The organism is Amycolatopsis sp. NPDC003731, assembly GCF_053586895.1.
Map to the genome: position 1 here is coordinate 1 of NZ_JBSFNC010000017.1, position 55738 is coordinate 55738.

Below are 55738 nucleotides of genomic sequence, written 5' to 3' on the forward strand. Positions count from 1 at the left end.
CTTCCGAGCCACCACACAGGCAGAGCCTCATCAGCCACACCCCGACGCCCTGGGCATCCAGGGCACTCGCCCCGAACAACATCAACCTTAGGGAGGCCTCATGGCGGCCGAAGAACCCGTGGTGTCGGTGTGGACGCGCCCGCAGCGCCGCCGGGAGCAGCCCGCGTTGAGCCGGGCGCAGATCGTGGCCGCGGCGCTCGAACTCCTGGACGCCGAAGGGCTCGAGGCGCTGAGCATGCGGACGCTGGGCGCCCGGCTGGACGCGGCCGCGACATCGCTCTACCGCCACGTAGCCAACAAGGACGAGCTGCTGGAACTGGTCGTCGACGAGGTGTACGGCCAGATCGAGGTTCCGGAAATCCGGGACGGTGACTGGCGGCGCGCGGTGACGGCCTGCGCCGCGAGCACGCGGGCGGCCCTGCTGCGGCACGCGTGGATCGCGTCGGTGCTCGGCCAGACCGGCCTGGCCTACCTGGGGCCGAACGTGATGCGCCTGAACGAGCGCATGCTGGCTCTGTTCGAGACGGCCGGGTTCCGGCCGGCCGAGGCCGACCGCGCGCTGGGCGCGGTGATGGCGTACGTGATCGGCACGGCGACCACGGAAGCGGCGTGGCTGACCACCGTCGCGCGCAGCGGCCGGACCGAGCAGGAGTGGATCGACCGGCTCCGGCCCGCGCTGCGGGAGGCGACGAAGCCCTACCCGCGGCTGCACGCACTGGCCACAGCCGAGGGCGGCGACGCCGAGACGTCCCGCGGCGACGGCTTTGCCTACGGCCTGGAGCGGATGCTGGACGGGCTGGCAGCCCGTCTCACGCCCACTGAGTGAGAGCGCTCCCAGCAAAGCGTGCACATAAAGCCACCGAACTGCCCACGGCGAGCAGGTGATGCTTTACACCGTCGAATCGACTCTTTACCCTCCTTTCTGGAAGCGCTCCCAGGCTCAGGAGGCGGCGTGCGCACTTCGACGACGAAGTCGATGACCCGGACAATCGTGGCGCTGCTCGTGCTCGGGCTGGCCGTGGTGGTGCCGGGAGGGCCCGCGGCCGCCGCCGGGAAGTTCAACTACGGCGAGGCGCTGCAGAAAGCCGTCTGGTTCTACGACGCTCAGCGCTCCGGTGCGCTGCCCGCCGACAACCGGGTCTCCTGGCGCGGGCCGTCGGCCCTCGACGACGGCAAGGACGTCGGACTGGACCTCACCGGCGGGTTCTACGACGCCGGTGACCACGTCAAGTTCGGGCTGCCGTTCGAGTTCAGCATGACCATGCTCGCCTGGGGCGCGCTGGAGAACCGCACCGCCTACCAGAACTCCGGCCAGTGGGCGGCCCTGCTGTCGAACCTGCGCTGGGGCAACGACTGGCTGATCAAGGCGCACCCGCAGCCCGACGTGCTCTACGGCCAGGTCGGCAAGGGCGACGACGACCACAAGTGGTGGGGCCCCGCCGAGACGATGACCATGGCCCGGCCCGCCTACCGCATCGACGACTCCTGCCCCGGCTCCGACCTGGCGGGCGAAGCCGCCGCGCAGCTGGCCGCCGGCTCGATGGTGTTCCAGGCCGGCGATCCGACCTACGCGGCGACCCTGCTCACCCACGCCAAGCAGCTGTACTCGTTCGCCGACAACCACCGGGGCGTCTACTCCAACTGCATCACCGACGCCCAGAACTTCTACAAGTCCTGGAGCGGCTACCAGGACGAGCTCGTGTGGGGCGCGATCTGGCTCTACAAGGCCACCGGCGACAGCAGCTACCTGACCAAAGCGCGCGCCGAGTACGAAAAACTGGGCACCGAACCGCAGACCACCACCCGCTCCTACCGCTGGACGCTGGCCTGGGACGACAAGTCCTACGGCGCCTACGTCCTGCTCGCCCAGCTCACCCGCGACGCCGAGTACGTGACCGACGCCAACCGCTGGCTGGACTGGTGGACCACCGGCGTCAACGGCCAGCGGGTGCCCTACTCCCCCGGCGGCCAGGCCGTGCTCGACCAGTGGGGCTCGCTGCGGTACGCGGCCAACACCGCGTTCGTGGCGCTCGTCTACTCCGATTGGCTGCGCAGCACCGATCCCACGCGCGCCACGACGTACCACGACTTCGGCGTCCGGCAGATCAACTACGCGCTCGGTGACAACCCGCGCGGCGCGAGCTTCGAGGTCGGGTTCGGCGTCAACCCACCCCGCAACCCGCACCACCGGACCGCGCACGGTTCCTGGGCCGACAACATCAACGAGCCCGCGCAGAGCCGGCACACCCTCTACGGCGCGCTCGTCGGCGGCCCCAGTTCGGCCAACGACGCCTACACCGACGACCGCACGAACTACACGATGAACGAGGTGGCGCTCGACTACAACGCCGGCTTCACCAGCGCGCTGGCCCGCCTCTACGGCGAGTACGGCGGCACCCCGCTGGCCTCCTTCCCGCCGCGGGAAACCCCGGACGGCCCGGAGATCCTCGCGCAGGGTGCCCTCAACCAACCCGACGGTGGCACGTTCACCGAGGTCAAGGCGTACGTGCTCAACAAGTCGGCCTGGCCGGCCCGCACGTTCACCGGCTCGCTGCGCTACTTCTTCACCCTCGACGGCGCCACCACACCCGGCCAGATCTCGGTGACCTCGGCGTACAACCAGTGCGACGCGCCGACCGTGCACCAGTTCTCCGGCGCGGTCTACTACGTCGAGGTGCCGTGCTCGGGCGGGGTCGCCCCGGGCGGGCAGTCCCGCTACCGCAAGGAAGTGCAGTTCCGGATCACCAGCGCCGGCACCTGGAACCCGGCCGACGACTGGTCGCACACCGGCCTCGCCGCCGCCGGATCCGCGCCCGCGGATTCCTCGCGGCTGGTGCTCACGCAGGGTTCCGCGGTGCTGTGGGGCACCCAGCCGGGACCGTCCACAGCGGACACCACCCCGCCGGCCGCTCCCACCGGGGTCACCGCCGTGCCCGGCAGCACCACGGCCACCCTGACCTGGACGGCCGCCACCGACGACGTCGGCGTCGCCGGGTACGAAGTGCTGAACGCGGCCGGTGCGGTGATCGGCAGCGCCACCGGAACCAGCTACCAGGTCACCGGCCTCACGCCCGCCACCGCGTACACGTTCTCGGTGCGCGCCCGGGACGCGGCCGGCAACCGGTCCCCGGCCAGCAGCCCGGTGTCGGTCACCACGACGACCGGCGGCGGTGACCCCGGTACCGGCTCGCTCGCCGTGCAGCAGCGCGGCGACAGCGCGGCCACCGGCAACCAGATCCGCACCGGCCTCCAGGTCGTCAACCGGGGCAGCACCCCGGTCGCCCTCAGCGGCGTCACCGCCCGCTACTGGTTCACCGGCGACGGCACCAGCCCGAGCTACCAGATCTGGTGCGACTACGCGGTTCTGGGCTGCGGCAACGTCTCCCTTCGCGTGGTGAAGCTCGGTTCGCCGCGCCCCGGGGCCGACGCCTACGTCGAACTGAGCTTCACCGGCGGCACCCTCGCCGCCGGCGCGAGCACCGGCGAGGTCCAGGTCCGGGTCGCGAAGGCCGACTGGTCGGCGTTCAACCAGGCCGACGACTACAGCTACCGCGCGGCGGCGTCGTTCACCGACCTCACCGCCGTCACCGCCTACCGCTCGGGCACCCTCGACTGGGGCATCGAGCCCTAGTTGCGGATGAAGGTGTGCGAGGTGTCCCGGTTGCCGACGTTGAGGGCTTGCCCGACGCTCAGCTGGTAGTGGCCACCGTTGAAGTAGAGGAAGATGGTGTGGCCGGTGGTGTTGTTCTTCACGGACAGGGCGTTGTTCCGGATGCACTCACCCTGGCCGAGCCCCGGGCCCTTGAACTCGTAGCAGGTCGGCTGCGAGGTCCCGTAGTCGCTGACCGAGCCGTTGAAGTCCGACACCGAGCCGGTCTGGTTGTACCCGTACCACAAGCAGAACTCGCCCAGCTCACATTTCCCGTTGCGGGGCGTCGCCGCCGAAGCGGTGCCGGTCACCGCCATCGCCAGTGCGGCAGCCGCGCCGACGGCCAACGACGTCCGGACGACGTTCTTCCCGATGGTTCCCACGTGGACTCCTTCTCCCGTGCGCCGGCGCCCGCGGTCCGGGCACCCGCACCGTCACGTTCCACGCCGGTGGGCCGTTGAGGCCCGGCCGGCCGGTTCACCCGTTCGGACGCGCCGCCGGTTTCCTCGATAGCGAACGGATAGCGCGGCTGCGCAACGATCTTCTCGTCGATTCCCGCTGATGAGAGGAGTGATCATGGCTCGCATGATCAACGCCCTGGGTGACCGGCTGCTGGGGCTGTTCCTGCGCGAGGTGAAGGCCGGCGCTTGCATCCCCGAGCACGGTCAGGTCTGCAAGACGCTGCACTACGACTGCTACGGCAACTGCAAGTAACCGCGGCGTCCTCGCCTTTCCCGCCGCGGTCCTCCCGCGGCGGGAAAGGCCCGCCCTAGGAGGTGCACCGATGCTCGGCGCCCAGTTCGTGCTCGCCGCCCGGGTCCTGATCGGGCTGGTGTTCGCGGTCGCGGCCGTCGGCAAGCTCGCCGGACGGGCGCGGCTGACCGATTTCGCCGATTCGCTGGCGCCGCTCGGCCGGTCGCCCGTCGGCTGGCTGCCGGTCGCCGCCGGGACCGCCGTGGCCGAACTGGCCGCGGCCGTGCTCGCCGTGTTCCCCGGCACCTCCCGGGCCGGGCTCGGACTGGCGACGGCGATCCTGCTCGTCTTCTGCGCCGCGATCGCCCGGTCGATGCGGCTGGGCCGGCGCGTCACCTGCAACTGCTTCGGCCGCTCCGGGGCGGTTCTCGGCCGTGCCCACCTCGTCCGCAACGCGCTCCTCGCCGTGGTGGCCGCCGCGGCCGCCGTCGTCCCGGCGGGACCCGGTCTCGGCCTCGACACCGGCGCCGCCGCCGCGCTCGTCGGCGCGTTCGGCGCACTCGTCGCGATCAACTGGGACAGCCTGGCCGGCCTGGTCGGCCGGGCGGACACCGCCCATCGCTGAAAAGAGGTATCCCATGTCGTTCCTGGTGGCCGTGGTCGCGGTGCTGGCCGTGCTGACGGTGCTCAACCTCCTGCTGTCCTCGGCGATCATCCGGCTGCTGAACGAGCAGCGCCGGCCGGTGACCCCCGACCTGCCCGCCGTGGGCACCGAGATCGGGGCGTTCGAGGTGACCGACGCCGACGGCCGGACCGTCACCGACGGCGAGCTGGACGACGTGCTCGTCGCGTTCCTCTCTCCCACCTGCGGGCCGTGCCGGCGCATCGCGGACAAGCTCACCGAGCCGACCGTCGCGTTCGTGATCGACGGCGGTGACCGGGCCAAGGCCGTGGAGTACGCGGCCGGGCTGGGCCCGTCGGTGCGCGTCGCCTACGTCGGCGACCGCAGCCCGGCGTCGGCCGCGTTCAACGCGGGCGACGTCACCCCGACCCTGCTCCGCGTCCGGGACCGGCGGATCGCCGCCGCCGGCCACGACCTCGACGCCGTGCGCCTGCAGCCCGCCCGATGAACCTGCTCCGGGCGGCGGGTCCCGCGTTCGGCATCGCCTGGCGCGCATCGCGGGTGGCCACCGGCGGCTCGGTCGCGCTGGCGGTGCTGGCCGCGGCCGTGCCCGCGGTGTCGGCGTGGCTGGGGAAGCTGCTGTTCGACGAGCTGGCCGGCGGCCGGGACCGCGGCCTGATCGTGCTGTTGGCCCTCGGCTCGGCGGCCGGTCTCGCCGTCGCGGCCGCGATCACCGCCGTCGCCTCCTACTGCACCGCGATCGTGCGGGCCAAGTCGGCGATCGAGGCGGAGGACCGCCTGGTCGGCGCGGTCGGCGCGCTGCCCGGGTTGCGCCGCCTGGAGGACCCGGCGTTCCTCGACCGGGTCCGGCTGGCCGAGCAGGGCGCGCAGGAAGCGTCGCCCGCGGTGCTCGCCCTGACCGTCGAGTCGGTGCGCACGCTGATCGCCGTGCTCGGGTTCGGCGGTGCCGTCCTGCTCGTGTGGCCGCCGATGGCCGGGCTGCTCGCCGCGTCGCTGGCGGCCGCGGCGATCTCGCAGCTGACGTTGTCCCGCCTGCGCGCGCGGGAGGCCGAGGCGATGATGGCCACCCAGCGCCAGCGGTTCCTCTTCCGCTCGCTCTGCTCGGACATCAAGGCGGCCAAGGAGATCCGGCTCTTCGGCCTCGCGGACCTGTTCCGGTCGCGCATGGTGACCGCCGTGCGCGCGGCGACGGCCAGTGAATGCGCCATGCAGCGCCGGATCGCCGTCACCGGGGTCGCCGCCGCGGTCGTGTCGGCGGTGGTGGCCGGCATCGCCCTCGTGGTCGCCGCGACCGGCGCCGCCCGGGGATCGCTGTCCATCGGCGACGTCACCCTCTTCACGGCGGCGGTGGCCGGCATCCAGTCCCCGGTGGGCGCGCTGCTGGGCCAGCTCGGGCGGGCCGGCGGCTCGCTCGGCCTGTTCCGGCACTACCTCGACGTCGTCGCGACCGAACCCGACCTCGCCCCCGGGACGGCCGCCGTGCCCGCGCTGACGACCGGCATCGAACTGCGGGACGTGTGGTTCCGCTACGACCCGGCCGGCCCGTGGGTGCTGCGCGGGGTCGACCTGGTGATCCCGGCCGGAGCCGCGGTCGGGCTGGTCGGGGTGAACGGCGCGGGCAAGTCGACGCTGGTGAAGCTGCTGTGCCGGTTCTACGACCCCGACCGCGGGCGGATCCTGTGGGACGGCGTGGACATCAGCACGTGCGACCCGGCCGCGTTGCGGGCCCGCATCGGTGCCACCTTCCAGGACTTCACCAGCTACGACCTGACCGCGGCCGACAACATCGGCATCGGCGACGTAACCCGCCTCGGCGACCTCGGCCGCATCCGCGCCGCGGCCCGCCTCGCCGAGATCGACCCGGCGCTGTCGGCGTTGCCGCGCGGCTACGAAACCCTGCTGTCCCGGGCGTTCCTGGACGTCGACGACAAGTCCGGGGCGGCGCTGTCCGGCGGCCAGTGGCAGCGGGTGGCGCTGGCCCGGTCCCTCATGCGCGCCGACGCCGACCTGCTCATCCTCGACGAGCCCAGCTCCGGCATGGACGCCGACGCCGAGACCCGGACCCACGAGGCCCTGCGCACCCACCGGGCCGGCCGGACGAGCGTGCTGATCTCCCACCGCCTGTCCGCCCTGCGCGGCGCGGACCGGATCGTGGTGCTCGACGGCGGCCGGGTGATCGAGCAGGGCACCCACGACGACCTGCTCACCGCGGGCGGCGAGTACGCCCGGCTGTTTTCGCTGCAGGCCAAGGGATATGCGATGGCGGAGGCATGATGGCCGGGCTCGCGGCGGGTGTGGTGGTGCTCGTGGTCCTGCTGGTGGTGCTGCGCCGGCGGTACGTGGTGGCCCGGGTGTGGGGCCACAGCATGTCCCCCACGTTCCACGACGGCGAACGGGTGGTCGCAACCCGGCGGCGGGAGTACCGCGTCGGTGACGTGATCGTCTTCCGCCCCCGAGCCGCGGCCACCGATGTGGCGTGGCGCATCAAGAGGATCGCGGCGGTCGCCGGCGACCCGGTCCCGGCCTGGCTGAAGGCTGGCGACGCAATCGTCCCGGCCGGCCGCGTGGTGGTGGCCGGCGACAACACCGGCCACAGCGAGGATTCCCGCCAGCTCGGCTACATCGACCTCGAGAGTGTGGCCGGCGCCGTCCCTCACCGCCCGGCGCCGGCGGGCGGCTGACAGACGATTCCGCGAGCGCCTTCTCGGCCGCCGCCGCACGGCCATCCCCCGCCGACCCTCACCACCCCGGCGCCGACGGCAACTAACAGACGATCACCGCCCGGCGCCGGCCGGCAGCTGACGATCGATCACCGCCAGCACCTTCTCGACCTCGGCCCGCTCCGCCGGACTGTCGAACTGGTCCTGCAACCGCAAAGCCGCATCAGCCAGACGGCGAGCGGCCGTCCGGTCGCCGGTCGCCAGCTCGATCGAGGCCAACGCGAGCAGCGCGGCCGATTCGGCGTCCGGGCGGCGGATCCGGCGGGCCAGGACCAGCGCGCGGTCCGCGGCCTTCCGGGCGGCCGGCAGGTCGCCGTGGGCGCGGTGGGCGTCGGCTTCGGCGGTGAGGCACCACGTTCGGCCGATCGGGTCGCCGTTCCGCTCGGACAGGTCGCGGGCCTGTCCGGCCAGGTGGACCGCCGCCGCGCTGTCGCCGCAGGCCAGTGCCGTGCGCACGACCACCAGCCGCACCTGGGCGCGGGTCTTCCATTCGCCGGCCGCGTCGGCCAGGCGCAGGGCCTTCGCGCCGTGGATCCTCGCCGCGCCGAGGTCGCCGACGTGGTCGCGGTACAGCGCGGCCAGCGTGCTGTGGCAGCCCGACTCGCCCGCCCGGTTCCCGGACTTCCGGAAGCACCGGACCGCCTCGCGCAGGGCGGTGATCGCGCGGTGCCAGTCACCGCACCGCTCGTGGGCGTCGCCCAGCTTGGTGAGCACCTCCGCCCGCAGCGCGACGTCGGCCTCCCGCAGCGGCACCTCGTTCAGGATGGCGACGACGTCGGCGTACCGGCTGCGGTGCATCCGCGCGGTCGCCGTGACCAGCGCCGCGGTCACCCGCACCACCGGGTCGTCGCCGGCGACGTTCGACAGCCGCGCGGCCGCCCGGGCGCCGTGGTCGTACAGGTCGAGCCGCACGAGCGGGGCCCGCAGCACCAGCAGCAGCGCCGCCGCGCGCCGGCGCAGGCCCCCGCGCACGGCCAGGTCGAACACGGCGAGCAAGACGTCGGCGTCCGCGCCGACCCACGGCAGCGGTTCCGTCACCACGTGCCGCACCACGTCCCGGCCGAGCGGCGCGGCGGTCTCGGCGACCAGCGCGTACCCCGCCGGCGAGCCGAGGATGCCCTCGTGGGCGTGCCGGGTCAGCTGGACCGCCCACCCGGCCAGCCGCTCCAGGGCCCCCGGCGCCAGCGACGGGCCGACCGAGCGGCAGTAGGCCCGCACGAGGTCGTGCATCCGGTAGCGCGGCACGCCGTCGCGCCCCGGCCCGGCCTGCTCGAGCAGGTTCATCGCGCACAGGTGGGCCAGCACCTCGCCGGTGCGGGCGAGCGGCACGCCGAGCACGGGCGCGAGCGGCCAGCCGGTGAACGTCGGCGCCCCGATCGCCGCCAGCGCCAGCATCGCGGCCCGCGCGTCCCGGTCCAGCAGCCGGAAACTCGTGTCGAGGCTGTCCCGCACGCTGCGCTGCCCGGCCACCAGCTCTCGCATCCGCCTCGACTCGTCGGACAGCCGCGCGGCCAGCTCGGCCACGCTGAGCTTCGGGTACGCGGCGAGCTGCGCCCCGGCGATCCGCAACGCGAGCGGCACGCCCCCGCACGCCTCGAGCACCGTGGCGACCGTGCCTTCGCCGACGCCTTCGGCGAGCCGGTCCGCACCCGCCGCGTTCGCCAGCACGGTCTCGGCCGAGCGGTCCGGCAGCGGCGCAAGCGGCACCCGCACCGACGGCTCGACCTCCGGCAGGACGTACCTGCTGGTCACGATCGTGGCGCAACCCGGATCGGCGGCCAGGAGCGGCTCGAGCTGCCGGGCGGTGGCGGCGTTGTCCAGCACGACGAGCACCCGCTTGCCCGCGGTCCGGCTGCGGAACTCGGCCGTGCGCTCCTCGAGCGTGGCCGGCATCGACCGGGCCGCCACCCCCAGCGCACGGAGGAAACCGGCGAGGACCTCGTGCGGGGCCGCCGGCCGGGCGTCGGCGCCGCGCAGGTCGGCGTAGAGCTGCCCGTCGGGGTAGGCGTGCACCGCCGCCGCGCCGGCGTGCACCGCCAGCGCCGTCTTGCCGATCCCGGGCATCCCGGTGACCAGCACCAGCGGTGGTGCCCCGGTCCGGCGCGCCACGGCGGCCCGGATCGCGGCCGATTCGGCGTCCCGCCCGGCGAACCCGGCGGTCCGCGGCGGCAGCTGGGCAGGCACCACGGCGGCCGACGGCGACGTCCCGGCGGTGAGGATTTCGGCTTCCAGGGCGAGCAGCTCCGGGGACGGATCGATGCCCAGTTCGTCCCGCAGCACGCGCCGGGCGTCCCGGAACGCGGCCAGCGCGTCGGCCCGCCGCCCGGCGCGGTGCAGCGCGAGCATCCGCCGGTGGTGCAGGCCCTCGCGCAGCGGGTGGGCCTGCACCAGCGCGGTCAGCTCGGGCAGCAGCCGCGCGGCCCGCCCGCAGGCGATCTCGGCGTCGATCCACTCCTCGGCCAGGCCGATCCGCAGCTCGTCCAGCCGGGGCAGTTCCGCGCCGGCCAAGTGCGCGGTCACCCCGCCCAGCGGCGTCCCGGACCACCGGTCGAGCGCCGACCGCAGCAGGCCGGCCGTGTCCGCGGAGTCACCGGCCGCCCGGGCCGCGGCGAGCAGCCGCCGCACTTCGTCGACGTCGGCGAGGGAGTCCAGCAGGTACCCGCTCGGCACGGTGACCAGGGCCTCGGCGGCGCCGGCCCGGTCGAGCGCGGCCCGGAGCTTGGACACCTGGATGTGCACCTGCGTCCGCGCGGTGGCCGGCGGCCGCTCACCCCAGAGGGCGTCGATCAGCCGCTCCACCGAAACCGGCTGCCGGCACGCCAGCGCCAGCACGGCGAGGACGGTACGCCCCAAACGGCCCTTGATCGGCACCGGTGTCCCCTGGACCTGTGCGCCGACGGGACCGAGGACAGTGGCTTCCAGCAATCGCCTGCCCTTCGAGATCGGGTAGCACGATGCGGGCCGCGCGCGACGGAGACGCCACGCGGCCGACGGTCGGCACCCGGAAAGTTCAACCCCAGTAACGAAAGTGCCGGCTCGTCACGTCCCGCCTTCCCCAGCCGGGTGACGCACTCTCGCTGCGCGGGACGTTGCCAGCGGCCCGCGAGCACCGTCAACCGCCGCCCGGACGTTTCGTGCTGCCTCGAAACGGGACGCGCTTCCCCAAAGGGACACCGCCGGCGCTACCTCCCGCGCCTCCGGTGCCGGGTCCCGAACCTCACGAGGCACTCACCGTCACCGGGTGGCGGACGACGGCGCCGAACAGATAACCCTGCGTGTTGTACGGCGCGACGTCCGGCTGGCTCACGCCGGTGATGTCGGTGGCGCGGGCCCGCAGCGTGTACTCCCCCGCCGTCCGGGGCCGCCACGGGAACTCCCACTGCAGCCAGCCGCGGTCGAGTGCCGGGCTGATCGGCTTCGCAGGGTGCCAGCGCACGCCGTCCGTGCTCACCTCCACCCGCCGGATCCGGCCGTGGCCCGACCAGGAGCGGCCGCGCAGCACCAGGCGCCGTCCGGCCGCCAGCGTCGCGCCCCACGGGAGCTCGAACGCGCTCTTGACCACCTGCTCGGTGACGAGCGTGCCCTCGGCCGGGTAGTCAGGGCCCAGCAGCCGGTAGTACTGCGTGTTCCACGGCGACACCAGCGGCGTCGCCGACACTTCGATCCGGCCGAGCCACTTGATCGACGCGATCCCGGCCCACGACGGCACCACCAGCCGCACCGGAAAACCGTGGTCGGGCGGCAGCGGCTGCCCGTTCATCTCATACGCCAGCAGGACGTCTTCCAGCGCCTTCGCCACCGGCAGCGGCCGCCGCACCTTGCCCAGGTTCACCCCACCCGTGACGTAGTCGGCGTCGAGCCCCTCCGGCAGCACGTCCACGGCGTCGCGGGTCAGCCCCGCCCGGGCGAGCACCGTCGCGAGCCGGACGCCGCGCCAGCGCGCGACCCCGACCGCACCGAGCTTCCACGCCGTTCCGGCGACCGCCTGGCCCTGCTGGCTCGTGAAGAAGCTCCGCCCGTTGCCGGCGCATTCGATGAACGCGGTGATCGTCTCCGACGGCAGCGCGCGCAGCTCCCGGTAGGACAGTTCGGCCGGTTTCCGCAGCCCGGAGCCGAACAGCCGCAGCCGCCAGGTATCGGCGTCCAGCACCGGCGTCGAGGTGTGGTCACGGACGAAGAACCGGTCGACCGGGGTGAGGTAGCCCTGGCCGCTCATCGCTTCCCAGCGGGTCTCGGCGTTGCTGCCGTGGACGTCGAACAGCTCCGGCGGCAGCGGTTTCACGATCGGTCCGCCGGCCGCGGCGGCGGCCGTGCCCGGTACGGCCAGCGCCAGCCCACCCGCCGCCGTCAGCCGCAGCAGGTCGCGGCGGCTCAGGCCCGGCAGGCGCGCCTCGCCCGCCCGCCACTGCGCGAGCCGCCCCCGGTCGTAAGCGGTCTCCTCGGTGAACGCCGTCATGCGGGCATTCTCGGGATCACCTCCGCCGACGGCCAGCACGTCCACCCAGCGGAACAGGAGTCCGCAATGGACGGTTCACCGGCAGCACCGGCGTTTATTCCCGCGGCCCGGCGCCGTCCCAGCAGGTGGCCGCGCCCGCCCGGGGCCCGGGAACCGGCGCACACTGCGGGTACGGGCCGAGGAGAAGGGAACGCCGGGATGACAGGACCACGGATCGCCGTCGCGCTGGACGGAGCGGGGTGGCACCCGGCCGCGTGGCGCGAACCCGGCGCACGCGCGGGCGAGCTGCTGACCGCCGGCTACTGGGCCGACCTGGTCCGCGAGGCCGAGGCCGGCCTGCTGGACTTCGTCACCCTCGAAGACTCGCTGGCCCTGCAGACCGTGAGCTACCTCGACCGGCCGGGCGAGCGGACCGACATCGTCCAGGGCCGCCTCGACGCCGTGCTGATCGCCGCCCGCGTCGCTCCGCTGACCTCGCACATCGGGCTCGTGCCGACCGCCGTGGTCACCCACACCGAGCCGTTCCACCTGTCGAAAGCCATCGCCACCCTCGACTACGTCAGCACCGGCCGCGCCGGCGTGCGCGTCCAGGTGGCCGGCCGTCCCGACGACAACCGGCACTTCGGCCGTCGCGAGTTCGGCGAGTTCCGGCTCGAAGACTCCGCCGACCCCGGCAAACCGAGCCCCCTGGCCGACCTGTTCGACGAGGCCGCCGACTACGTCGAGGTGCTGCGCCGGCTCTGGGACAGCTGGGAGGACGACGCCGAGATCCGGGACGTCGCCACCGGCCGGTTCGTCGACCGCGGCAAACTGCACTACATCGACTTCACCGGGCGCTGGTTCTCGGTCAAGGGCCCGTCGATCACCCCGCGGCCGCCCCAGGGCCAGCCGCCGGTCACCGCGCTGGCCCACGCCGCCGTCCCCTACCGGCTCGCCGCCCGCTCCGCCGACGTCGTCTACGTGACGCCCTTCGACCGCGCCCAGGCCGGCGCGATCGTCGCCGCCGTGCGCGAGGAGCAGGAGAAGGCCGGCCGCGGCGGCGAGACGCTGCACGTCTTCGGCGACGTCGTCGTGTTCCTCGACGAGACCGAACAGGCGGCCGCCGATCGCAAGCGGCGGCTCGACGACCGGTTCGGCGCGGAATACCCGTCCGACGCGCACATCTTCACCGGCACCCCGGCCGGCCTGGCCGACCTGCTGCTCGACTGGCAGGGCGCCGGCCTGTCCGGCTTCCGGCTCCGGCCGGGCGCGCTCCCGCACGACCTGACCGCCATCACCCGCGGCCTGGTGCCCGAACTGCGCTCCCGCGGCGCCTTCCGCACCGGCTACGAGGCGAGCACCCTGCGCGGGCTGCTCGGCCTGTCCCGGCCCGCCAACCGCTACTCCGCCGCCTGAGGAGGCCCGAGATGTCCCGGAAGCAAATCCACCTCGCGGCGCACTTCCCCGGCGTCAACAACACGACCGTGTGGAGCGACCCCGAAGCCGGCAGCCACATCGAGTTCAGCTCGTTCGTCAAGCTCGCGCAGACCGCCGAGCGCGCGAAGTTCGACTTCTTCTTCCTCGCCGAAGGCCTGCGGCTGCGCGAGCAGAACGGGCAGATCTACGACCTCGACGTCGTCGGCCGCCCGGACACGTTCACGGTGCTCTCGGCGCTGGCCGCGGTCACCGAGCGGCTCGGGCTGGCCGGCACGATCAACTCGACGTTCAACGAGCCGTTCGAGGTGGCCCGCCAGTTCGCCTCGCTGGACCACCTCTCGGCCGGGCGCGCGGCGTGGAACGTCGTCACGTCGTGGGACGCCTTCACCGGCGAGAACTTCCGCCGCGGCGGGTTCCTGCCCCAGGACCAGCGCTACGAGCGCGCCGAGACGTTCTTGCGCACCGCTTGGGAGCTGTTCGACTCCTGGCGCGGCGACGAGGTCGCCGCGGACGCGGACTCGGGCGTGTTCCTGCGCGATCCGGCGGCGGGCGCCTTCGCTCACCACGACGCACACTTCGACATCGAGGGCCGCTTCCCGGTGCCGCGCAGCCCCCAGGGGCGGCCGGTGATCATCCAGGCCGGGGATTCCGACGAGGGCCGCGAGTTCGCCGCGGCGACCGCCGACGCGATCTTCAGCCGCTACGGAACCCTGGAGGCCGGACAGGCGTTCTACGCCGACGTCAAGGGCAGGCTGGCGAAGTACGGCCGCAAGCCGGAACAGCTGGTGATCCTGCCCGCGGCGACGTTCGTCCTGGGCGACACCGACGCCGACGCCCACGAACGCGCCCACGTCGTCCGGCGGCAGCAGGTCAGCGGCCAGACCGCGATCAAGTTCCTCGAGCAGGTGTGGAACACCGACCTCAGCGACCACGACCCCGACGGCCCGCTGCCGTCGGCCGACCCCGTGGTCGACGGGTCGACGATCGCCCCCGGCCGCGCCAGCGTCCGCATGTACCGCGACCCCGTCGCCACGGCCCGCGAATGGCGGCAGCTGGCGGAGGCGAAGAACCTGTCCACCCGCGACCTGATCATCGAGGTCACCGGCCGCCAGACGTTCATCGGCTCGCCAACGACGATGGCGGCGGCGATCGACGACCTGGTCCAGGCCGACGCCAGCGACGGGTTCATCCTCGTCCCGCACGTCACACCCGGCGGCCTCGACGAGTTCGCGGACAAGGTCGTGCCCCTCCTGCAGGAGCGCGGCTCGTTCCGGACGGAGTACACGGGTTCGACCCTGCGCGACCACCTGGGGATCGAGCCGGCCGAGGGCTGATGTCCTTCGCCGCGGACGCCCGGCCAGCCATCCGGATCCGTTGTTGGCCGCGGCGCCAATAGGCCCCCATTCACCGCAACCGGTGAAATGAATTCCGGTCGCCGAAGATTTACTTTCGCCGATCAACTCACGCAAGTGATCCTGCGACAATTGAATCAAACTCCGCCATCCGAGTGGAAAAAATACGTCCCCGTGGAGCCGGCTTGACATGCGCGTCCCCAGACGTGCAAACATGGATAGCCAGGCTTTCGCCGCACTCTGGAGATCGTGAGTCACCGCTGACAATCGCGGCTCACGACCCGAGTCCATTTGCGACGATCAAATCACCACGGGAAGGTTCGCCATGACCTTGAGAATTCCTGACATCAAGAGTGAGCACATGGAGATTCTCGACGCCGCCCACGTTCTCGGAAATTTTCGGGACAGGGCGGAAAGGGACATCCGGTTGCGCACGCTCAACGACGAGGCGCAACGACGGGGAGGACGGTTCGACCCGAGCCCGGCCAACGCCTTCGGTTTCCGCCACTCGTTCACGTCCACGCGGCCGATCCGCCCCGGTCCGAGCGGTCCGAATTTGACGGTGAACAGCGTCGAGTTCGAGCTCCAGGCGCAGGAGTATCCGACGGAAGCCGCCGACAAGGTCGTCGTCGGTGTGGCCGGCATCCGTGCCGGCGATCAGTCCGCCAGCTACCCCGTGCTGCTCGAAGCACCCGCCGGCGACTTCGTCGGAGCACGGGAATTCACGGCCGTCGGCGACCGGATCGAACCGACCGAAAGCTGGTGGACGGCGATCACGGGCTGCCTCACCCGCCAATGCGTCAGCGTGTGCGCGAGTTCGGTGGCGACCTGTTTGAAACCCGGGCAGTCTTGGGTGCAGTACGTGGGCTGCTTGGCCTGGAACTGCGGGGGTTGCTGGGTCAAGTGCCTCGGGTGCGCGACCTGCAACTGCGGTTGGTGGTGCCAATGGGCGGTCGGCTGTTGCCACCAGTAGGGGTCAGACCATGAATACTCCACCGATATGGCTCGCCATGCCCGCGATGACCGACGCGGAAAGGTCGCAGATCCCCAAATATGAAATCCACGGCAACGCGCTGATCTTGCACAGAGGCGACGAAGTCGTCGTGGCGGCGCGAGAAGAACGCACCAGATCGATACTCCTCCGGCATCCGGATGTGCGCGCGTTGACTGTCGACGAAGCACATGAGCTGCAGCAGACGCTGCCGGCGAACTTCGAAGCGACGTATGCGTCTCTCGGGTCTTCCGCGTCGCCGGCCCACGCAGCGGTCGGAGGCATTCGTCTCGGCGACCTCGTCAGCAGAGTGACGAGCGCACTCCGGATCAAGGAGTGCGGCGCGTGTCGGCAACGCAAGAATGCTCTCAACAATCTAGTGTGGTGGCCGCCTTCGGCTTGGCGGCGTCGCCCAACGTCCACCACCGGTCGGCGGCCGCCGGCCGAAGGTTGACGGTTGCGATTTCCCGAGTGACTCCCGTCCGCCACCGCCCCTGACCGGCGGACTCACAGGGTTCTCCCAGAACCTCCCCGGAACCGGCCGGCCGGCTGCACCACCCTCGCCGGCATGACCATCGAAATACGGGGCCTGACCAAGCGGTACGGGCCCGACACCGTGGTGGACGACCTGTCGTTCACCGTCGAAGCCGGGCAGGTGACCGGGTTCCTCGGGCCCAACGGCGCCGGGAAGTCCACGACCATGAAGATGATCGTGGGCCTGGCCGCGCCGACGCTCGGCTCGGTCACCGTCGGCGGGCGGCGCTACCGGGACCTCCCCGTTCCGCTCACCGAGGTGGGTGCGCTGCTCGACGCCGGGGCCGTCCACGGGGGCCGGAAGGCCTGCGACCACCTGCTCGCCCTCGCGGTGAGCAACGGCCTCCCCCGGCGCCGGGTCGGCGAGGTGCTCGGCCGGACCGGGCTGGACGGCGTCGCCGGCAAGCGGGCCGGCGGCTTCTCGCTCGGCATGCGGCAGCGGCTCGGCATCGCCGCGGCCCTGCTCGGCGACCCGCGCGTGCTGATCTTCGACGAGCCGGTCAACGGGCTCGATCCCGAGGGGATCCGCTGGATCCGCGGCTTCATGCGCTCCCTCGCCGCCGAGGGCCGTGCGGTGCTCGTGTCCAGCCACCTGATGAGCGAGATGGCGCAGACCGCCGACCACCTGGTCGTCATCGGCCGGGGGAAGCTCGTCGCCGACACCGCCGTGAGCGAGCTCGTGCGCGGCGAGGGCACCGTGCTCGTCCGCACGCCCGAACCGGGCTTCGCGCGGCTGCTGACCACCGCCGGGGCCGCCGTCCGGGACGGGGCCGAGGCTTCGCTCGTCGTGTCCGGCCTGACCAGCGCCGAGATCGGGAAACTCGCGGCCTACCACGGCATCGCGCTCGCCGAGCTCACCCCGCAGCGCGTCTCCCTGGAAGACGCCTTCATGGAGCTGACCAGGGACAGCGTCGACTACCAGGGGGCACTCGCATGAGCGTGTCCTTCACGCACTCCGTCCGCGCGGAGTGGATCAAGCTGCGCAGCCTGCGCTCCACCTGGTTCACCCTCGCGTGCCTGTTCGGCACCGGGCTCGGCATCACCGCCCTCGCCCTCAACGCCGCCGCGAAGGACTACCCCGGCGCCGAACCCTGGGATCCGACCAACCGCAGCCTGACGTCCTACATCGTCGCGCAGCTGATCATCGGCGTGCTCGGCATCCTGGTCGTCACGGCCGAGCACGCGACCGGCCAGATGCAGACGTCGCTGCTCGCCACGCCGCGCCGGCACCGGCTGCTGGCGGCCAAGCTGGTCGTCGCGGTGGCGGTCGCCGTGGTGGCGGGGCAGGTGCTGATGTTCGCCGCCTTCTTCCTCGGCCAGGCCGTCCTCGCCGGCCACGGCGTGCCGCACGCCGGGCTCGGCGATCCGGGCGTGCTCTCCGCGGTGACCGGCGGCGGCCTCTACCTCGCGACGATCGCGCTACTGGCGGCGGGGCTAGGCACGATCATGCGCGCCACCGCGGGCGCGCTCGCCACCCTGGTCGGGATCGTCTTCCTCGTCCCCGCCCTGGCCGGCCTCTTCCCCGCCTGGCTGCACCGGCTCTTCTTCTACTGGCCGACGCTCGGCGCGTCCGCGGTCCTCAAGACGGTGCCCGATCCGGACTTCCCGCACCCGTGGCTGAACCTGGCCGGGATGGCCGCCGGGGTCGCCGCCGTGCTGGTCGTGGCGTTCGTGGTCTTCCGGCGGCGGGACGTCTGATGCGGGAGGCAGGCCGGGGCGTGCTGGCGGCCGCCGCCGCGCTGCTCGCCATGACCGTGGTCGCCGCCGCCGGCCTGGCCCTGCTGGGGGCCGGTGACCTCGGCGCGCTGACGGCGGCGGCCGTCGCGCTCGCCGTGGGCGGCTCGGCGGACGTCGGCGCCGTCCCGGCGGCCGGGCTCCCGGTTGCCGTGCGGGGCAGCCTCCACGTGCTGCCGCTCGGGGTTTCGCTGGCGGGCGCGGCGGTCCTGGGCGGGGTGCTGCTGCGCCACCGCGGCGGCCGGCTCCTGGCCCGCGGGACGGCGGCGGCCGTGGCGTTTCCGCTCGGACTGGGCGCGTTCGCGGTGACAGCACAGGGAAAGCTGGCGCTCCCGGACGGCGTGGCGTCCGGCGGCTGCGGGGCCTCGTCGCGCCTGCCGCTCCCGGGCGCGCTGGACGCCGGGTTCTCCGTGGCCGTCGGTCCGGCGATGCTGGGTGCGGTGGTCTGGATGTCGCTGGTCCTGGGCGGCTGCTGGGTCGTCGACCGGTTCCCCAGCCGCACCAGGGGTGTGCGAACGGTCGGGTGGCCGGCAGGCGGGAGCACCGTCGGGTGCCTCATCCTCGCGTGGGCGTTCGGCGGCCCTACCGCAGCCGGGGCCGTGCTGCTCTTCCTGCCGCAGCTGGTCGCCGGCGTCCTGCTGCTGGGACTGGGCGTGCCGTGGACGGTCACCACCACCGGCCTGCTGCCCTGCGCACCGGCCCTCTCGCCGGGCGGTCCGGCGTCCTGGGGGGCCGCGGGGGTGCTGCTCGCCTGCGGTGTCGCGGTCCGGAGCCGCCGGCCCGGCACGCCCTGGCACCGGGCTGTGGCGAGCGCGGTGCGGTTCGCGCCGGCGACCGGTGCCGTGCTCGCGGTCGTGACCCTGCTGTCGCGGGTCTCCGTCGACGTCACCGTCGGCGCGTTCGGCCTCTCGCTGCCCGTCTTCGCCGCGCGGCTGGCGGCGAACCCGCTGCTCGCGCTGGTGGCCGGGCTCGCGGGCGGCGCGGTGGCGGGCTTCGCGGGTTCCCTGCTCGCCGACGCGGTCTCCGTATCCTCGCGGGTATGGAAGCGATGACGTCCCGGCTGCTCGTGGTCGACGACGAGGCCACCGTCCGCGAGCTGCTCTCCGCCGCGCTGCGGTTCGCCGGTTTCCACGTGACGTCGGCGGCGAGCGCGCGGGAAGCCGTCGCCGCGGCCACCGCCGAGCCGCCCGACCTGGTGCTGCTGGACGTCATGCTGCCGGACGCGGACGGCTTCGAGGTGGTCCGGCGCCTGCGCGAGCGGCACCCGGGCCACGGCGCGCCGGTGCCCGTCCTGTTCCTGACCGCGCGGGACCGCCAGTCCGACAAGGTCACCGGTCTCTCCCTCGGCGCCGACGACTACGTGACCAAGCCCTTCGACCTGGCGGAGCTGATCGCGCGGATCCGCGCGATCCTCCGCCGGACCGCGGGTCACCAGGCGGGCGTGCTGACCGTCGGCACGCTCGCGCTCGACGCCGAGGGCCACCAGGTGACGCGCGAAGGGCAGGCGATCCGGTTGTCCGCCACGGAGTTCCGGCTGCTGCGGTACCTGATGGAGAACGCCGGACGCGTCGTGTCGAAGGCACAGATCCTCGACCGGGTGTGGCGCGACGACTTCGGGGGCGACGCCGGGATCGTCGACACCTACATCTCCTACCTGCGCCGCAAGGTCGACACCGGGGAACCGAAGCTGATCCACACCGTGCACGGCGTCGGCTACGTGCTGCGGGAGCCCCGCCGGTGAGGCGGCTTTCCCTGCGGGCCCGGCTCCTGCTGCTCACCGCGGGCCTGCTGCTGGCCGGCCTGACCCTCATCGGCACGCTGGTTTCCGGGCAGCTGGAACGGTTCCAGCTCGACCGGCTCGACGGCCAGCTGCGTTCGATGACCGAGCTCATCTCCCGGGCGGCCGGGCCGCCGCCGTCCGCGAACCCCGCCGTGCGGCCCGATCTCGTCGACCCCGCGCTCGAGCTGTTCGGCACCCCGTACGTCGTGTACCTCGACGCGAGCGGCGCGGCGGTGGGCGGGCTCCATTCGTCGCGAGTGGACGGTGCGACGCTGCCGCCGATCGACGCGCTGCGCTCGGTTCCCGCCGACGGGACAGCCGTCGACCTCGACGCCGCCGACGGGTCGCAGCGCTGGCGGGCCGTCGCGCACCCGGCCGTCCGCTGGGGCGGGACGGTCGTTTCGGCCGCGCCGCTCGCCGAAGCCGACGCCACGATCACCCAGCTGCGGACGAGCAGCCTGGTCACCGGGGCCGCACTGCTCGTCGTGCTGACCGCGGCCGGGTGGTTCGCCCTCGGCCGGGGGCTGCGGCCGCTGCGCCGCATCGAGCACACGGCGGCGGCCATCGCCGGCGGCGACCTCACCCGGCGCGTCCCGGACCTCGCGGCGCCCGGCACGGAGATCGGGCACCTGGCGGTGTCGCTGAACACCATGCTCGGCCAGCTGGAACGGGCCTTCGCCGACCGGGCCGCGTCGGAGGCGCGGATGCGGACGTTCGTCTCGGACGTCAGCCACGAGCTGCGCACGCCGTTGTTCGGCATCAAGGGATCCGCGGAGCTGTACCGGATGGGCGCGCTGACCGGCGAGTCCGATGTGGACGCTGCGATGCGCCGGATCGACCGCGAAGCCACCCGGCTCACCGCGCTGACCGAGGACCTGCTGCTGCTCGCCCAGCTCGACGAGGCCCCCGAGGAACAGCTCGACCGGGCCCCGATGGACCTGCGCACCCTGGCCGGCGACGCCCGCCACGACCTGCGCGCCCTCGACCCGAGCCGGCCCGTTTCCCTGACCGGGCCGGGCGGTGCCGGCCCACCCGGCCCGGCACCGGTCGACGCCGACGAGGCCCGGCTGCGGCAGGTCGTCACCAACCTGGTGGGCAACGCCGCCGCCCACACCCCACCGGGCACGCGGGTGCGCATCGGCGTCGGCACGGCGGACGGCCGCGCGGTGCTCGAGGTGGCCGACGAAGGCCCGGGGATGACGGCGGAGCAGGCGAGCCGCGTCTTCACCCGCTTCTACCGGGCCGACCGGTCCCGGACGCGCACGCCCGGCGCGGACGCCGGCCTGGGCCTGGCGATCGCCCGGTCCCTGGCCCGTGCCCACGGCGGCGACGTCGAACTGGAGACGTCACTCGGGGAGGGCGCCTGCTTCCGGCTCGTGTTGCCGTTGCCGGAGCACGAATTCACGGACTGACCTCGACCGTCCCCATTGCGCGAAATCGGATTTCATGGCTCCACCCGAGGCCCGTTACGGTCGTTTTCATGGAACGGAACCACGCATCGGCCGAAGAACTCATCGCTGCCCTGCGCGCCGGTGAAGTGTCCTCAGCGGAGCTGACCGACGACGCGATCGCCCGGATCGAACGGGACGACAAGGCGATCAACGCCATCTGCGTACCGGACTTCGACCGTGCGCGCGCCGCCGCCCGGCGGGCCGATCGGGCGCGCGCCCGCGGGGAAGACCGGCCGCTGCTCGGCGTCCCCATCACCGTCAAGGAGTGCTACGACATCGCCGGGCTGCCCACGACCTGGGGCATGCCGCCGCACCGGGACCACGTGCCCGCCGAGGACGCGGTCCAGGTGTCGCGGGTGGTGGCCGCCGGGGCGGTGGTGCTCGGCAAGACCAACGTGCCCTTGGGACTGCAGGACATCCAGTCGTTCAACGAGATCTACGGCACCACCGCCAACCCGTGGGACCTCGATCGCACGGCGGGCGGGTCCTCCGGCGGGTCGGCGGCCGCGCTGGCGGCCGGGTTCGGCGCGCTGTCCCTCGGCTCCGACATCGCCGGCTCGCTGCGTACCCCCGCGCACTTCTGCGGCGTCTACGCGCACAAGCCGACGCTCGGGCTGGTCGCGAGCCGCGGCATGGTCCCGCCGTCCGAGCCGGCCCTGCCGGTGGACCTCGACCTCGCCGTCGTCGGGCCGATGGCGCGCACCGCCCGCGATCTGACGCTCCTGCTCGACGTCATGGCCGGACCGGACCCGTTGACGCACGGGGTGGCGTACCGGCTTTCCCTGCCACCCGCCCGCCACGACAAGCTCGGCGACTTCCGGGTCCTGGTCCTCGACGACCACCCGTGCATCCCGACCGGGTCCGCCGTGCGGGCGGGCGTGCACCGGGTGGCCGACGCGCTCGCCGACGGCGGCGCCCGCGTCGAACGGCACAGTCCGCTGCTGCCCGACCTGACCGAAGCGGCGGCGCTTTACATGCAACTGCTGATTTCCGGTTCGGTGGCCCGGTTTCCGATCGAATCCGACGAGCGGCTGCGGGCGCACGCCGCCGCGCTGAGCGCGGACGACCGGAGTCTCGACGCCGTACGGGTGCGTGCCCTGGTGTCCAGCCACCGCGACTGGATGGCGGCGAACCACCGCCGTGAGGTCCACCGCCACGGCTGGCGGCAGCTGTTCGCCGAGTTCGACGCCGTCGTCTGCCCGATCACGCCGACACCGGCGTTCCCGCACGACCACGAAGCCACTCCGCTGGAGCGGCGCCTCGACATCGACGGCACCGAGTATCCCTATTTCGACCAGCTCGTCTGGGCCGGTCTGGCCACCATGCCCGGCCTGCCCGCCACCGCCGTGCCCGCCGGCCGGTCCCCCGAGGGCCTGCCGGTCGGCGTGCAGCTCATCGGCCCGATGTTCGAAGACCGGACCCCGCTGCGGCTGGCCGAACTGCTCGAGCGGAAGATCGGCGGATTCCGGGCTCCGCGGTAGAATCGGTTGTCACAGTGCAGATCCGAGGGAGCTTGCCGACGTGGTCGAGACGCCCGACATCGTTCGCCCGCCCGCCGAGCTCAGCGCGGCTCTCGCGACCATCGGCAGTGCCACGGCCAGCGCCGAGCTGAGCCGGATGGGCATCCGCAGCGCGTTCATCAGCGGCCCGGTTTCGGTGACCCCCGGCGTGCGCGTGGCCGGCCCGGCGCTGACGCTGCAGTTCCTGCCGAAGCGCGAAGACCTCTATCCCGTCGACGAATACGCCGAACCGGAAAAGCAGCTGCACCGGCACGTCATGTACCACACCCGTCCCGGCGACCTGATCGTCGTCGACGCGCGCGGCGACATGGGCAGCGGCGTGTTCGGCGAGATGATGCTGACCTACTTCAAGGGCCGCGGCGGCGCCGGCGTGGTGGTCGACGGGTGCCTGCGCGACATCGGCGAAGCCAAGAAACTCGGGCTTGGGCTGTGGATCCGGGGCGCCACACCGAACTTCCACGCCCAGACCGGCATCGTCCCGGTCGCCGTCAACGTGCCGGTGGCCTGCGGTGGCACCCTGGTCGAGCCCGGCGACATCGTCGTCGCCGACGACGACGGGGCGGTCGTGGTGCCGGTCAAGCTCGCCCCCGCCCTCCTGGCGGCCGCCCGGGAACACGCGGAATGGGAAGAGTTCTCCCGGATCCGGCTGGCCGAGGGCGGGGACCTGCGGCGGTACTACCCGCTCTCGGACGAGGCCCGGCCCGAGTACGAGCGGTGGCGTGCCGAACAGGGCCGGGACTGACCGGCGCGCTCACCCCTTCACCGCCCCCGCGGTGAGGCCTTCGGTCAGGAACCGCTGCCCGAAGCCGTACATGAGCACGACCGGGATGCTGATCAGCAGCGAGGCCGCGGCCAGCTGGCCCTGCGGCACGACGTCGCCGAAGATCATCGACTGCATGCCGACGGGCAGGGTTTTGTTCTCATCCTTGGTGATGAACACGAACGCGAACAGGAATTCGTTCCACGCGTTGGTCAGCGTGAACAGCGCGACCGCGAGCAGGCCCGGTTTGGCCAGTGGCAGCACGATCCGCAGGAACGCCCCGAACCGCGTGCAGCCGTCGACCAGCGCGGCCTCCTCGAGGTCGGCCGGGATCGACTTGAAGTAGCCGACGAGCAGCCAGGTCGCGAACGGCAGGGTGAACGTCGGGTAGGCCAGCACGAGCGACCACAACGAGTCGTTGAGCCCGATTCCGCTCACCAGCTGGTACAGCGGGATGAACAGCAGCGCGCCCGGCATCACGTAGGTGAGCAGGATCGTCACCGTGAAGCTCTCCGAGCCGCGGAACTTCAGCCGTGCCAGCGCATACCCGGCCAGCGCCGCGCACACCAGGGCGATCGCGGTGGACGCCACCGACACCAGGATCGTGTTGACGTACCAGGTGCCGAACGCCCGGCCGGTGAACAGGTTGGTGAACTGCTCGGTGCTCCACGGTGTCGGCCAGAGGTCGTCGGTGCGGGCGACGATCTGGTCGTCGGTCTTGAAGGCCGTGATCGTCATCCAGTAGAGCGGGGCGAGCACGAACCCGAGGAGCCCCACCAGGGCGACGCCCGTGCCGGTGCCGCCGACCAGGCGGGCGGCCAGCCGGTTGCCCCGCGAGGCGAACCCGGAGACCACCCGGCCGACGATGGCCGCCAGGACCACGAACACGCCGAGCACGAGCGCGGCTTTCCAGACGATGTGCGGCGACGCCCAGGTCAGCACGAGCACCGAGCCCGCGACGATCACCCACGGCAGCGCGCGGCGCTGCCCGGGCGTCAGCCGACGGTGGCCCAGGTCGGCCGCGCCGGGCAGGTCGCTGCGGCGCATCATCCGCACGAGGATCACCACGAGGACGGCGATGACCGGCAGCATCACCAGCGTGACCGCGGCACCCGCGCCCAGCTGCAGCTGCTGGATCGCCTTCGAGTAGGCCACCATCACGTACGGGGCCGTGGCGTCGCCCGGGCCGCCCTGGGTCATCAGCCAGATCAGGTCGAAGTTGTTGAACGTCCAGATCGACGACAGCAGCACCGTCACGATCATGACCGGCCGCAGGCCCGGCAGCGTGATGTGCACGAAGCGCTGCCACGGCGAGGCGCCGTCCACCATCGCCGCCTCGTGGAGGCCGCTGTCGATGGCCTTGAGCCCCGCGAGGAACGTCACCGTGAAGAACGGGATGCCCTTCCAGACGTTGACCAGGATGACCGCCGGCATCGCGAGCGCGGGATCGGACAGCCACTCCGCGGGCCACTTGTCGACCAGGCCGATCGAGGCGAGGCCCGGCCCGATCCCCGATTCGGTGAGCAGGACGTTGACGCTGCCGAAGATCGGGTCGAGCAGGGACCGCCAGGTGAACGCCGTGACGACGGTGGGGATCACCCACGGCAGCAGGATCACCCCGGCGACGAGCGCCTTGCCGCGGCGCATGTGGTGCAGCATCAGTGCCGCGATGAGCCCGAAGGTCACCTTGAAGATCTCGGCGTAGGCGGTGAAGACGAACGAATTGAGCACGCCGTGGTGGAACAGGGCGTCGTCGACGAGGGCGGTGTAGTTGTCCAGTCCGGTGAAGACCGTCTCCGCGCCGTGCCGTTCAGTGGTGCTAGTGAAGATCGAGTCGGCGATCGGGACCAGGATCAGGCCGGCGACCAGCAGCAGCGTCGGCCCGATGAACACCGCGGCGAGGCGCCAGTCGCGCCCGAGCAGCCGCTGCGTTTTGGTGAGCGAGGAAGACGGGCCCGGCGCCGGACGGACCGGCGCCGGGCGCGGGCGGAGGACGGTCACTGCCGGTAGCCCTGCTGCTCGAAGATCTGCACGATCCGGCCGTGCGTCGCGGCGACGGCGTCGGCCGGCTTGGTGCCCTGGATGACCGACTGCATCATGTCGGTCAGCAGGTAGGCGGCCAGGGCGGCCTGCTCGCCGGGGCTCGGGGCCTGGGGAAACGCGTAGCCGGTCTTGGTCTTCACCGGGAGCTGCACGCGGGTCTGCTCCCGCAGGGCCGGGTAGGCCGGGTCCCCGGTCGTGTAGTACGGGTCGGAGTCCCACACCTTGCTCCACGACGGGTTCACCAGGCACGGTGCTTCCTTCGCGACCCCGAGCAGCGCGGTCCCGCCGACCATGAACTTCGCCACCAGCTTGGCGAGGTCGGGGTTCTTCGCCCCCTTGAACACGACGAACGAGTTGGACTCGCCGAACGCGAGCGGCTGGTCGATCGCCGGTCCGGTGGCGCCGTTGAACACGTGGGTGTTGGCGTAGACCGGGTTCTTCTTGGTCTTCGAATCGGCGTAGACGCTGAACTGGTTGAGCGTCAGCCCCAGGATCTGGGCCAGCCAGTTCTCGTTGTTGCTCGAGTCGGTCCAGCTGCCGATCCCGGGCGGCAGCATCGGCGCGTACTTCGGGTTCGTGTAGATGTCGCCGATGAACGTGACGGCGGCGACCGTCTCCGGCGAGTTGAACACCACCTTCGTGCCGGTGTTGTCCGCGATCGCCCCGCCGTAGGTGTTGATGACGTTCTGGATGAAGCCGTTGGCGTCACCGGAGCGGTTCACCGTGAGCCCCCAGCCGAAGCGCCGCTTCGCCGGGTCGGAGACCGCCAGCGCGTTGTCGCGCAGTTCTTCCCACGAATAGAAGGGTTTGAGCGGGAGACCCTTTTCCTGGTACCAGTCCTTGCGCAGGTACATCCCGGACGCGATGAAGTGGTACGGGATCGCGAACCAGCGCCCGTCGAACACGCAATAGTCGTTCGCCTCGGTCGCGGGCTCCCCGTAGAGCGCTTTCATGTCCTCGACCACGTCGGTGACATCGGTCAGGGCGCCCAGGTTGTGCAGCTGGCCGACGAACCGCCGGTCGCTCATGAAGGCCAGGTCCCGGTTGGTGCCCGCCTTCACTTCGGCGTCCATCTTCGCGACCATGTCGCCGGCGTCGCCGGAGACCAGGTCGTTGCGGATGGTGGTGCCGGTGGCCTGCGCGAACACCTGCAGCGACCGGTCCAGGGCCTTGTTGGCGGCCTCCGAATACAGCTTCTGCGAGAGCATCCCCACCGAGCCGCCGCGGAGCGCGGCCGCCTGGTCGAGCAGCGCCTTGGGCACCTGGACGTCGACCTGCGGCGCGGGTGCCTGACTGCTCCCGCACCCGGCGAGACCGAGCACGCCCAGCGCGCCCACCCCCGCGCTCATCCCGAGGAACGAGCGTCTCGTCCAGTCCGTTTTCTCTGCCATGACCACTCCTTTCGCGTCCGATCGGGCGGACGCGGACCGACGGGGCGACGTTGCAACCGGCGGGGCAGCGGGGCGAGCGCCGCGCTGCAGGTCGTTCATGCGGTGAGTGATGCCGAACGCTGGGGGGTCGAGCGCCGTCCGGAAAGGCGGCTAGCGCCGCCGGGCGGCCCGCTTGCTTCGCTGTTTCTTCTCCGCGAGGAGCGTGGAGTAGTTGTTGCTCAGGTGCCGGCGCATCGCGGCGCGTGCGGCCTCGGGGTCGCGCGCGACGAGCGCCTCGTAGATCTCCGTGTGCTGGGCGGTGGCGCGGTGCAGCCCGGCCGGCGCCTCGTTGGTGACGCGGCGGCTGGCCGTGCCGAGCCAGCGGGCGGAGTACATGATCCGGTCGAGGATCCGGTTGTCGGCCGCCCGGCAGATCTCCATGTGGAATTCGTGGTCGACTTCGAGGTAGGCCTCGGGCTCCGCTTCGAGCACCGCCATACGGTCGAGCTCGTCCCGGAGCCGGTTCAGCGTCTCGTCGCTGATGCTGGCCGCGGCCATGGCCGCCAGCTCCGGTTCGAGCAGGGCGCGCATCTGGTGCAGCTCCTGCAGCAGTTCCTCGACGATCTCCGCGGGCAGCCACTCGATCAGCAGCGGGCTCAGGTAATCCCATTCCGCGCGGGGCCGCACGACGACGCGGCGGCCCTGCGCGACGTCGACGATGTCGAGCGAGGCGAGGATCTTGAGCGTCTCCCGCGCGACCACGCGGGACACCCCGAACTCGTTCACGATGTCGAGTTCGGACGGTGCCCGGCCGTCCTCGATTTCGCCGCGGACGATCCGCCGGGTCAGGTGGGCCGCCACCTGCACCGGAAGGGTCCGGACCTTGACAGCGTCCGGAGACTCTTGTCTCCTTGGCATGTCATCAGCTTATCGGACAAGTTGGACGTCGCATTAGTCCGTTCGTACGCACCACCCGGGGACGGGAGAGCAATGCGGATCGTGAACGTCACGACGGCGGTGGTGGCCTACCACGGTGAGGCCACGCTGGTGCGGATCGACACCGACGAGGGCCTCAGCGGCTTCGGGGAGGCCAATCCCGACGCCGGCGCGGGCGCGGTCGTCGGGATGATCGGCTCCCTGGCACCCCTGCTGCTCGGCGAGGACCCGCGCAACGTCGAGCGCTGCTGGGAGAAACTGCGCCGCAGCAAGGTCTTCGCGGGCCCGCAGGGCGGGGTGTTCGTGATCGCCCTGTCCGGGATCGAGCTCGCGCTGTGGGACCTCGCGGGCAAGGCCGCGGGCCAGCCGGTGTACCGGTTGCTCGGCGGGAAGTTCCGTGACCGCATCCGGCTCTACGCCGACTGCGGCGACGGCGACGACCCCGCGGGCTCGGTCGCCGGGTGCGTCGACCGGGCGCAGCGGATGGTCGCCGAGGGTTTCACCGCCCTCAAGTTCGACGTCGACGACCTGCGCCACCCGGCCAAGTTCGACCCGTTCAACCACACGGTCAACGCGGCCGAGCTGCAGTCGATGGTCTCGCGCGTGGCCGCCGTCCGGGAAGCGATCGGCCCGGACGTCGACCTGGCGATCGACCTGCACGCCCGCTACGACCTGCCCAGCGCGTGCCGGATCGCTTGGGAACTCGAGCCGTTCCACCTGATGTGGCTCGAGGAGCCACTGCCGGCGGAGAACGTCGACGCGCTGGTACGGGTGCGCGAGCAGACCCGCACACCGATCTGCGCGGGAGAAAACCTTTACCTCCGTTGGGGATTCCGCGAGCTGCTGGAACGCGGCGCCGTGGACGTGATCGAGCCGGACGTCCCGAAGTGCGGCGGCCTCGCCGAGGCGAAGAAGATCGCGAACCTCGCGGAGCTGCACTACATTCCCTTCGCGCCCCACCTGGTGTCGACGCCACTGGGCACGATGGCGACGTCCCACCAGTGCGCGGCGATCCCCAACTTCTTCGTCCAGGAATGGCACGCGCTCGAGGAACGCGCGGTGTGGGACAGCTACGTCCACGCCCCCGACGGGAGCGGCTCGATCGTCAAGGACGGCTACATCACACTGCCCGACACGCCGGGCATCGGCGTGGAGCTCGACCTGGACGGCGTCCGGGCGCACGCCGTCCCGGGCTACGGGGTGTTCGAGTAGCCACTCACGGGGTGCGCTTCCAGCGCGACGCAGAGAGAAGCGCCCCTTTGTTCACCTCGGGTTCACTTTCCGGTCGTCTCATGGGGCATGTTCTGCGTACGACGGCCGACCGGAAGGTGAGCGATGAGCACGTTGGACACCCTGGCTTCCGAGCAGCTCGACACCCACTTCGCGCAGCTGGAGGACCGTTTGGACCACGACTACGCGGACGTCGCCCGGACGCGGCTGCACGCGATGGTCGACCGTGAGCGCGCCCGGTTCGCGAGCGCTCGCGTGCACGCCTTCGTGCCGATCCTGGTCGAGCGAGCGGTCCGGGCCGCCCTGGCCGGCACCTGAGGACCGGCGCTGACGGTATTCGCCGACCTCGATCACCTGGCGCTGGCGTTCGGCCGCGGTTCCGGGCTCATCGGGTTGGCGACGATCCCGTTCAGGTACCGCGAAAGCCGTGGCCTCCGCCGTGGTCACGCGGCCCTGCCCGCGGAACGACGGCGGCCGACCAGTGGACAAGGAACGTCGGGAAGGACAACCGGTACTACGGCGAACTCAGCTGGACGATCTCGCGGTGCAGCCCGGGGACCTGCGCCTCGTTCTCCGGCTTCATCAGGACGCTGCGCAGGATCCGGCCCCGCGGAACGTCCGCCCGCACCGCATGCCCCCGCCGCGCGAGGTCCGCACCGGTGACCGTGTAGGTCGCCACGAACACCGCCTCCTCCGGAGGTCGCGCCATCCCGGCCTCCAGCACCTGCGCGCTGACCCGGTCGATCTCGGAAAGCGTTTCCCGGACCGGAAAGTAGCTCACGATGTCCAGCTCCGGCGGCTGGTACAACGCCAGTTCGGCACCGCCGGCGAGCAGCTCCGCCCACGCGAGCGCGGCCCGGCGCCCGGGCCGGAGCACCGCACCCAGCCCGTCCGGGGTCAGCGGCAGGACACGCAACGTCAGCCACAGGGCCGCGGCCGCGGCGCCCGCTCGGGAGCATTCGAGGGAGATCTCCCCGAGGTGCAGGTCGTCGGACGTGAAGTAGGTGTACGGCGAGTCGTGCAGGTAGTGGCGGGCCACCGACGGGTCGCGGAACAGCACCGCGCCGCAGCCGTAGGGCTGCAGTCCGTGCTTGTGCGGGTCGATGACGACCGAATCGGCGTCGGCGATGGCGTGGAACGGGGCCGATCGCACGCCGTCCGCCGAGTCGTCGGCGATGAGCCGGAAGAAGCCGCCGTAGGCCGCGTCCACGTGCACCCGGGCGCCGTACCGGCGGGCGAGGGCGATGATCTCGCCGACCGGGTCGACGGCGCCGAGGCCCGTCGTCCCGGTGGTCGCGACCACCGTGCCGATGCGCCCGGTGCGGAGCAGGTCTTCGAGCGCGTCCGGATCGAGGGCCCCGGTCGCGGTGGTGGCCACCGGAACGGCCTCGATGCCGAGCAGGTGGCTCATCCGGCCGTGGGTGTAGTGGGCGTCGGCACTGTGCGCGATCGCCTTGCCCGGGTGCGTCTCGCGGGCGACGAACAGGGCTTCGAGGTTCGCGATCGTCCCGCTGCTGGTCAGGTGCCCCAGGTGCTGCGGCAGGCCGAACATCGCCGCCAGGTCCGCGACGACCTCCTTCTCCATGGCCGCGGTGGCGGGGCCGCCGTCGAGGGCGTGGTTGTTCGGGTTGATCAGCATCGCGCTCAGGTAGCCGGCGACGGCCGCCGGGTGGGGCGGCTTGAGCATCTGCCCGGCGTAGCGGGGGTGGAAGAACGGGTAGTTGTCGCGCAGGCGCCGGTGCAGTTCCGCGGTCGCCTCCCGGAACGGCCCGAGCGGCACGTCCTGGGAGTGGTGCGGGTCGTAGCCGCCGTACTCCGCCATCCAGGCCCCGACGTCGCGGACGGCGTCGCCGAGCACCGCGGCGAGTTCGGCGAACCCGGCCGGCCCCGCGCGCAGGACCCCATCATTTCGGCTCATCGGCGTCGACACTCCCCGGATAGTATGGATACATAATTATGTTCACATAACTATCGGGTAGCGTAAAGGGGTGCCTCTCCCGCACGATCCGTACGCCGACCTGGCCGATCTCGTGCTCAACGTCGCACGCCTGATCCGCCTGCGCACCCCGGCCGGGCCGGAGGTCGTGCGGCTCACCGCCACCGAGCGCCAGGTCATGCGGATCGTGGACCTGGACCCCGGCTGCACGCCGAGCCGGATCGCGGAGCGCACCGGGCTGCAGCGCACCAACGTCAGCACCGCCCTGCGCGGACTCGAAGCCAAGGGCCTGCTGACCCGCGCCGGCCACGGCCGGACCGTCACCGTGCACCCCACCGAGCTGGCCCGGACCAACCTCGAGGTCCTCCGCGGCGCCTGGTCGGAGCTGCTGGCCGACCTGCTCGCCGACATCGACCCGGACGCGATCACCCGATGCAACCGGACGCTCGCCCACCTCGAGCGCCGCTTCGCCGGAAATCCCGACGATCCGTCCGAGGGCTGACAGGATGTCGGACATGACGCTGCCGGCCTTGCCCGAGGAGTCCTTCCGGCGCGTGCTCTGCATCGTCGCCCACCCCGACGACATGGAGTACGGCACGTCCGCGGCGGTCGCCCGCTGGACCGCACGCGGTATCGAGGTCGGTTACCTCCTGCTCACCCGCGGCGAGGCCGGCATGCCCAACCCGCCCGAGGAGACGGCCCGCCTGCGCGCCGCCGAGCAGCAAGCCGCCTGCGCCGTGGTCGGGGTCGAACACCTGACGATCCTGGAGCACCCGGACGGCGTGCTCGTGTACGGCCTCGACCTGCGCCGGGACATCTGCCGCGAGATCCGCCGCTTCCGGCCCGACGTCGTCTACGGCACCGGCTTCGAGGTCGAGACGCCGTGGGGCTTCGACCAGGCCGACCACCGCGCGGCCGGCCTCGCGACCCTGGACGCGATCCGCGACGCGGGCAACCGCTGGGTCTTCCCGGAGCAGATCGACGACGAGGGCCTCGAACCGCACTCCGCCCGCTGGTACCTCACCCCGGGCATGACGAACCCGACGCACGGCGTCGACGTCACGGGCGAGCCGCTGCGCCGGGGCGTGGCGTCGCTGGAGGCGCACGCGGCGTACCTGGCCGCGCTCCCCGACCACCCGGCGCCCGCCGACTTCATCCCGCAGTTCGCCGCGATGAGCGGGAAGGCGATGGGTGTCGAGCACGCCGTCCTGTTCCGGGCCCACGACCTGCAGGCCCCGCCGGAGCTCCCCACCGAATCCACAGAGGACTGACCCACCCGGCCGTCTACTACTACGGCACGTAGTAGGATGGGGTCGTGACGGCGACCCGGCCCGGCAAGCTGCAGCAGGTCCTCCTGCTGTGCGCGCTGGCCGTGGGCGTCGTGGCGATGCACCACGTCGGCATGGCGAGCGCGGCCGGGGCCACGACGATGCACGCCATGGCCGCCCCGGGCCCGCAGGTCCTCACCGCCGCCCCGGACAGCAACCCCGGCGAGCACGATCCGGGCCGGCACGACGTCCTCCACCTCTGCCTGGCCGTGCTGTGCGCGGCCGGCGCGCTCCTGCTCGCCGTCGCCCTCTTCCTGGCCGTTTCCCGGTGCACCACGACGTTCTCGCGGACGCCCGATTCCCGTGGCTCGCCGAGCCGGGGACGGCCACCCGGCCGCAGCGTCCTGATTTCCCTGTGCATTTCGCGCACGTGATCCGACCGGTTTCCCCGTCCGATCACCCTCACCGCACAGAGAAAGATCTGTCATGCGCAAAAACTCCCTCATCGGCGGCATCGTGCTGGCCGCCGCCCTCCTGCTCGGCGGCTGCGGCGGCACCGACGCCCCCGCCGGCCACAACGCCGACGACGTCACGTTCGCCCAGCAGATGGTCCCGCACCACAGCCAGGCGCTCGACATGGCGAAGCTCGTCCCGGCGCGCAGCGCGAACCCGAAGGTGCTCGGCCTCGCGAGCCGGATCGAACAGGCCCAGGATCCGGAAATCCGGCTGATGCAGGGCTGGCTGACCACCTGGGGCGCCGCCCCGGCCCACGAATCGATGCCCGGCATGGGCGGGTCGATGTCGGGCGCCGACCTGAAGCAGCTCGAAACCGCCACGGGTGCCGAGTTCGACAAGATGTGGCTCGGCATGATGATCCAGCACCACCAGGGCGCGATCGACATGGCCAGGACCGAACTGGCCCAGGGCGCCGACGCCGGCGCCAAGGCGCTCGCGCAGAAGATCATCGACGCGCAGCAGGCGGAGATCGCCGAGATGCAGGGCCTGCTCACACAGAGCTGAGCACGGGTCGCCGGGGCGGCCGCCGCCCCGGCGACCAGCTTTCTCCGGTGGGCCGCCGGGCGGGAAGTATCCTGCCCACCGGAGGTGCCGTGCTGGGTCTGGGCGAGCTCGAAGCGTCGGTGATGGACGTGCTCTGGGACGCGGCGGATCCGTTGCGGGTCCGCCAGGTGCTCGACGAGCTGAACCGCGACCGCAAGCTGGCGTACACCACGGTGATGACCGTGCTGGACAACCTGCACCGGAAGGGCTGGGTCGTGCGCGACCTGGAGAACCGGGCGTACCACTACCGCGCCGTCACCACCCGGGCGGAAGCGACCGCGCAGAGCCTGCGGGAGGTGCTCGACTCCGTCGACGACCGCGAATCCGTGCTGCTGCACTTCGTCAGCACGGTCACCGAAGAGGAGTCGGACGTCCTCCGCCGGGCCCTGCGCCGGAAGCCGAAGAAGCGGTGATCGTCGCCGCCGCTCTGCTGCTCGGCACCGTCGCGGTCGGCTGGTGGTCTCCGTGGCCGCTGGGCCGGCTCACCGCGCGGATCGACCCGCGGACGGCGCTCGCCTGGTGGCTGCTCACCGCCGCCGGGGTGCTCGGCGGCGCGATCGCCGGGGTGCTGCTGCTCGTCCTGCCGGGACACGGCCCGGCCGACGCGGTCCTGCGGGTGCTGCACGACTGCTGGACGGTGCTCGACCACGACGAGCTGCCCGCGCTCGACCCGGTCGCCGGCACGATCGCGGGTGCCGTCGTGGCGGTCGCGGCCGGGCGGCTGGCGACGACCTGGCTCGTCCGGCGGCGACGGCGGACGGTGCTGCACCGCCGTCACCTGACCGCACTGCGGCTCGCCGGCGCTCGCGACACCCGGCCGGTCCCGACCCTGTGGCTGCCGGACGACCGGCCGATCGCCTACAGCCTCGGCGGCCGCCGCTCCCTGGTGGTCGCCAGCGACGGCCTCGCGGCGCGGCTGACGAGGCGCGAGCTGGGCGCCGTGCTGGCCCACGAACGCGCCCACGTCCACGGGCACCACCACCTGCTCACCGGCGCCGCGGAGGTCCTCGGCCGGACGCTCGGGTTCGTGCCCCTGCTGCGCGAGCTGCCCGCGGTAACGCGCCTGCTGGTGGAACTGGCCGCCGACCAGACGGCGGCCGCACAGTGCGGCCGCGAACCGCTCAGGTCGGCCCTGGTGTCGATCCAAGCGGTGGCCGGACCCCGCCGAGCCCTCCCCATGGCGGGCGGCGACACCGCCCTCCGACTGAGCCGGCTCGACAACGGCATGTCGGCCACCCGGCGGTCGATCACCGTCACCGGCGGGGTTGTCGCCTTCCTCGCCCCGCCTGCGATCGCGGTCGCACTGGTGCTCATCACCGGCTTCGCGGTCTGCCGCTGACCGGCTTCAGGCCCGGACCACCGGCGCGAAGCCGCGAGCTGTTGCCGACCAGGACACCGGCACGCCGACCGCCCCGCAATCGATCACCGGCTTCGCCGTGTGCCGCTGACCGGCTTCAGGCCCGGGTCACCGAACTCGACCCGAAGCCACGCAGCCGCTGCCGACCTCGGCACATCACCCGCCCCGCAATCGATCACCGTCGCCGGCGGGGTTGTCGCCTTCGTCGCCCCGCCCGCGATCGCGGTGGCTTTGGTGTTGATCACCGGCTTCGCGGTCTGCCGCTGACCGGCTTCAGGCACGGACCACCGACGTCGACGCAAAGCCGCGCAGCCGCAAGCTGTTGCCGACCACGAACACCGAACTGAAGGCCATCGCCGCGCCCGCGATCATCGGGTTCAGCAATCCCGCCGCCGCCAGGGGCAGGGCCGCCAGGTTGTACGCGAACGCCCAGAACAGGTTGCCCTTGATCGTGCGCAACGTGCGGCGGGACAGCCGGATCGCGTCGGCGGCCGCGCGCAGGTCGCCGCGGACCAGGGTGAGGTCGCTCGCCTCGATCGCGACGTCCGTCCCCGTGCCCATGGCCAGCCCGAGGTCGGCCTGCGCCAGCGCCGGCGCGTCGTTCACGCCGTCGCCGACCATGGCCACGACCCGGCCTTCGTCCTGCAGGCGCTTGACGACGGCCAGCTTGCCGGCCGGCAGCACCTCGGCGATCACCTCGTCGATGCCCACCTCCGCCGCCACCGCGCGGGCGACGGCCGCGTTGTCGCCGGTCAGCAGCACCGGGGTCAGCCCCAGCTCGCGCAGCTGGGCGACGGCCTCGGCCGACGTCGGCTTGACGGTGTCGGCGACCAGCAGGACGCCACGGGCCGCGCCGTCCCAGGCCACCGCCACCGCGGTGTGGCCCCGCTCCTCCGCCGCGGCCTTCGCGGCCGCGAGGTCGTCCGGTAGCGGTTGGCTCCAGTCCTCCAGCAACGCCGTCCGGCCCACCAGCACCGCGTGCCCCTCGACGATCCCCCGCACCCCGAGCCCCGCCACGTTCGTGAAGTCCTCGGCCGCCGGGAGGTCGACGCGCTCCCGGGCGCCCCGGGCGATGGCGGTGGCGATCGGGTGCTCCGACGCGTCCTCCAGCGCCCCGGCCAGCCGCAACAGCTGCTCTTCGTCGACGCCGTCGGCGACGTGGACGCCGGCCAGGGTCATCCGGCCCGCGGTCACCGTGCCGGTCTTGTCCAGCACCACCGTGTCGACCCGGCGGGTCGATTCGAGGACCTCCGGCCCCTTGATCAGCACGCCGAGCTGGGCCCCGCGGCCGGTGCCGACGAGCAGGGCCGTCGGCGTGGCCAGGCCGAGCGCACACGGGCAGGCGATGATCAGCACCGCCACCGCGGCCGTGAACGCCGCCGCCGTGCCGGCGCCGGTGCCGAGCCAGAACCCCAGCGTGGCGGCGGCCAAGCCGATCACGATCGGCACGAACACCCCGGACACCCGGTCGGCCAGCCGCTGGACCTCGGCCTTGCCGCTCTGGGCGTCCTCGACCAGCTGGGCCATCCGCGCCAGCTGCGTGTCCGCGCCGACGCGGGTGGCGCGCACGACCAGCCGCCCGCCGGCGTTCACCGTCGCCCCGGTGACGGCGTCCCCCTCGCCGACCTCGACCGGCACCGATTCACCGGTGAGCATCGACGCGTCGACCGCGGACTTGCCCTCCTCGACCACGCCGTCGGTGGCGATCTTCTCGCCCGGCCGCACGACGAACCGGTCCCCCACCGCCAGCTCGGCCGCCGGGATCCGGACCTCGCCGCCGCCCCGCAGGACCGCGACCTCCTTGGCGCCCAACTCCAGCAGTGCCCGCAGCGCGGCACCCGCGCGGCGCTTGGACCGCGCCTCGAAGTACCGGCCGGCCAGGATGAACGTCGTGACGCCGGCAGCGACCTCGAGATAGATGTCGCCCGCCCCGTCCGAGGGGGCGATCGTCAGCTCGAACGGGTGCACCATCCCCGGCGTTCCGGCCGTGCCGAGCAGCAGCGCCCACAGCGACCACGCGGACGCCGCGAGCACGCCCATCGACACCAGCGTGTCCATGGTCGCCGCGCCGTGGCGCAGGTTCGTCCACGCCGCCCGGTGGAACGGCCACGCGCCCCAGGTGACCACCGGCGCGGCCAGCGTCAGCGAAATCCACTGCCAGTACGTGAACTGCAGCGCCGGCACCATGGCCAGCAGGATCACCGGCACCGCCAGCACGGCACTGGTGATCAGCCGCTGCCGCAGCGGGCGCGCCGGATCGTCTTCGTCCACTTCGGACTCGACGGCCGGTTCCGGCCGCGGCAGCGTGGCGCGGTAACCCGCCGCCTCGACCGTGGCCACCAGCGTGCCCGGGTCGAGGCCCGCCGGAGCGCGCACGCGGGCTTTCTCGGTGGCGTAGTTGACCGCCGCGGTGACGCCGTCGAGCTTGTTGAGCTTGCGCTCGATGCGGTTGGCGCACGAGGCGCAGGTCATGCCGGCGATCGCGAGTTCGATCTCGGTCACCGGGCCGGACCCGGCCGTGGTGCTGGTCATGATCGTCCCCCTTCGCGGGTGGTGACGGTGAACTCGGCGGTGCGCACGACGTCGCCGTGCTTGAAGTCCAGGAACAGCCGGTAGGTCCCCGCGCTCGGGACCTCGGCGGCGAACTTCACCTGCGGGCCCGCGGCCGTCCTGCCGTCGCCGGGGGCACCGTCCGGGTGGACGTGCAGGTAGGCGAGATCGCCTTCGCGCAGCGCGACCAGGTGCCCGTACGCGGCGAGGTAAGGCTGCAGATCGGTGACCGGCACGCCGCCGCGGCGGACGGTCAGCGTCAGCGGCGACGTCTTCCCGGCCGTCAGCTCGCCGGCGAGCTCGACGGTGTACCCGTCGACCTGGGCCGTGTGGCTGGGCTCGTACGTCGCCGGCTGGTAGGCGCCGGCGACCGACAGGTCCACGCCGAGGGTCATCGCCTTGCCTCCGGTCGGCGCGAAGTCGGCGAACGCGCGGTACGAGCCGGCGGCGGGCAAGGTCAGCGGGACGCTCCACGTGCCGTCCGGCGCCAGCTCCGGGTGGACGTGCCGGAAGCCGGAGGTGTCCCGGCGGACCACGATCAGGTGCAGCCTCTTCTCGTGTTCGACGTCGAACGCGGTGACGGGCTTCCCGTCGGGCCCGGTGATGGTGAACGAGAACCTCCCGGGCTCCGGCGCCGGGCCGGCGGTGAAGGTGTAGCCGTCCTGGCTCGACGCCAGCCCGCCCGGCAGTTCGCCGGCCGGAGCGGCCATGCCCGCGTGTTCGCCGCCCGGGTCACGGTGTTCGGTGGTCGCGGCCGAAACCGGGCCCACGGTGCTGCCCACGGCGAATCCCCCGGCCGCCAGCAGGACGAGCGCCCCGCCGAACCCGGCCAGCCGTGCTGCGGTGTTCATGTCTGCTTCCCTCCGTGGCGCCGGACTACCCGGCGAGCGCGTACCCGGCCTTCTCGACGGCCGCGCGGACCTGCGCGTCGTCGACCGGCCGGTCGCTGGTGACGGTGACGGCCCCGGACGGCAGGTCGACCGCGACCTCGGTGACGCCGTCGAGGGCGCCGACCTCTTCGCTGACCGAGGCCACGCAGTGCGAGCAGGTCATGCCGGTCACGGTGTAGCGGCTGGTGCTCATGGGGTTCCCTTCGCTCATGCCGCCACAGTACCCCTAGGGGGTACCCGTATCAAGGCGGTCCCGGCCGCGTCGCACCGATGAGTTTTCCGGGCCGCCGCCGTCCATACCTGCGAGATCGACACCCAGGAGGACGCACGATGCGGAAACTGATCTTCGGGATGAACCTGACGCTGGACGGCTACATCGCCGCGCCCGGTGATGACATCGGGTGGAGCGGGCCGCCGAGCGACGAGCTGTTCCGGTGGTGGCTCGACCAGGAGCGGGCCAGCGAGCTGACGCTCTACGGGCGCAAGCTGTGGGAGACGATGAGCTCCTACTGGCCGACCGGCGACCAGCAGCCCGGCGCCAATCCGGCGGAGGTCGCCTTCGCGCGGAACTGGCGGGACATGCCGAAGGTGGTGTTCTCCTCGACGATCGACAAGGTCGACTGGAACACCCGCCTGGTCACCGGCGACGCCGTCGCCGAAATCACCCGGCTCAAGGCCGAGGACGGCGGCCCGATGAGCATCGGTGGCGCCACCCTCGCCGCGGCGGCCATGCGGGCCGGGCTGATCGACGAGTACGCCGTGGCCACCCACCCGGTCCTGGTGGGTGGCGGCACGCCCTTCTTCACCGCGCTGGACAGCTGGGTGAACCTGACCCTGGTCGAGACGCGGACCTTCCCCGGCGGCGTGGTGCTGACCCGGTACGAGACGCGGCGATGAGCACGGTCACAGCGTCGGCGGCAGGCCCAGCCAGGGTTTGCCGGCGGCCTCGAACCCGGTGAGCTCGGCGATCTTCCCGTCGACGACGTGCAGGAGCGCGACGGCGAACAGCCGGTGCTCCGGGTCGCCGGGGGCACGCAGGTACAGCACGGCGGCCGGCATGCGGTTGACCGTCGTGACCACCCCGCGCCAGTCGTCGTGGCCGCGCCGGAAGAGCCCGCCGGAGACCCAGCCGTCCACCGCGTCCCGGGCCGTCGTGCTCACGGTGGTCTGCCCGGGCAGCATCGCGAAGCGCAGGTCGTCGCGCAGCAGGGCCGTCAGCGCGTCGAGGTCGTTGCGCTCGTGGGCGTCGAGGTAGGACTGCACCACACCGCGCTCGTCGCCCGACAGCTCGTGGGTGGCCCGGCCGCGCCAGTCGAGGCGGCGGCCGGGCAGCTGCCCGCGCACCGTCACCCGCGCCCGCTGCAGGGCGCTGGTCACCGAGGCGACGGTCAGCTCGAGGACGTCGGCGACCGTGGCCGCCGGCCAGCCCAGGACGTCCCGCAGGATGAACACCGCCCGCTGCCGCGGCGGCAGGTGCTGGACGGCGACGATGAACGCCAGCTCGATCGTCTCCCGCGCCACCGCCGACTCCTGCGGGTCCTCGGGAAGCATCCGATCGGGGTACGGCTGCAGCACCTCCCAGGCCGCGCCCGGCAGCTCGGCCGGCACGGGCGTGCGGCCGTTGCGCTTGTCCAGGAAGTCGAGGCAGGCGTTCGTCGCGATCCGGTACAGCCAGGTCCGCCACGCGGCGTGCCCCTTGAACGACTCCCGCTTGTCCCACGCCCGCAGGAACGTCTCCTGGGTCAGGTCCCGGGCGTCCTCGTAGTTCGCGAGCATCCGGTAGCAGTGCACCTGCAGCTCACGCCGGTGCCGCTCGGTGAGGAGCGCGAACTGCGCGGCGTCGTCGGTCATGGTCGTGCATCCTTCCACCGGGATCAGGGACTACCCGAACTGACGATCGGGCGCCGGATTTCTGATCGGTGGGGCCGCCGGCGCAGGGCCCACTCGGCCACGCCGAGGTTGAGCACCCAGCCTGCCGCCATCAGCATCGCCCGGGTGCCCTCGCCGGGCACGCCCACCAGCAGGGCCCACGGGAGGTGCGTCAGCACCTGCGTCCCGGCGCCCAGCCCGATCGCGTACCCGCGGGTCATCCACACCCGGTGCCGGCGGACGTCCCGGCGGCGGACGGCGACCGTGGCCAGCACGATCGCCACCGCCATCGCCGTGCCGAAGAACAACCGGAACACCGTGAGGAGGTCGCCGTCGCCCGGCGGGAGGTCGGAGAACAGCGTCAGCCACAGACCGGACAGGGCCGCGACCAGCCCGCACGGAACCAGCAGCCGCCCGGCGAGCCGGTGCCAGGTGGGCCGGCGCCGGCGCAGGGCCGGCACGAACTGGAACGCTCCCAGGACGCAGAAGGCGCTCGCGCCGAAAATGTGCAGCACGACGGGCAGCGGCATGGCGAAGAACCGTGCGTTGTCCGCGGTGACCCGCGCGCCACCGGCCAGCTCGGCCACGCGCGCGGAACCGGCGGCCACCGGGACGGCACTGAGCAGGAGCAGTCCCGCCGGGACGAGCCACTCCGGTCTCTTGGTGGGCAGCAAGGGAAACCCCTCTCGGAGGTCGGGCACGGACGTGTTCGCCCAGCATGACCGCCGGCGGGCCGCGGCTCATCGGTCCACGGGCCGGACCTCGACCGGCCCGAAGTACGGCCCCGTTCTAGTACTTTCGGCGCGGCGCGGGTGCCGCCTTGGGGACGCGGCGGGTTTCGTAGGCCCAGATGGCGATCTCGACGCGGTTGCGGGCCCCGAGCTTCGCCATCAGGCTCGCGATGTGGGTCTTGACCGTGCTGAGCGTGATGTAGAGCTCCTCGGTGATCTCGCGGTTGGTCCGCCCGCGCGCCACGCTGAGCAGGACCTGTTCCTCGCGGTCGGTGAGGGGTTCGACGGGCTGGCTCGGCGCCTCGGATCCGGTGCCCGCAAAGGCGTCGAGCAGCCGCGCGGTGACGCTGGGCGCGATCAGGGCGTCGCCGCTCGCGGCGGCGTGGACGGCCTGGGCGAGCAGCTGCGTGCCGGCGTTCTTGAGCAGGAACCCGCGCGCGCCCGCCCGCAGCGCCGCGTAGACGTACTCGTCGAGGTCGAACGTGGTGATGACGACGACGGCGAGCGGGTCCTCGACGCCCGGCCCGGCCAGGCGGCGGGTGGCCTCGATGCCGTCGGTGCCGGGCATGCGGATGTCGAACAGGCACACGTCCGGACGCAGCCGCCGGGCCAATTCGACGGCCGCCTCGCCGTCGGCGGCCTCGCCGACGACCTCGATGTCCGGCTGGGAGTCGAGCAGCATCGTCAGGCCGGTGCGGACGATCTCCTGGTCGTCGGCGACGAGCACGCGGATGCTCATGCCACCGCCCCGCCGCGGGGCAGGACGGCGGTGACGGTCCACCCCCGCCCCGGGTCCGGGCCCGCTTCGCAGGTCCCGCCGAGCAGGCCGGCCCGCTCGATCATCCCGGCCAGCCCGTAGCCGGGCGAGGGCGCCGGGCGCACGAGGCCGGGCTCCCCGTCGTCGCTCACGCGCAACCGGACCGCTTCGTCGTCGGCGGTGACCCGGACCTCGATCCGGGTCACGTGCCGGGCGTGGCGCCGGGCGTTCGTGACCGATTCCTGGGCGAGGCGGTAGATCGCGCTCCCGATCGACGGCGGCAGGTCGCCGACGTCACCGGAGACCGTCACGTCGACCGACGGCCGGGCCCGGCTCGCGAGCCGCTCCAGATCGGCGATCCGCGGGTTCGGGGCGAGGTCGGCCGGCTCGTCGCGGCGCAGGACTCGGACCATGGCGCGCATTTCGTCGAGAGCGCGCGCCGCTTCGGCTTCGATCAGCTCCAGCGCTTCGGCCGCGGCGGCCGGCCGCGTCGACATCATCGCGAGGCCGGCCTGGGCGCGGATCGCCATCGCCGAGACGTGGTGGGCGACCGTATCGTGCAGATCGCGGGCCAGCCGTTCCCGCTCGAGCAGCTTGGCCTGGTCCAGCTCCCGCAGCCGCGCCCGGGCGCGGTAGCGCAACGCCGCGGCCAGCGTGACGGCCGCGAACAGCACGACCATCCCGCCCGCCGCGTCCGCGGCGCTCTCCTGCCCGAGTGCGACCGAAAGACCGGTCTCGGCCAGCACGAACCCCAGCCCGAGCACGATTTCCCGGCCCGCACCCCACCGCGCCAGCGAGTACGCCAGGAGCAGCAGCCCGGCCGTCGCGTACGCCGACGGGGCGGCCCCGCCGGTCAGCAGCATGACCACCGACGTCGTGCCGAAGGAGGTGAGGAACATCGGGAACGGCCTGGTCCGCCGCCACAGCAACGTCGGCGCCAAGGCGGCGACGACGAGCACGGAGACGACCCGCCACGGCATGTCCGGCCGGAACAGGCCCTCGGCGGCCACCGCCGTCCCGAGCACCCCGAGCAGCACCCAGTCGCGCCACACCCGCGACGGCGGATCGGGCGGGCGGGGTTCGTCCCACAGCGAGCGGAGCACAGCGGTCACCCGCTGATGGTACGAAAGGACCGGGCGGCCCAGATCGCCCGAAAGTACGACCCGGCGTCGCCGTTTCAGCGCGCCCGCACCCGCCGCCTCGCAGGCACGGGTAGCCCGGCAACGGGCGCGGGGAGGTCAGCGGATCCCGGAGAACCGGGTCAAGCGTTGTTAACCTGGGATTCACCGGTGCATCACCGGGTGAGGCGACCAGGCGAGGTTGGTGGACGTGCCCGACGAACAGTCCGTGGAACTCGTACCCCGGTCGGTGGCCGAGCTCGCCGCCGACCCGGCCTGGACGGTCACCCGCACCGGCACGACCGGTCGCTGGCTCACCGCCGAACGGGTCGTCGAGGGCAACGGGCAGCGCCGCCTCATCGGCCTGACCCCCATCCGGCCCGGCACGGTCGCGCTCATGCTGTGGTCCGGCGGTGAAGTCGTCGAGCACCTCCGGAGCACGGAAGCCGAGGCCTGCGCGACGGCACACCGGTGGATCGAGGAGCTGCTCGCCGAAGAGTCCTGAGCGAGCGGCCGGCCGCGCCCTTGCCGGCGCGGGCTCCGAAGATCCTGAAGGCCGCCTTTGAGGTTTTTCGCAGCCGGGGACGTCATGGTCTGCCCAGACGATCCGCCAGCCTCGAAGGGGAGCCCCGAATGTCACGCACCGCGTTCACCCGGTTTCTGACCGCCGTCCTGGCCGCCGCGGCGGTGGTCTCGGTCGCGGCCACGCCGGCGTCGGCAGCGACGGCCCAGGATGTGGTCGGCCTGGCCAGAGCCAACCTCGGCAAGCACTACTGCGACACCAACAGCCTCGGCACCCGCGGCTACGAGACCAGCTGCAGCGCCGAAGCCTGGTGCGCCGACTTCCTCAAGTGGGTGTGGCGCAACGAAGGCCTCAAGATCGACGGCCTGACCGCGGGCGCGGGCTCGTTCTACCTCTACGGCCGGCGCAACGGCACCCTGCACGCCGACGCCGGTTACGTGCCGCAGCCCGGCGACGCGGTGGTCTACAACTTCAACGGCGTCGACTACGCCGACCACGTCGGCATGGTCACCGCCGTCGACGCGGACCGCCGCATCCAGGTGATCAACGGCAACTTCGGCGACAGCCCGACCACCTCGACGGTCGCCTACTCGTCCGGCTACGGCCAGGTCGGCGCCACCATCGCCGGCCAGCGCATCAGCGGCTTCGTCAGCCCGGTCGGCCTCACCGCCCCCGTGCCGGCGACCGGTCCCGGGATCTCGGTGGGGTCCGACGGGACGCAGATGGTGTTGAGCACCAAGGGGAACGGGACGGTGCTGGCGAAGCGCGGCATCGGCCTCTACGGCTGGACGGTGGAAACCGACCCCGGGGTGAAGAAGGTCGCGACCAACGGCGGCGTCCAGATGATCCTGATGAAGGACGGGACCGTGCTGGCCAAGGACAGCATCGGGCTTTATGGCTGGACCGTCGAAACCGACGCGGTCGTCAGCGACATCGCCGTCGGGTCGGATGGAACCCAGATGATCCTCGACCGCTCCGGCGTGGTGTCGGCGAAGAAGGGCATCGGTCTCTACGGCTGGACCGTGGAAACCGACGCCGTGGTGAAGCAGATCGCGACCAACGGCGGCGTGCAGATGATCGTCGACAACACCGGGACGGTGCTGGCGAAGAACAGCATCGGCTTGTACGGCTGGACGGTGGAGACCGACGCGGTCGTCAGCAAGATCGCCGTCGGCTCCGACGGCACCCAGATGATCCTCGACCACACCGGAGTGGTGTGGGCGAAGAACACCATCGGCCTCTACGGCTGGACCTTCGAAACCGACGCCGTCGTCACCGACATCGCGGCCGGATCCGACGGAACCCAGATGATCCTCGACCGCAGCGGCGTCGTCTCGGCCAAGAACACCATCGGCCTTTACGGCTGGACCTTCGAGACCGACGCCGTCGTGAAGCAGATCGCCACCAACGGCGACGTCCAGATGATCCTCGACAACACCGGCACGGTCCTGGCCAAGAACGGCATCGGCCTCTACGGCTGGACCGTCGAATCCGACCCGATCGCCTGAGAGCGCGGAGACCCGAGATGACCATGAGAACCTGGTACCGCAACGCGCTGCTGCTGACCGCCGCCGCCGCGCTTTCCCTCACCGCCACCGACCCCGCACTCGCCGCCCCGCCCGGCAGCCCGCCCGTCATCGCCGACGCGGCGCGCGACGGGGCCATCCCGACCGACCTGCAGGCCGCCGACACCGGCTTCATCGACGTCGCGGGTCCGGCCGCGCAACCGGGCCAAGCCGAGTTCGGGGTGCCGGCGTCGGTCACCGTCGCCCAGGCGATCCAGGAGTCCGCCTGGGGCCAGGCCGCGCCGGGCAACAACTACTTCGGCATCAAGTGCGGCAGCGGCGGCCGTGGCCCGATCGCGACCGGCTGCCAGGACCTGTCCACCACGGAATGCGATCCGAACTGCCACACCGTGATCGCGTCGTTCCGCGTCTACGCCTCCATGACGGACTCGTTCCGGGACCACGGCCTGTTCCTGCGTTCGAACTCCCGCTACCGGCCGGCGTTCGACTACACCGGCAACCCCGACCAGTTCGTCCGCGAGGTCGCGAAGGCCGGGTACGCCACCGATCCGGCCTACGCCGACAAGATCATCGGCCTGATGCGGACCTACGACCTGTACCGGTTCAACGTGCCGGCGACCGGCCCCGGGATCTCCGTCGGATCGGACGGGACGCAGATGCTGTTGAGCACCAAGGGCAACGGGACGGTGCTGGCGAAGCAGGGCATCGGCCTCTATGGCTGGACGGTGGAAACCGACCCCGGGGTGAAGAAGGTCGCGACCAACGGCGGCGTCCAGATGATCCTCATGAAGGACGGGACCGTGCTGGCGAAGAACGGCATCGGGCTTTATGGCTGGACCGTCGAAACCGACGCCGTCGTCAGCGACATCGCCGTCGGGTCGGACGGAACCCAGATGATCCTCGACCGCACCGGTGTCGTTTCAGCGAAGAAGGGGATCGGTCTCTACGGCTGGACGGTCGAAACCGACGCCGTGGTCAAGCAGATCGCCACCAACGGCGGCGTCCAGATGATCGTCGACAACACCGGGACGGTGCTGGCGAAAAACACCATCGGCCTGTACGGCTGGACGGTGGAGACCGACGCCGTCGTCAGCAAGATCGCCGTCGGCTCCGACGGAACGCAGATGATCCTGGACCGCACCGGGGTGGTGTGGGCGAAGAACACGATCGGCCTCTACGGCTGGACCTTCGAAACCGACGCCGTCGTCACCGACATCGCGGCCGGATCCGACGGAACCCAGATGATCCTGGACCGCAGCGGCGTGGTGTCGGCCAAGAACACCATCGGCCTTTACGGCTGGACGGTCGAAACCGACGCCGTGGCGAAGCAGATCGCGACCAACGGTGGGGTCCAGATGATCCTGGACAACACCGGCCGGGCGCTGGCCAAGAACGGCATCGGCCTCTACGGCTGGACCGTCGAGTCCGACCCCGTCGCCTGAGCCGCTCCGCGGCGACGGACTGAGCAGTGCGAGCGGGTCCCGCTGTCCTCCTGGGCAGCGGGACCCGCTCTCGCTCGTGCCTGGACGCCTGAGAACACATCCCGACCTGGCCGGTGGAGGCCCCCGAAGAACAAGCGACGCTAAATTCCGTCTTCTCCGGCGAGCGCCCGATAAACCGGCCGAAGCAGCTCCACGACATCCTCGCCGCCCGCGGTGATCGCGAACGGTGGCACCTGGTTCAGCAGCGCGTCCGACGGCGTGCGCGGTCCGTGCAGTGGTGCCGCCCCGCCCAGGCCCGGTGCCGGGCCGCCGGCGAAGAACGTGTCCATGACTTCGGCCAGCGCCGGGGACCGGTCGGCGGGGTCGAGGGGCTCGGCCGAGATGAGCCGGTTCTTCAGCTCCTCCAGCACCATTTCCTTGTTCCGGCCGCGCAGGGCCAGCACGGTGAACGGGTCCTCGCCGACCCGCGAAACGAGCGCGGCGAACACCGCGTTCAGGTGGCCGCACGGCACCTCGGGGTCCGGGCAGGTGCAGTCCAGGGACACCTCCCGCGCCGAAGACGGGAACAACGGCAGCCGGACCGCCTTGAACGTCTCTTCGACGTCACGGGGCAGCTCGCCGCCGAGCAGCTGGACCGTGGTCGACGCCTTGGCCGCCAGGGCATGGGTGATCGCCGCCCAGTCCGCCTTGCCGAACGCCGTCAGCCCGATCCGCACCTGGTGACTCCGGCCGTCCCGCACCTCGGCGTCGACGCGTCCGGCGCCGACCTCCAGCGCAACGACGTCGCCCCGGCCCTTCGCGGGCAGGAGGACACCGATCGCCGTCAGCGCCCGGATGAAGCGGGCCGGCCACCACGGCAGCGGCTCAGTCATCGATCGCCTCCTCCCCCAGGGCCAGCACTCCGCGCAGCGCGTCCGTCGACAGTTCGGTGAGCCGGCTGTCCCCCTCGCCGACGACCATTCCCGCGAGCGCGCGCTTCTGGTCGATCAGCGTGTCGATGCGGTCTTCGATGGTGCCGGGGCAGATGAACTTCCGCACCTGGACGGTGCGGTGCTGCCCGATCCGGAACGCCCGGTCGGTCGCCTGGTTCTCCACGGCCGGGTTCCACCAGCGGTCCAGGTGCAGGACCTGGCCGGCGGCGGTCAGCGTGAGCCCGGAACCGCCGGCTTTGAGCGACAGCACCAGGACCCGCGGCCCGTCGCCGGACTGGAAGCGGTCCACGATCGCGTCCCGCGCCCCCTTGGCCAGGCCGCCGTGCAGGAACCCGACTTCGGTGCCGAGCCGGTCCGCCAGGTGCGGCACGAGCAGGTGCCCGAACTCGGTGTACTGCGTGAAGCACAGCGCCCGGTCACCCGACGCCAGGATCTCCGCGAGGACCTCTTGGAGGCGGCTGACCTTGCCGGACCGGTCCCCGAGCGGGGAGCCGTCGTGCAGCAGGTGCGCGGGGTGGTTGCAGACCTGCTTGAGTTTCGTGATCGCGGCGAGGATGTTGCCGCGGCGCTTGATGCCTTGGCTGTTCTGGATCTTCGTCATCATCTCGTCGACGATCGCGCTGTAGAGCGTGCCCTGTTCGCGGGTGAGCCGGTATTCCTGCCGGATCTCGATCTTCTCCGGGAGCTCGGGAACGATCACGGGGTCCGTCTTCACCCGGCGCAGCAGGTACGGCTGCGTGATCCGGCGCAGAGCGGCGGCCGTGGCGGTGTCGCCGGTGCGCTCGATCGGGGCCGCGAACCGTTGCCGGAACTCGAACCTGCTGCCGAGCAGCCCCGGGTTGAGCAGGTCCAGCACCGACCAGAGGTCTGCCAGCCGGTTCTCCACCGGGGTGCCGGTCAGCGCGAGCCGGTGCCCGGCGGGGAACCGCCGCACCGCCTTGGCGGTTGCGGTGTCGGCGTTCTTGATCGCGTGCGCTTCATCGAGCACCAGGCGCCGCCAGCCGAACTTCGCGAGCTCACCGGCGTCACGGGTGGCGGTGGCGTAGGTCGTGACGACGAGGTCGGCCGCGGCGACCTGCGCGGCGAGCGCGTCCCCGTGCGCGCGGGCACTGCCGTGGTGGGCGTGGACCCGCAGGTCCGGAGCGAAGTTCGCCGCCTCGCGCTGCCACATGCCGACCAGCGACATCGGGCACAGCACCAGCGTCGGCCGCCGATCGCCCCGCGCCCGTTCGACGGCCTCGAGCGCCAGCGTCTGGACGGTCTTGCCGAGGCCCATGTCGTCGGCCAGGCACGCACCGAGCCCCAGCGCCGACATGAACGCCAGCCAGGCGACCCCTCGCTGCTGGTAGGGGCGCAGCGTGGCGCGGAACGACGACGGCAGCTCGACCGGTCGCAGCGCCTCCTGGACCCGGCCGGACAGGACGTCCCCGACCCAGCCGCCGGCCCGGACGTCGGTCACCGGGAGCGGTGTCTCCCGCCCCGGGTGGACGAGCTCCAGCAGGTCGGCCGCGGTGGGGCGCGGGGTGCTCCGGTGCGGGTCGCGGCGCAGGAATTCGAGACCAGCGCGAAGACGGTCGGCGTCGACGCTGATCCACCTGCCGCCCAGCCGCACCAGCGACGACTTCGCCGCGACGAGCCGGGCCAGCTCTTCCTCGCCGATCTCGTCGTCGCCCACCGCGACCGACCAGCGGAACGCGGCCAGTTCGTCGCGGCCCACCCGGGCGACGACCTGCTCGGAGGGCGTACTGCGGACGGACAGGCGCAGCCCCAGCCGGCGGCGGCCGTCCCAGGCGGCCGGGAGCTGCACCTCGAACCCGGCTTCGACCAGCCGGTTGGCCTCCGAGATCAGGAACTGCTCGGCTTCTTCGACGCTCAGGTCGTACTCGGACGGCCGGGTCCGGCGCAAGGCCGGCGCCAGCATCGGAGCCACCAGCGCGGCCCGGCCGAGCTCGGCGACCAGCAGTCCCTTCGGGTCCCGGACCAGCCCGTGCGCCTCGCCCGACCAGATCTGCCCCGCCGACAGCAGCAGGCTCGGATCGGCGGTGGCCCGCAGGAGGAACTGCAGCTGCCACTTGGTGCCGTCGCCGGTCTGGTCGTCGGGGTCGTCCGCGTCCGGCTGCCGCAGGGTGCCGACTTCGGCCAGCCGGAAGCACGCCCGGCCGTCGACGACGTCGGTGTCGGCGACCTCGTCCCACTTCGCGACGGCGTCGGCCAGGACACCCAGCTCGTCCAGCGGCAGTTCGACGCGGGGAGCGCCGCCCTGCAGCGCGGACAGCCACACCCCGGTCACGCCCCGGCCCCCGCCCAGGTCGACGGGCGGATCGGCGCGCGCCAGCCGGTCCCGGACCGCGGCGTCGACCAGGGTGTGCAGGGCATCGGTGACGAGCGCGCGGGGCGAGGCCCCGGTCAGCGGCGCGATCTGTTCGGCCCGTCCGACCGGCGGCATGGCCGCGACCAGGGCGTCGAACGCGACGAAATCCACGCCCTGCAGCACCGGGCGCCAGCGGGCGTCCGCCGCGTCGCCCTGCCGGACCAGCGTCGGCAGCACCCGCCCGCGCCGGACCAGGTCCGCGGCCAGGTGGGCCACCGCCCGCAGGTGGGTGACCGAGGCGCCGTAGGAGGCCGAGTCGTCGAGGTCGTCCAGCTCGGCCGCGTCGACGATCAGCGCGGGCACCGACCACGGCCGCAGCGACGGCGCCGGGCCACGCCGCCGGCCGTCCGCGGCCGGTTCGGAAGAGGCGAGCGGCCGGTTCGCCCGCGACGGCAGCAGCACCGTGGCCGAGGCGGGCTTGCCGGGGTGCAGGGCGGTCAGGTGCGCGCCGGAGACCGCGAACGGGTGCGGCAGCGCGATCCGCGTCGAACGGCTCGACGTGCCGGCCGGGCCGCCGTCGCGCTCCGCCCAGAGCAGCAGACCCCGGCCCGGCGACCACAGCGCGTGCACCAAGGGCAAGGTCTGGAGCTCCTTCGTCCGGGGTCCGGGTTCCGCCCCGATCGTCGCACGCGCCCGGATCCGGGCCGGCCGCGGTGCGGTCTTCGATCAGGCGGAGGTGCTCGCGCACCGCGGTGAAGGCCACGGGTTGGCTAGGGTGCGCCGGTGACCGATCCCGTGTTCCTCATCACCGGCGCCTCCCGGGGCATCGGCGCTGCCACCGCCCGGCTCGCGGCCGAAGCCGGCTACCGCCTGGTCCTCGTGGCGCGAGACCAGACGCGTCTGACCGACCTCGCCACCCGGCTGGGCGACGCCGACCGGGTGTGGCCGGCCGCCTGCGACGTCACGGACTGGGCCCGGCTCGACGCGCTCGTCACCCGGGTCCGGGACACGTGGGGCCGGCTGGACGTCGTCTTCGCCAACGCCGGCGCGAGCGTCGTCACCTCCTTCCTCGGCGAGGGCGGCGCCCCGCCGGAGGAGTGGCGGGACATGGTGCTGGCCAACGTGTACGGCCCGGCACTGACCGCCCGCGCCGCCCTCCCGGCCCTGGTGGCATCCGGCGGCCACCTCGTCCTGACCGGCTCGGCCGCCGGCCGCGGAATCCGCCCGGGCAACCTGTATTCGGCCACCAAGTGGGCCGTCACCGGCCTGGCCCAGAACATCCGCGCCGAGTGCGTGGGCACCGGCGTCCGCGTCACCCTGATCCAGCCCGGCCTGGTCGACACCGGCGGCATCCCGGCCGAACGGTCTCGTGACCCCAAGCTCGATCCCGCCGACGTCGCCCGGGCCGTGCTCTATGCGGTCGGTCAACCGTCTACTGTGGACGTCAACGAGATCCTCGTCCGCCCGGCGTGACCGGCTTGCGGGGCGACGCACGCGCCGCCCCGCAAACCAACCCCGGCGCTACTGGATCACGAACGGCGCCGACACGTCGACCGAGTACGGTGTCGTGCTGTTCTTGTTCAGCTGCAACACATAACTGCCCGGCAGCACGACCGGCGGGCCGGACGCGTTGATGTCCCCGGCGCTCGTGGCCAGCGCCGATGCCGGGAAGGACACGCGCACGACCTGGGACCGGCCCGGGTCGAGCGTCACCCGGGCGAAGCCGACCAGCCGTTGCGGCGGGACCACCACCGGGCTCACCGGCTGGGCCGCGTACACCGGCACGATGTCGGTGCCGGCGCGGGTTCCGGTGTTGGTGACGGTGAACGTCGCGGTGGCTGTGCCGTCGCGGCCGATCTTCGGTGTCACCGCCAGGTTCGTGTGCGTGAAACTCGTGTACGACAGGCCGTACCCGAACGGGAACTGCGGGTTGTACGCGTTGCCCTGACCGGACGCCGTGCTGGGCAGCTGGTCGAAGAACTTCGGCTGGTCCCCCAGCGGGGACGGGGCCGTGCCGGCGAAGTCACCGCCGACGGCCGGGGCGTCGGACGGCCAGCTGATCGGCAGCTTGCCCGCCGGGTTCGCCTTGCCGAACAACACATCCGCCACGGCCGTGCCGGCTTCCGTGCTGCCCTGGTAGGCCATCAGCACCGCGTTCGCCTTCGCGGCCGGGCCCAGCCCGACCGGCCGGCCCGCGACGACCACGACGATCACCGGCTTGCCGGTCGCCTCCAGCGCCGAAATCAGGGCCTGCTGGTCCGGCGCCAGGGCCGGCGCCGGGTTGTCGCCCAGTCCTTCCGCGTAGGCCTTCTCCCCCACCACCGCCACGTAGGCGCTGGTGTCCGCCGCGGCCGCGACGGCGTTCGCCTGGTCCGGCGCGTACACCGCGGCCGGGTTCGCGGCCCGGATGCCGTTCAGCACGGTGGTGCCCGGCGGGATCTGGTTGTCCGGGCCCATGCAGCACACGTGCCCGGCACCCGCCACGCCCTGCCAGCTCACGCTCCAGCCGCCGAGCTGGTTGGTCATCGAGTCCGCGCTCGGGCCGGTCACCACGACCTTCGCGCCCGCGGGCAACGGCAGCGCGTTGTTCTCGTTGCGCAGCAAGGTGATGGACTCCCGCGCGGCCTTCAGCGTCTGATCGCGGCCGGCCGTGACGGCGGCGTTGGCGGCGTTCGCGTCGACGCACGGTTTCGCCGGGTCGGCCACGCACGGCTGGTCGAACAGGCCGAGCTGGAACTTCAGCGTGAGGATGCGGCGCACGGCCTGGTCGATCCGCGCGCGCGAGATCTTGCCCGTGTCGACGGCCTGCAGGATCGCGGCCTGCCACCCGGCCGCGTCGGAGACCTGCATGCTCATGTCGACGCCCGCGTTCACGGCGGCGGCGATGGCGCCCGGCAGGTCCGGCGCGATGTGGTAGGCGGTCTGCAACGCGGTGACGTCCTGGTAGTCGCTGATCACGACGCCCTGGAAGTGCATCTGGTTGCGCAGGATGTCGGTCAGCAGGTAGCGCGACGCGGTGGCGGGCACGCCGTTGATCGACCCGGAGTTGACCATCACCGTCCCGGCGCCGGCGTCGATCCCCGCCGCGTACGGCGGCAGGATCGTCGTCTGGAGGTAGTTCATCGGGAGCAGTTCCTCGGCCCGGTCGTGGCCGTTGATCGACTGCGAGTAGCCGGCGAAGTGCTTGACCGTGGCGCTGACGTTCAGCTCACCGCGCTTTCCGGGCGTCTGCATGCCCTTGATGTTCGCGGCACCCATCGCGGCCGACAGGACCGGTTGCTCGGCCCACGTCTCGTAGGTGCGGCCCCACCGGTTGTCGCGCGCGATGTCCTGGACCGGGGCGAAGTTCCAGGTCCAGCCGGTGGCGCGCAGGGCGTCCGCGGTCGCCTTGCCGCCGACCCGGGCGAGCCCGGGGTCCCAGGTGGCGCCCATGCCGATGGACTGCGGGAACAGCGGTGCCTGCCACGGGTGGCCGAAGCCGTGCACCGCGTCGACGCCGAACACCACCGGGAGGTGCAGGCGCGAATTCTTGATCGCGTACTGCTGGATGATGTTGTACTCGGTGGCCCAGTCGTAGCCGGTGTTGCCCACCCCGCCCCTGCCGGTGGTGTCGACCGGATTTTCGGTACCGCCCGCGAGAATCGAGCCGACGTTGGCGTCGATCAGGATTTTTCGCATGCATTCGGGATTGGGGAGGTTGAATCCGTTGTTCCCGCACGTCGTCCCGTTCGGGTCGGTCAACGTGGTGACCAGCTGCTGGTCCATCTGGCCGACCTTCTCGGGCAGCGTCATGACGTGCAGCAACGCCTCCACCCGCGCCGGCACCGGGCGCCGCGCATCCATCCAGGGCGCGAGCCCCGGATCGGGGGCGGCACTGCTACTGGCGGCGAACGCGGGAACCGCGAGCAGGACCGCCGCCGCGAGCACCGTGACGGTGGCGCGGGTACTGCGTCTGTGTTTGCGGAACACCTGACCTCCTTCAGCCGTGGTCGGCACGGACCGGCCGCATGGGTGCGAGCGCACCGTAGGCACCTTCCGCAAGGCGGTAAAACCGCCGAACGGCGGCCGGGACCGTCTACTGTGACCGCCACCCCCGGCTCGCTCCGCCGCGTCGAGCCGGAGTTCCGGCGAAACCTGCCCGTCCGGTCTTGACGCCGCGGACGTTGTCGTTCACAGTCCTCTGGTGCGTTCGGACGCACCCCGGTCGACCTCCTACCCCTCCCGCCACCCCTTCCCCGGCACCCAGCGCGCCGCTTGATGTTAGCGCTAACAGCACCTCGATGTCCCCCTCAACGACGAAGGGAACGATCCCCATGCCGATCGGAATCGCGCGCGCCACCAGGTGGCGGCACCGGCCCTGGCCGGCCGCCGCGGCCGTGGTGGCGGCCGTCGCCGGGCTGCTCACCGTGGCCCCCACCCCGGCTTCGGCCGCCACGGTGGACACCTCCGCCTGGTACGTCCTGGTCAACCGCAACAGCGGCAAGGCGCTCGACGTCACCGGCGCCGCCACCACCGACGGCGCCGGGCTCATCCAGTGGAGCCGGACCAACGCCGCCAACCAGCAGTTCCAGTTCACCGACACCGGCGGCGGAAATTACCAGCTGCGCGCGCGGCACTCCGGCAAGCTCGCCGACGTCCAAGGCGCGTCCACCGCCGACGGCGCGCCGGTGGTGCAGTGGGCCGCCAACGGCGGCGCCAACCAGCAGTTCAGCGTGGCCGACGCCGGCGGCGGGTACGTCCGGCTGGTGAACCGCAACAGCGGCAAAGCCCTCGACATCCAGGGTGCCTCGACCGCCGACGGCGCCGGCGTCGTGCAGCAGACCGGCTCCACCGGCACCGCCCAGCAGTGGCAGCTCGTCCAGGTCGACGGCGGCGCCACGAGCGCCTGCACCCTGCCCTCGACCTACCGCTGGAGCTCGACCGGCCCGCTGGCCACCCCGAAGCAGGGCTGGGTTTCCCTCAAGGACTTCACGAACGTCGTGTACAACGGCAAGCACGTCGTCTACGCGACCACGCACGACACCGGATCGGCCTGGAAGTCCACGAGCTTCAGCCCGTTCACGAACTGGTCCGACATGGCCACCGCGAGCCAGAGCACCATGTCCTTCGGAGCCGTCGCGCCGACCCTGTTCTACTTCGCCCCCAAGAACATTTGGGTGCTCGCCTACCAGTGGGGCTGGCCCGACACGTTCTCCTACCGCACGTCGAGCGATCCCACCAACCCCAACGCCTGGTCCGCGCAGCAGACGCTGTTCACCGGCACCCTCCCCAGCGGGGCGCCGATCGACCAGACCCTCATCGGCGACGGCACGAACATGTACCTGTTCTTCGCCGACGACAACGGCAGCATCTACCGCGCCACCATGCCGATCGGGAACTTCCCGGGCACCTTCGGCTCGAACTACACGAAGATCATGAGCGACACCCCGCAGAAACTGTTCGAAGCGCCCGAGGTCTACAAGGTCAAGGACCAGAACCAGTACCTCATGATCGTCGAGGCGCGGGGCACGAACGAGCGCCGCTACTTCCGCTCGTTCACCGCCACCAGCCTGGGCGGCACGTGGACCCCGCAGGCCGCCACCGAAAGCAACCCCTTCGCCGGCAAGGCCAACAGCGGTGCCACCTGGACCAACGACATCAGCCACGGCGACCTCGTCCGCACCAACCCCGACCAGACCAAGACCATCGACCCCTGCAACCTTCAGTTCCTCTACCAGGGCCGCGACCCCGCCTCCGACGGCGTCGACTACGGCCTGCTGCCCTACAAGCCGGGAGTGCTGACCCTGCAGCGCTAGCACCACCGGGCAGGCTCGGATCGGCCGGGAGAGCATGATCGCTCTCCCGGCCACGCCGGATTCTCGCAGCCGGCGGGGCGGCTCACGCCACCTTGATCACGACCTTCCCCGCAGCGTGGCCGTTCTCGACGGCGGCCAGGCCGGCCGGGGCGTCGGAAAGCGGGTGGACCGCCGTGATCACCGGGGCCAGCACTCCGTCCAGGGCCAGCCGGGCGGACCGCTCCAGGTTCTCGCGGTCGAGGCGGCGCTCGACGAACCGCCCGCCGAGCTCGGGCACCGACATGTCCCCCACCGCGATCACATTGCGGGGATCGCGGGCCAGCGGCGCGACCGTCCGCAGCGAGGTGCCACCCACCAGGTCGACGATCCCGTCGAAGCCGTCCGGAACCAGCTCGC

The 55738-nt window shown here is 72.3% G+C and carries 50 protein-coding genes (1 of these 50 cut by a window edge); 32 read left to right on the forward strand and 18 right to left on the reverse strand.

Translation table 11 applies throughout. The annotated features are described in order from the left end of the window. Positions 1–100 precede the first annotated feature (100 nt). Complete coding sequence (locus tag ACWDN5_RS09875) at positions 101–826, forward strand: TetR/AcrR family transcriptional regulator (RefSeq protein WP_449675842.1); 726 nt, start codon at positions 101–103, stop codon at positions 824–826. Positions 827–952: 126 nt separating this feature from the next. After that, positions 953–3631 carry a glycoside hydrolase family 9 protein gene (locus ACWDN5_RS09880; RefSeq protein ID WP_449675843.1) on the forward strand — a complete coding sequence of 893 codons (2679 nt, stop codon included), beginning with the start codon at positions 953–955 and terminating at the stop codon, positions 3629–3631. On the opposite strand, the gene ACWDN5_RS09885 is transcribed toward ACWDN5_RS09880, so the two are convergent. Further along, the gene (locus tag ACWDN5_RS09885; protein ID WP_310972000.1) at positions 3628–4032 is read right to left on the reverse strand and encodes a peptidase inhibitor family I36 protein; all 405 of its coding nucleotides are present in this window, start codon (positions 4030–4032) and stop codon (positions 3628–3630) included. The two genes, ACWDN5_RS09880 and ACWDN5_RS09885, sit on opposite strands and share 4 nt — an antisense overlap. A gap of 193 nt (positions 4033–4225) precedes the next feature. Between ACWDN5_RS09885 and ACWDN5_RS09890 the strand changes: the two genes are divergently transcribed. The 5 genes from ACWDN5_RS09890 (at position 4226) to ACWDN5_RS09910 (ending at position 7666) form a co-directional block, all read left to right on the forward strand. Beyond that, positions 4226–4363 (forward strand): hypothetical protein, encoded by a 138-nt coding sequence (locus ACWDN5_RS09890; protein WP_191308504.1) that lies wholly within the window; start codon positions 4226–4228, stop codon positions 4361–4363. Between the two features lie 70 nt (positions 4364–4433). Then, on the forward strand, positions 4434–4967 hold the full coding sequence (locus ACWDN5_RS09895; RefSeq protein WP_449675844.1) for a MauE/DoxX family redox-associated membrane protein: 534 nt from the start codon (positions 4434–4436) through the stop codon (positions 4965–4967). A gap of 13 nt (positions 4968–4980) precedes the next feature. Then, on the forward strand, positions 4981–5472 hold the full coding sequence (locus ACWDN5_RS09900; protein WP_449675845.1) for a TlpA family protein disulfide reductase: 492 nt from the start codon (positions 4981–4983) through the stop codon (positions 5470–5472). Further along, complete coding sequence (locus ACWDN5_RS09905; protein WP_449675846.1) at positions 5469–7259, forward strand: ABC transporter ATP-binding protein; 1791 nt, start codon at positions 5469–5471, stop codon at positions 7257–7259. Before ACWDN5_RS09900 ends, ACWDN5_RS09905 begins: the two co-directional genes overlap by 4 nt. Beyond that, complete coding sequence (locus ACWDN5_RS09910; protein ID WP_449675847.1) at positions 7259–7666, forward strand: S26 family signal peptidase; 408 nt, start codon at positions 7259–7261, stop codon at positions 7664–7666. The genes ACWDN5_RS09905 and ACWDN5_RS09910 overlap by 1 nt, the downstream gene beginning before the upstream one ends. A gap of 93 nt (positions 7667–7759) precedes the next feature. Here ACWDN5_RS09910 and ACWDN5_RS09915 read toward each other — a convergent pair whose 3' ends face one another. Beyond that, positions 7760–10537, reverse strand: a complete 2778-nt coding sequence (locus ACWDN5_RS09915; protein ID WP_449675848.1) for a BTAD domain-containing putative transcriptional regulator — start codon at positions 10535–10537, stop codon at positions 7760–7762. A gap of 385 nt (positions 10538–10922) precedes the next feature. Then, entirely contained in the window at positions 10923–12161 is a 1239-nt protein-coding gene (locus ACWDN5_RS09920; protein WP_449675849.1) for a sulfite oxidase, read from the reverse strand. 198 nt (positions 12162–12359) lie between these two features. On the opposite strand from ACWDN5_RS09920, the gene ACWDN5_RS09925 reads away from it, so the two are divergent. From ACWDN5_RS09925 to ACWDN5_RS09975, 11 genes are all read left to right on the forward strand, one after another. Beyond that, on the forward strand, positions 12360–13556 hold the full coding sequence (locus ACWDN5_RS09925) for an LLM class flavin-dependent oxidoreductase (RefSeq protein WP_449675850.1): 1197 nt from the start codon (positions 12360–12362) through the stop codon (positions 13554–13556). An 11-nt stretch (positions 13557–13567) separates the two neighbouring features. Beyond that, on the forward strand, positions 13568–14911 hold the full coding sequence (locus tag ACWDN5_RS09930; RefSeq protein WP_310971991.1) for an NtaA/DmoA family FMN-dependent monooxygenase: 1344 nt from the start codon (positions 13568–13570) through the stop codon (positions 14909–14911). Positions 14912–15254: 343 nt separating this feature from the next. Next, on the forward strand, positions 15255–15902 hold the full coding sequence (locus ACWDN5_RS09935; protein WP_449675851.1) for a hypothetical protein: 648 nt from the start codon (positions 15255–15257) through the stop codon (positions 15900–15902). Positions 15903–15948: 46 nt separating this feature from the next. Next, on the forward strand, positions 15949–16374 hold the full coding sequence (locus ACWDN5_RS09940; protein ID WP_449675852.1) for a hypothetical protein: 426 nt from the start codon (positions 15949–15951) through the stop codon (positions 16372–16374). Between the two features lie 114 nt (positions 16375–16488). Then, positions 16489–17391 (forward strand): ABC transporter ATP-binding protein, encoded by a 903-nt coding sequence (locus tag ACWDN5_RS09945; protein ID WP_310971990.1) that lies wholly within the window; start codon positions 16489–16491, stop codon positions 17389–17391. Further along, the gene (locus ACWDN5_RS09950) at positions 17388–18152 is read left to right on the forward strand and encodes an ABC transporter permease (RefSeq protein WP_449675853.1); all 765 of its coding nucleotides are present in this window, start codon (positions 17388–17390) and stop codon (positions 18150–18152) included. Before ACWDN5_RS09945 ends, ACWDN5_RS09950 begins: the two co-directional genes overlap by 4 nt. Continuing rightward, positions 18152–19240 (forward strand): streptophobe family protein, encoded by a 1089-nt coding sequence (locus ACWDN5_RS09955; protein WP_449675854.1) that lies wholly within the window; start codon positions 18152–18154, stop codon positions 19238–19240. Before ACWDN5_RS09950 ends, ACWDN5_RS09955 begins: the two co-directional genes overlap by 1 nt. After that, complete coding sequence (locus ACWDN5_RS09960; protein ID WP_449675912.1) at positions 19237–19929, forward strand: response regulator transcription factor; 693 nt, start codon at positions 19237–19239, stop codon at positions 19927–19929. Before ACWDN5_RS09955 ends, ACWDN5_RS09960 begins: the two co-directional genes overlap by 4 nt. After that, on the forward strand, positions 19926–21380 hold the full coding sequence (locus ACWDN5_RS09965) for a sensor histidine kinase (RefSeq protein ID WP_310971987.1): 1455 nt from the start codon (positions 19926–19928) through the stop codon (positions 21378–21380). The genes ACWDN5_RS09960 and ACWDN5_RS09965 overlap by 4 nt, the downstream gene beginning before the upstream one ends. A gap of 68 nt (positions 21381–21448) precedes the next feature. Continuing rightward, positions 21449–22900: an amidase gene (locus ACWDN5_RS09970; RefSeq protein WP_449675855.1), complete on the forward strand. Its 1452-nt coding sequence runs from the start codon at positions 21449–21451 to the stop codon at positions 22898–22900. 40 nt (positions 22901–22940) lie between these two features. Further along, a complete protein-coding gene (locus ACWDN5_RS09975) occupies positions 22941–23681 on the forward strand; it encodes a ribonuclease activity regulator RraA (RefSeq protein WP_310971985.1) in 741 nt (246 codons plus the stop codon). 9 nt (positions 23682–23690) lie between these two features. On the opposite strand, the gene ACWDN5_RS09980 is transcribed toward ACWDN5_RS09975, so the two are convergent. The 3 genes from ACWDN5_RS09980 to ACWDN5_RS09990 all read right to left on the reverse strand — a co-directional run bounded on the left by ACWDN5_RS09980 (position 23691) and on the right by ACWDN5_RS09990 (position 28030). Then, on the reverse strand, positions 23691–25700 hold the full coding sequence (locus tag ACWDN5_RS09980) for an ABC transporter permease (RefSeq protein ID WP_449675856.1): 2010 nt from the start codon (positions 25698–25700) through the stop codon (positions 23691–23693). Continuing rightward, the gene (locus ACWDN5_RS09985; protein WP_310971983.1) at positions 25697–27133 is read right to left on the reverse strand and encodes an ABC transporter substrate-binding protein; all 1437 of its coding nucleotides are present in this window, start codon (positions 27131–27133) and stop codon (positions 25697–25699) included. Before ACWDN5_RS09985 ends, ACWDN5_RS09980 begins: the two co-directional genes overlap by 4 nt. Positions 27134–27283: 150 nt before the next feature. After that, a complete protein-coding gene (locus tag ACWDN5_RS09990) occupies positions 27284–28030 on the reverse strand; it encodes a FadR/GntR family transcriptional regulator (RefSeq protein WP_310971982.1) in 747 nt (248 codons plus the stop codon). Positions 28031–28102: 72 nt separating this feature from the next. Here ACWDN5_RS09990 and ACWDN5_RS09995 point away from each other — a divergent pair, with 72 nt between their 5' ends. Further along, positions 28103–29260, forward strand: a complete 1158-nt coding sequence (locus ACWDN5_RS09995; RefSeq protein WP_310971980.1) for a mandelate racemase/muconate lactonizing enzyme family protein — start codon at positions 28103–28105, stop codon at positions 29258–29260. 123 nt (positions 29261–29383) lie between these two features. Continuing rightward, a complete protein-coding gene (locus ACWDN5_RS10000) occupies positions 29384–29596 on the forward strand; it encodes a three-helix bundle dimerization domain-containing protein (protein ID WP_310971979.1) in 213 nt (70 codons plus the stop codon). Between the two features lie 196 nt (positions 29597–29792). On the opposite strand, the gene ACWDN5_RS10005 is transcribed toward ACWDN5_RS10000, so the two are convergent. Then, complete coding sequence (locus ACWDN5_RS10005) at positions 29793–31100, reverse strand: pyridoxal phosphate-dependent decarboxylase family protein (RefSeq protein ID WP_449675913.1); 1308 nt, start codon at positions 31098–31100, stop codon at positions 29793–29795. A 166-nt stretch (positions 31101–31266) separates the two neighbouring features. On the opposite strand from ACWDN5_RS10005, the gene ACWDN5_RS10010 reads away from it, so the two are divergent. The 6 genes from ACWDN5_RS10010 to ACWDN5_RS10035 all read left to right on the forward strand — a co-directional run bounded on the left by ACWDN5_RS10010 (position 31267) and on the right by ACWDN5_RS10035 (position 34880). Further along, complete coding sequence (locus tag ACWDN5_RS10010) at positions 31267–31716, forward strand: MarR family winged helix-turn-helix transcriptional regulator (protein ID WP_449675857.1); 450 nt, start codon at positions 31267–31269, stop codon at positions 31714–31716. Between the two features lie 4 nt (positions 31717–31720). Continuing rightward, positions 31721–32485, forward strand: coding sequence for a PIG-L deacetylase family protein (locus ACWDN5_RS10015; RefSeq protein ID WP_449675858.1), 765 nt, complete (start codon positions 31721–31723; stop codon positions 32483–32485). A 44-nt stretch (positions 32486–32529) separates the two neighbouring features. Beyond that, on the forward strand, positions 32530–32916 hold the full coding sequence (locus tag ACWDN5_RS10020) for a DUF6153 family protein (protein WP_449675859.1): 387 nt from the start codon (positions 32530–32532) through the stop codon (positions 32914–32916). Positions 32917–32968: 52 nt separating this feature from the next. Continuing rightward, a complete protein-coding gene (locus ACWDN5_RS10025; protein WP_449675860.1) occupies positions 32969–33502 on the forward strand; it encodes a DUF305 domain-containing protein in 534 nt (177 codons plus the stop codon). 89 nt (positions 33503–33591) lie between these two features. Then, positions 33592–33954, forward strand: a complete 363-nt coding sequence (locus tag ACWDN5_RS10030) for a BlaI/MecI/CopY family transcriptional regulator (protein ID WP_449675862.1) — start codon at positions 33592–33594, stop codon at positions 33952–33954. Next, positions 33951–34880 carry a M56 family metallopeptidase gene (locus ACWDN5_RS10035; protein WP_449675864.1) on the forward strand — a complete coding sequence of 310 codons (930 nt, stop codon included), beginning with the start codon at positions 33951–33953 and terminating at the stop codon, positions 34878–34880. The genes ACWDN5_RS10030 and ACWDN5_RS10035 overlap by 4 nt, the downstream gene beginning before the upstream one ends. Positions 34881–35171: 291 nt before the next feature. Here ACWDN5_RS10035 and ACWDN5_RS10040 read toward each other — a convergent pair whose 3' ends face one another. The 3 genes from ACWDN5_RS10040 to ACWDN5_RS10050 are packed head-to-tail and all read right to left on the reverse strand — an operon-like array spanning position 35172 to position 38531. Then, positions 35172–37430, reverse strand: coding sequence for a heavy metal translocating P-type ATPase (locus ACWDN5_RS10040; protein ID WP_449675865.1), 2259 nt, complete (start codon positions 37428–37430; stop codon positions 35172–35174). Continuing rightward, entirely contained in the window at positions 37427–38299 is an 873-nt protein-coding gene (locus ACWDN5_RS10045) for a hypothetical protein (RefSeq protein ID WP_449675867.1), read from the reverse strand. Before ACWDN5_RS10045 ends, ACWDN5_RS10040 begins: the two co-directional genes overlap by 4 nt. Before the next feature lie 25 nt (positions 38300–38324). Continuing rightward, the gene (locus ACWDN5_RS10050) at positions 38325–38531 is read right to left on the reverse strand and encodes a heavy-metal-associated domain-containing protein (RefSeq protein ID WP_449675914.1); all 207 of its coding nucleotides are present in this window, start codon (positions 38529–38531) and stop codon (positions 38325–38327) included. 137 nt (positions 38532–38668) lie between these two features. Here ACWDN5_RS10050 and ACWDN5_RS10055 point away from each other — a divergent pair, with 137 nt between their 5' ends. After that, a complete protein-coding gene (locus ACWDN5_RS10055) occupies positions 38669–39235 on the forward strand; it encodes a dihydrofolate reductase family protein (protein ID WP_449675868.1) in 567 nt (188 codons plus the stop codon). A 6-nt stretch (positions 39236–39241) separates the two neighbouring features. On the opposite strand, the gene ACWDN5_RS10060 is transcribed toward ACWDN5_RS10055, so the two are convergent. The 4 genes from ACWDN5_RS10060 to ACWDN5_RS10075 form a co-directional block, all read right to left on the reverse strand. Next, positions 39242–40189 (reverse strand): RNA polymerase subunit sigma-70, encoded by a 948-nt coding sequence (locus ACWDN5_RS10060; RefSeq protein ID WP_449675869.1) that lies wholly within the window; start codon positions 40187–40189, stop codon positions 39242–39244. A gap of 23 nt (positions 40190–40212) precedes the next feature. Beyond that, positions 40213–40881, reverse strand: coding sequence for a DUF2306 domain-containing protein (locus ACWDN5_RS10065; RefSeq protein ID WP_449675871.1), 669 nt, complete (start codon positions 40879–40881; stop codon positions 40213–40215). 115 nt (positions 40882–40996) lie between these two features. Further along, the gene (locus ACWDN5_RS10070) at positions 40997–41677 is read right to left on the reverse strand and encodes a response regulator transcription factor (protein WP_310971966.1); all 681 of its coding nucleotides are present in this window, start codon (positions 41675–41677) and stop codon (positions 40997–40999) included. Beyond that, positions 41674–42807 carry a sensor histidine kinase gene (locus ACWDN5_RS10075; protein ID WP_449675872.1) on the reverse strand — a complete coding sequence of 378 codons (1134 nt, stop codon included), beginning with the start codon at positions 42805–42807 and terminating at the stop codon, positions 41674–41676. Before ACWDN5_RS10075 ends, ACWDN5_RS10070 begins: the two co-directional genes overlap by 4 nt. 217 nt (positions 42808–43024) lie before the next feature. On the opposite strand from ACWDN5_RS10075, the gene ACWDN5_RS10080 reads away from it, so the two are divergent. The 3 genes from ACWDN5_RS10080 (at position 43025) to ACWDN5_RS10090 (ending at position 46304) form a co-directional block, all read left to right on the forward strand. Then, positions 43025–43318, forward strand: coding sequence for a hypothetical protein (locus ACWDN5_RS10080; protein ID WP_449675873.1), 294 nt, complete (start codon positions 43025–43027; stop codon positions 43316–43318). A gap of 128 nt (positions 43319–43446) precedes the next feature. Then, the gene (locus ACWDN5_RS10085; RefSeq protein WP_449675875.1) at positions 43447–44844 is read left to right on the forward strand and encodes a CHAP domain-containing protein; all 1398 of its coding nucleotides are present in this window, start codon (positions 43447–43449) and stop codon (positions 44842–44844) included. A gap of 17 nt (positions 44845–44861) precedes the next feature. Beyond that, positions 44862–46304 (forward strand): glucosaminidase domain-containing protein, encoded by a 1443-nt coding sequence (locus ACWDN5_RS10090; protein ID WP_449675876.1) that lies wholly within the window; start codon positions 44862–44864, stop codon positions 46302–46304. A gap of 140 nt (positions 46305–46444) precedes the next feature. On the opposite strand, the gene ACWDN5_RS10095 is transcribed toward ACWDN5_RS10090, so the two are convergent. Both ACWDN5_RS10095 and ACWDN5_RS10100 read right to left on the reverse strand, forming a co-directional pair. Continuing rightward, positions 46445–47176: an SWIM zinc finger family protein gene (locus ACWDN5_RS10095; protein WP_449675877.1), complete on the reverse strand. Its 732-nt coding sequence runs from the start codon at positions 47174–47176 to the stop codon at positions 46445–46447. Further along, on the reverse strand, positions 47169–50186 hold the full coding sequence (locus ACWDN5_RS10100) for a DEAD/DEAH box helicase (protein WP_449675878.1): 3018 nt from the start codon (positions 50184–50186) through the stop codon (positions 47169–47171). Before ACWDN5_RS10100 ends, ACWDN5_RS10095 begins: the two co-directional genes overlap by 8 nt. Positions 50187–50330: 144 nt before the next feature. On the opposite strand from ACWDN5_RS10100, the gene ACWDN5_RS10105 reads away from it, so the two are divergent. Further along, the gene (locus ACWDN5_RS10105; protein WP_310971958.1) at positions 50331–51020 is read left to right on the forward strand and encodes an SDR family oxidoreductase; all 690 of its coding nucleotides are present in this window, start codon (positions 50331–50333) and stop codon (positions 51018–51020) included. A 48-nt stretch (positions 51021–51068) separates the two neighbouring features. Here the strand turns inward: ACWDN5_RS10105 and ACWDN5_RS10110 are convergent, their stop codons facing one another. Next, on the reverse strand, positions 51069–53516 hold the full coding sequence (locus ACWDN5_RS10110; RefSeq protein WP_449675879.1) for a glycoside hydrolase family 3 N-terminal domain-containing protein: 2448 nt from the start codon (positions 53514–53516) through the stop codon (positions 51069–51071). Positions 53517–53860: 344 nt separating this feature from the next. On the opposite strand from ACWDN5_RS10110, the gene ACWDN5_RS10115 reads away from it, so the two are divergent. Then, entirely contained in the window at positions 53861–55342 is a 1482-nt protein-coding gene (locus tag ACWDN5_RS10115; protein ID WP_449675881.1) for a non-reducing end alpha-L-arabinofuranosidase family hydrolase, read from the forward strand. Positions 55343–55424: 82 nt separating this feature from the next. On the opposite strand, the gene ACWDN5_RS10120 is transcribed toward ACWDN5_RS10115, so the two are convergent. Then, on the reverse strand, positions 55425–55738 hold the final stretch of the coding sequence (locus ACWDN5_RS10120; protein WP_449675882.1) for a quinone oxidoreductase family protein. 610 nt of this gene lie beyond the right edge of the window; 314 of the gene's 924 nt are visible here — the last part of the coding sequence; its start codon lies beyond the right edge, outside the window; the stop codon is at positions 55425–55427.

What these genes read in the sequence shown, in the direction of transcription:
- ACWDN5_RS09905 (WP_449675846.1), top strand. Translation starts at nt 5,469, where the DNA reads ATGAACCTGCTCCGGGCGGCGGGTCCCGCGTTCGGCATCGCCTGGCGC.
- ACWDN5_RS09985 (WP_310971983.1), bottom strand. Translation starts at nt 27,133, where the DNA reads ATGGCAGAGAAAACGGACTGGACGAGACGCTCGTTCCTCGGGATGAGC.
- ACWDN5_RS09940 (WP_449675852.1), top strand. Translation starts at nt 15,949, where the DNA reads ATGACCGACGCGGAAAGGTCGCAGATCCCCAAATATGAAATCCACGGC.
- ACWDN5_RS10025 (WP_449675860.1), top strand. Translation starts at nt 32,969, where the DNA reads ATGCGCAAAAACTCCCTCATCGGCGGCATCGTGCTGGCCGCCGCCCTC.
- ACWDN5_RS09945 (WP_310971990.1), top strand. Translation starts at nt 16,489, where the DNA reads ATGACCATCGAAATACGGGGCCTGACCAAGCGGTACGGGCCCGACACC.
- ACWDN5_RS09930 (WP_310971991.1), top strand. Translation starts at nt 13,568, where the DNA reads ATGTCCCGGAAGCAAATCCACCTCGCGGCGCACTTCCCCGGCGTCAAC.
- ACWDN5_RS10070 (WP_310971966.1), bottom strand. Translation starts at nt 41,677, where the DNA reads ATGAGCATCCGCGTGCTCGTCGCCGACGACCAGGAGATCGTCCGCACC.
- ACWDN5_RS10085 (WP_449675875.1), top strand. Translation starts at nt 43,447, where the DNA reads ATGTCACGCACCGCGTTCACCCGGTTTCTGACCGCCGTCCTGGCCGCC.
- ACWDN5_RS09970 (WP_449675855.1), top strand. Translation starts at nt 21,449, where the DNA reads ATGGAACGGAACCACGCATCGGCCGAAGAACTCATCGCTGCCCTGCGC.
- ACWDN5_RS09935 (WP_449675851.1), top strand. Translation starts at nt 15,255, where the DNA reads ATGACCTTGAGAATTCCTGACATCAAGAGTGAGCACATGGAGATTCTC.
- ACWDN5_RS09995 (WP_310971980.1), top strand. Translation starts at nt 28,103, where the DNA reads ATGCGGATCGTGAACGTCACGACGGCGGTGGTGGCCTACCACGGTGAG.
- ACWDN5_RS09990 (WP_310971982.1), bottom strand. Translation starts at nt 28,030, where the DNA reads ATGCCAAGGAGACAAGAGTCTCCGGACGCTGTCAAGGTCCGGACCCTT.
- ACWDN5_RS10090 (WP_449675876.1), top strand. Translation starts at nt 44,862, where the DNA reads ATGACCATGAGAACCTGGTACCGCAACGCGCTGCTGCTGACCGCCGCC.
- ACWDN5_RS10060 (WP_449675869.1), bottom strand. Translation starts at nt 40,189, where the DNA reads ATGACCGACGACGCCGCGCAGTTCGCGCTCCTCACCGAGCGGCACCGG.
- ACWDN5_RS09955 (WP_449675854.1), top strand. Translation starts at nt 18,152, where the DNA reads ATGCGGGAGGCAGGCCGGGGCGTGCTGGCGGCCGCCGCCGCGCTGCTC.
- ACWDN5_RS10040 (WP_449675865.1), bottom strand. Translation starts at nt 37,430, where the DNA reads ATGACCAGCACCACGGCCGGGTCCGGCCCGGTGACCGAGATCGAACTC.
- ACWDN5_RS09900 (WP_449675845.1), top strand. Translation starts at nt 4,981, where the DNA reads ATGTCGTTCCTGGTGGCCGTGGTCGCGGTGCTGGCCGTGCTGACGGTG.
- ACWDN5_RS10050 (WP_449675914.1), bottom strand. Translation starts at nt 38,531, where the DNA reads ATGAGCACCAGCCGCTACACCGTGACCGGCATGACCTGCTCGCACTGC.
- ACWDN5_RS09920 (WP_449675849.1), bottom strand. Translation starts at nt 12,161, where the DNA reads ATGACGGCGTTCACCGAGGAGACCGCTTACGACCGGGGGCGGCTCGCG.
- ACWDN5_RS09875 (WP_449675842.1), top strand. Translation starts at nt 101, where the DNA reads ATGGCGGCCGAAGAACCCGTGGTGTCGGTGTGGACGCGCCCGCAGCGC.
- ACWDN5_RS10045 (WP_449675867.1), bottom strand. Translation starts at nt 38,299, where the DNA reads ATGAACACCGCAGCACGGCTGGCCGGGTTCGGCGGGGCGCTCGTCCTG.
- ACWDN5_RS10055 (WP_449675868.1), top strand. Translation starts at nt 38,669, where the DNA reads ATGCGGAAACTGATCTTCGGGATGAACCTGACGCTGGACGGCTACATC.
- ACWDN5_RS10005 (WP_449675913.1), bottom strand. Translation starts at nt 31,100, where the DNA reads ATGGCGGAGTACGGCGGCTACGACCCGCACCACTCCCAGGACGTGCCG.
- ACWDN5_RS09950 (WP_449675853.1), top strand. Translation starts at nt 17,388, where the DNA reads ATGAGCGTGTCCTTCACGCACTCCGTCCGCGCGGAGTGGATCAAGCTG.
- ACWDN5_RS10115 (WP_449675881.1), top strand. Translation starts at nt 53,861, where the DNA reads ATGCCGATCGGAATCGCGCGCGCCACCAGGTGGCGGCACCGGCCCTGG.
- ACWDN5_RS09890 (WP_191308504.1), top strand. Translation starts at nt 4,226, where the DNA reads ATGGCTCGCATGATCAACGCCCTGGGTGACCGGCTGCTGGGGCTGTTC.
- ACWDN5_RS09910 (WP_449675847.1), top strand. Translation starts at nt 7,259, where the DNA reads ATGGCCGGGCTCGCGGCGGGTGTGGTGGTGCTCGTGGTCCTGCTGGTG.
- ACWDN5_RS09895 (WP_449675844.1), top strand. Translation starts at nt 4,434, where the DNA reads ATGCTCGGCGCCCAGTTCGTGCTCGCCGCCCGGGTCCTGATCGGGCTG.
- ACWDN5_RS10000 (WP_310971979.1), top strand. Translation starts at nt 29,384, where the DNA reads ATGAGCACGTTGGACACCCTGGCTTCCGAGCAGCTCGACACCCACTTC.
- ACWDN5_RS09925 (WP_449675850.1), top strand. Translation starts at nt 12,360, where the DNA reads ATGACAGGACCACGGATCGCCGTCGCGCTGGACGGAGCGGGGTGGCAC.
- ACWDN5_RS10095 (WP_449675877.1), bottom strand. Translation starts at nt 47,176, where the DNA reads ATGACTGAGCCGCTGCCGTGGTGGCCGGCCCGCTTCATCCGGGCGCTG.
- ACWDN5_RS10015 (WP_449675858.1), top strand. Translation starts at nt 31,721, where the DNA reads ATGTCGGACATGACGCTGCCGGCCTTGCCCGAGGAGTCCTTCCGGCGC.
- ACWDN5_RS09960 (WP_449675912.1), top strand. Translation starts at nt 19,237, where the DNA reads ATGACGTCCCGGCTGCTCGTGGTCGACGACGAGGCCACCGTCCGCGAG.